This is a genomic window from Actinomycetota bacterium, assembly GCA_018333515.1.
In the GTDB taxonomy this organism is placed as follows: Bacteria; Actinomycetota; Aquicultoria; order Aquicultorales; family Aquicultoraceae; genus Aquicultor.
Map to the genome: position 1 here is coordinate 1 of JAGXSZ010000027.1, position 57,671 is coordinate 57,671.

General features: G+C 52.4%; 56 protein-coding genes (1 of these 56 running past the window's edge). 51 read left to right on the forward strand and 5 right to left on the reverse strand.

Annotated elements, in window-relative coordinates; translation table 11 throughout:
* Positions 1-443 precede the first annotated feature (443 nt).
* Positions 444-674 carry a DUF433 domain-containing protein gene (locus KGZ93_06675; GenBank protein MBS3909295.1) on the forward strand — a complete coding sequence of 77 codons (231 nt, stop codon included), beginning with the start codon at positions 444-446 and terminating at the stop codon, positions 672-674.
* Positions 675-845: 171 nt separating this feature from the next.
* On the opposite strand, the gene KGZ93_06680 is transcribed toward KGZ93_06675, so the two are convergent.
* The gene (locus KGZ93_06680; GenBank protein ID MBS3909296.1) at positions 846-1,097 is read right to left on the reverse strand and encodes a hypothetical protein; all 252 of its coding nucleotides are present in this window, start codon (positions 1,095-1,097) and stop codon (positions 846-848) included.
* A gap of 183 nt (positions 1,098-1,280) precedes the next feature.
* Here KGZ93_06680 and KGZ93_06685 point away from each other — a divergent pair, with 183 nt between their 5' ends.
* From KGZ93_06685 to KGZ93_06780, 20 genes are all read left to right on the forward strand, one after another.
* Positions 1,281-1,550: a hypothetical protein gene (locus KGZ93_06685; protein MBS3909297.1), complete on the forward strand. Its 270-nt coding sequence runs from the start codon at positions 1,281-1,283 to the stop codon at positions 1,548-1,550.
* Positions 1,550-1,780 (forward strand): type II toxin-antitoxin system HicA family toxin, encoded by a 231-nt coding sequence (locus KGZ93_06690; GenBank protein ID MBS3909298.1) that lies wholly within the window; start codon positions 1,550-1,552, stop codon positions 1,778-1,780. Before KGZ93_06685 ends, KGZ93_06690 begins: the two co-directional genes overlap by 1 nt.
* Positions 1,781-2,016: 236 nt before the next feature.
* Positions 2,017-2,247: a hypothetical protein gene (locus KGZ93_06695; protein MBS3909299.1), complete on the forward strand. Its 231-nt coding sequence runs from the start codon at positions 2,017-2,019 to the stop codon at positions 2,245-2,247.
* A 10-nt stretch (positions 2,248-2,257) separates the two neighbouring features.
* On the forward strand, positions 2,258-2,479 hold the full coding sequence (locus KGZ93_06700; GenBank protein MBS3909300.1) for a hypothetical protein: 222 nt from the start codon (positions 2,258-2,260) through the stop codon (positions 2,477-2,479).
* A gap of 495 nt (positions 2,480-2,974) precedes the next feature.
* A complete protein-coding gene (locus KGZ93_06705; GenBank protein MBS3909301.1) occupies positions 2,975-3,538 on the forward strand; it encodes an LPXTG cell wall anchor domain-containing protein in 564 nt (187 codons plus the stop codon).
* A gap of 280 nt (positions 3,539-3,818) precedes the next feature.
* A complete protein-coding gene (locus KGZ93_06710; GenBank protein ID MBS3909302.1) occupies positions 3,819-5,216 on the forward strand; it encodes a polysaccharide biosynthesis tyrosine autokinase in 1,398 nt (465 codons plus the stop codon).
* Positions 5,213-7,189: a DUF4012 domain-containing protein gene (locus KGZ93_06715; GenBank protein MBS3909303.1), complete on the forward strand. Its 1,977-nt coding sequence runs from the start codon at positions 5,213-5,215 to the stop codon at positions 7,187-7,189. Before KGZ93_06710 ends, KGZ93_06715 begins: the two co-directional genes overlap by 4 nt.
* A 192-nt stretch (positions 7,190-7,381) precedes the next feature.
* Positions 7,382-8,053, forward strand: a complete 672-nt coding sequence (locus tag KGZ93_06720; protein ID MBS3909304.1) for a class E sortase — start codon at positions 7,382-7,384, stop codon at positions 8,051-8,053.
* A gap of 144 nt (positions 8,054-8,197) precedes the next feature.
* A complete protein-coding gene (locus tag KGZ93_06725) occupies positions 8,198-10,147 on the forward strand; it encodes a polysaccharide biosynthesis protein (GenBank protein ID MBS3909305.1) in 1,950 nt (649 codons plus the stop codon).
* A 184-nt stretch (positions 10,148-10,331) separates the two neighbouring features.
* Complete coding sequence (locus KGZ93_06730; GenBank protein MBS3909306.1) at positions 10,332-11,645, forward strand: oligosaccharide flippase family protein; 1,314 nt, start codon at positions 10,332-10,334, stop codon at positions 11,643-11,645.
* Positions 11,632-12,774 (forward strand): glycosyltransferase family 1 protein, encoded by a 1,143-nt coding sequence (locus KGZ93_06735; GenBank protein MBS3909307.1) that lies wholly within the window; start codon positions 11,632-11,634, stop codon positions 12,772-12,774. The genes KGZ93_06730 and KGZ93_06735 overlap by 14 nt, the downstream gene beginning before the upstream one ends.
* Positions 12,767-14,197 carry a hypothetical protein gene (locus tag KGZ93_06740; protein ID MBS3909308.1) on the forward strand — a complete coding sequence of 477 codons (1,431 nt, stop codon included), beginning with the start codon at positions 12,767-12,769 and terminating at the stop codon, positions 14,195-14,197. Before KGZ93_06735 ends, KGZ93_06740 begins: the two co-directional genes overlap by 8 nt.
* A gap of 165 nt (positions 14,198-14,362) precedes the next feature.
* Positions 14,363-15,265: a glycosyltransferase family 2 protein gene (locus tag KGZ93_06745; protein MBS3909309.1), complete on the forward strand. Its 903-nt coding sequence runs from the start codon at positions 14,363-14,365 to the stop codon at positions 15,263-15,265.
* A 127-nt stretch (positions 15,266-15,392) separates the two neighbouring features.
* Positions 15,393-17,207: a sugar transferase gene (locus KGZ93_06750; protein ID MBS3909310.1), complete on the forward strand. Its 1,815-nt coding sequence runs from the start codon at positions 15,393-15,395 to the stop codon at positions 17,205-17,207.
* 45 nt (positions 17,208-17,252) lie between these two features.
* Positions 17,253-18,359, forward strand: coding sequence for a hypothetical protein (locus tag KGZ93_06755; GenBank protein ID MBS3909311.1), 1,107 nt, complete (start codon positions 17,253-17,255; stop codon positions 18,357-18,359).
* Positions 18,356-19,459: a GNAT family N-acetyltransferase gene (locus tag KGZ93_06760; GenBank protein MBS3909312.1), complete on the forward strand. Its 1,104-nt coding sequence runs from the start codon at positions 18,356-18,358 to the stop codon at positions 19,457-19,459. The genes KGZ93_06755 and KGZ93_06760 overlap by 4 nt, the downstream gene beginning before the upstream one ends.
* 166 nt (positions 19,460-19,625) lie before the next feature.
* Positions 19,626-20,834 (forward strand): DegT/DnrJ/EryC1/StrS aminotransferase family protein, encoded by a 1,209-nt coding sequence (locus tag KGZ93_06765; protein MBS3909313.1) that lies wholly within the window; start codon positions 19,626-19,628, stop codon positions 20,832-20,834.
* Between the two features lie 195 nt (positions 20,835-21,029).
* Positions 21,030-21,263 carry a type II toxin-antitoxin system Phd/YefM family antitoxin gene (locus tag KGZ93_06770; GenBank protein ID MBS3909314.1) on the forward strand — a complete coding sequence of 78 codons (234 nt, stop codon included), beginning with the start codon at positions 21,030-21,032 and terminating at the stop codon, positions 21,261-21,263.
* Entirely contained in the window at positions 21,260-21,655 is a 396-nt protein-coding gene (locus KGZ93_06775) for a type II toxin-antitoxin system VapC family toxin (protein ID MBS3909315.1), read from the forward strand. The genes KGZ93_06770 and KGZ93_06775 overlap by 4 nt, the downstream gene beginning before the upstream one ends.
* Positions 21,656-21,769: 114 nt before the next feature.
* Entirely contained in the window at positions 21,770-22,297 is a 528-nt protein-coding gene (locus KGZ93_06780; protein MBS3909316.1) for a VanZ family protein, read from the forward strand.
* A 507-nt stretch (positions 22,298-22,804) separates the two neighbouring features.
* On the opposite strand, the gene rpsT is transcribed toward KGZ93_06780, so the two are convergent.
* Both rpsT and KGZ93_06790 read right to left on the reverse strand, forming a co-directional pair.
* Complete coding sequence (rpsT, locus tag KGZ93_06785; protein ID MBS3909317.1) at positions 22,805-23,071, reverse strand: 30S ribosomal protein S20; 267 nt, start codon at positions 23,069-23,071, stop codon at positions 22,805-22,807.
* 124 nt (positions 23,072-23,195) lie between these two features.
* A complete protein-coding gene (locus KGZ93_06790) occupies positions 23,196-23,870 on the reverse strand; it encodes a transposase (GenBank protein MBS3909318.1) in 675 nt (224 codons plus the stop codon).
* Between the two features lie 604 nt (positions 23,871-24,474).
* On the opposite strand from KGZ93_06790, the gene KGZ93_06795 reads away from it, so the two are divergent.
* The 18 genes from KGZ93_06795 to KGZ93_06880 all read left to right on the forward strand — a co-directional run bounded on the left by KGZ93_06795 (position 24,475) and on the right by KGZ93_06880 (position 46,446).
* A complete protein-coding gene (locus KGZ93_06795) occupies positions 24,475-25,752 on the forward strand; it encodes an ATP-binding protein (GenBank protein MBS3909319.1) in 1,278 nt (425 codons plus the stop codon).
* 238 nt (positions 25,753-25,990) lie between these two features.
* The gene (gene murJ, locus KGZ93_06800; protein ID MBS3909320.1) at positions 25,991-27,610 is read left to right on the forward strand and encodes a murein biosynthesis integral membrane protein MurJ; all 1,620 of its coding nucleotides are present in this window, start codon (positions 25,991-25,993) and stop codon (positions 27,608-27,610) included.
* A 14-nt stretch (positions 27,611-27,624) separates the two neighbouring features.
* The gene (gene lepA, locus KGZ93_06805; GenBank protein ID MBS3909321.1) at positions 27,625-29,427 is read left to right on the forward strand and encodes a translation elongation factor 4; all 1,803 of its coding nucleotides are present in this window, start codon (positions 27,625-27,627) and stop codon (positions 29,425-29,427) included.
* Between the two features lie 39 nt (positions 29,428-29,466).
* On the forward strand, positions 29,467-31,368 hold the full coding sequence (uvrC, locus tag KGZ93_06810) for an excinuclease ABC subunit UvrC (GenBank protein ID MBS3909322.1): 1,902 nt from the start codon (positions 29,467-29,469) through the stop codon (positions 31,366-31,368).
* Positions 31,365-31,886 (forward strand): methylated-DNA--[protein]-cysteine S-methyltransferase, encoded by a 522-nt coding sequence (locus KGZ93_06815; GenBank protein ID MBS3909323.1) that lies wholly within the window; start codon positions 31,365-31,367, stop codon positions 31,884-31,886. The genes uvrC and KGZ93_06815 overlap by 4 nt, the downstream gene beginning before the upstream one ends.
* A gap of 188 nt (positions 31,887-32,074) precedes the next feature.
* Positions 32,075-32,938 carry an RNase adapter RapZ gene (gene rapZ, locus KGZ93_06820; GenBank protein ID MBS3909324.1) on the forward strand — a complete coding sequence of 288 codons (864 nt, stop codon included), beginning with the start codon at positions 32,075-32,077 and terminating at the stop codon, positions 32,936-32,938.
* Between the two features lie 39 nt (positions 32,939-32,977).
* Entirely contained in the window at positions 32,978-33,916 is a 939-nt protein-coding gene (gene yvcK / locus KGZ93_06825) for a uridine diphosphate-N-acetylglucosamine-binding protein YvcK (protein ID MBS3909325.1), read from the forward strand.
* 28 nt (positions 33,917-33,944) lie between these two features.
* Positions 33,945-34,874, forward strand: coding sequence for a DNA-binding protein WhiA (whiA, locus tag KGZ93_06830; GenBank protein ID MBS3909326.1), 930 nt, complete (start codon positions 33,945-33,947; stop codon positions 34,872-34,874).
* 282 nt (positions 34,875-35,156) lie between these two features.
* The gene (gap, locus tag KGZ93_06835) at positions 35,157-36,152 is read left to right on the forward strand and encodes a type I glyceraldehyde-3-phosphate dehydrogenase (protein ID MBS3909327.1); all 996 of its coding nucleotides are present in this window, start codon (positions 35,157-35,159) and stop codon (positions 36,150-36,152) included.
* Positions 36,153-36,354: 202 nt separating this feature from the next.
* A complete protein-coding gene (locus tag KGZ93_06840) occupies positions 36,355-37,533 on the forward strand; it encodes a phosphoglycerate kinase (GenBank protein MBS3909328.1) in 1,179 nt (392 codons plus the stop codon).
* Between the two features lie 34 nt (positions 37,534-37,567).
* Positions 37,568-38,362 carry a triose-phosphate isomerase gene (gene tpiA, locus KGZ93_06845; GenBank protein ID MBS3909329.1) on the forward strand — a complete coding sequence of 265 codons (795 nt, stop codon included), beginning with the start codon at positions 37,568-37,570 and terminating at the stop codon, positions 38,360-38,362.
* A gap of 126 nt (positions 38,363-38,488) precedes the next feature.
* Positions 38,489-40,039 (forward strand): 2,3-bisphosphoglycerate-independent phosphoglycerate mutase, encoded by a 1,551-nt coding sequence (gene gpmI / locus KGZ93_06850; GenBank protein ID MBS3909330.1) that lies wholly within the window; start codon positions 38,489-38,491, stop codon positions 40,037-40,039.
* 69 nt (positions 40,040-40,108) lie between these two features.
* A complete protein-coding gene (secG, locus tag KGZ93_06855; GenBank protein MBS3909331.1) occupies positions 40,109-40,348 on the forward strand; it encodes a preprotein translocase subunit SecG in 240 nt (79 codons plus the stop codon).
* 116 nt (positions 40,349-40,464) lie between these two features.
* Positions 40,465-42,090, forward strand: a complete 1,626-nt coding sequence (locus tag KGZ93_06860; GenBank protein MBS3909332.1) for a peptide ABC transporter substrate-binding protein — start codon at positions 40,465-40,467, stop codon at positions 42,088-42,090.
* A 141-nt stretch (positions 42,091-42,231) separates the two neighbouring features.
* Entirely contained in the window at positions 42,232-42,399 is a 168-nt protein-coding gene (locus KGZ93_06865) for a rubredoxin (GenBank protein ID MBS3909333.1), read from the forward strand.
* Between the two features lie 59 nt (positions 42,400-42,458).
* Positions 42,459-42,599 (forward strand): desulfoferrodoxin FeS4 iron-binding domain-containing protein, encoded by a 141-nt coding sequence (locus KGZ93_06870; protein ID MBS3909334.1) that lies wholly within the window; start codon positions 42,459-42,461, stop codon positions 42,597-42,599.
* Positions 42,600-42,844: 245 nt separating this feature from the next.
* Positions 42,845-44,056 (forward strand): FprA family A-type flavoprotein, encoded by a 1,212-nt coding sequence (locus tag KGZ93_06875; protein ID MBS3909335.1) that lies wholly within the window; start codon positions 42,845-42,847, stop codon positions 44,054-44,056.
* Between the two features lie 116 nt (positions 44,057-44,172).
* Positions 44,173-46,446 carry an ATP-dependent RecD-like DNA helicase gene (locus tag KGZ93_06880; GenBank protein MBS3909336.1) on the forward strand — a complete coding sequence of 758 codons (2,274 nt, stop codon included), beginning with the start codon at positions 44,173-44,175 and terminating at the stop codon, positions 46,444-46,446.
* A 130-nt stretch (positions 46,447-46,576) separates the two neighbouring features.
* Here KGZ93_06880 and KGZ93_06885 read toward each other — a convergent pair whose 3' ends face one another.
* Positions 46,577-46,924: an STAS domain-containing protein gene (locus KGZ93_06885; protein ID MBS3909337.1), complete on the reverse strand. Its 348-nt coding sequence runs from the start codon at positions 46,922-46,924 to the stop codon at positions 46,577-46,579.
* A gap of 222 nt (positions 46,925-47,146) precedes the next feature.
* Between KGZ93_06885 and ubiE the strand changes: the two genes are divergently transcribed.
* On the forward strand, positions 47,147-47,887 hold the full coding sequence (gene ubiE / locus KGZ93_06890) for a bifunctional demethylmenaquinone methyltransferase/2-methoxy-6-polyprenyl-1,4-benzoquinol methylase UbiE (protein MBS3909338.1): 741 nt from the start codon (positions 47,147-47,149) through the stop codon (positions 47,885-47,887).
* Here ubiE and KGZ93_06895 read toward each other — a convergent pair.
* On the reverse strand, positions 47,884-48,339 hold the full coding sequence (locus KGZ93_06895; protein MBS3909339.1) for a hypothetical protein: 456 nt from the start codon (positions 48,337-48,339) through the stop codon (positions 47,884-47,886). The two genes, ubiE and KGZ93_06895, sit on opposite strands and share 4 nt — an antisense overlap.
* Before the next feature lie 248 nt (positions 48,340-48,587).
* Here KGZ93_06895 and KGZ93_06900 point away from each other — a divergent pair, with 248 nt between their 5' ends.
* The 11 genes from KGZ93_06900 to murD form a co-directional block, all read left to right on the forward strand.
* Positions 48,588-48,830, forward strand: a complete 243-nt coding sequence (locus KGZ93_06900; protein MBS3909340.1) for a hypothetical protein — start codon at positions 48,588-48,590, stop codon at positions 48,828-48,830.
* A gap of 30 nt (positions 48,831-48,860) precedes the next feature.
* Positions 48,861-49,115, forward strand: coding sequence for a GlsB/YeaQ/YmgE family stress response membrane protein (locus KGZ93_06905; GenBank protein ID MBS3909341.1), 255 nt, complete (start codon positions 48,861-48,863; stop codon positions 49,113-49,115).
* Between the two features lie 72 nt (positions 49,116-49,187).
* Complete coding sequence (locus KGZ93_06910) at positions 49,188-49,658, forward strand: HAD hydrolase family protein (protein ID MBS3909342.1); 471 nt, start codon at positions 49,188-49,190, stop codon at positions 49,656-49,658.
* Positions 49,659-49,866: 208 nt separating this feature from the next.
* The gene (gene mraZ / locus KGZ93_06915; GenBank protein ID MBS3909343.1) at positions 49,867-50,334 is read left to right on the forward strand and encodes a division/cell wall cluster transcriptional repressor MraZ; all 468 of its coding nucleotides are present in this window, start codon (positions 49,867-49,869) and stop codon (positions 50,332-50,334) included.
* Positions 50,335-50,344: 10 nt separating this feature from the next.
* The gene (gene rsmH / locus KGZ93_06920) at positions 50,345-51,283 is read left to right on the forward strand and encodes a 16S rRNA (cytosine(1402)-N(4))-methyltransferase RsmH (protein MBS3909344.1); all 939 of its coding nucleotides are present in this window, start codon (positions 50,345-50,347) and stop codon (positions 51,281-51,283) included.
* A gap of 3 nt (positions 51,284-51,286) precedes the next feature.
* Positions 51,287-51,739, forward strand: coding sequence for a cell division protein FtsL (locus tag KGZ93_06925; protein ID MBS3909345.1), 453 nt, complete (start codon positions 51,287-51,289; stop codon positions 51,737-51,739).
* Positions 51,740-51,902: 163 nt separating this feature from the next.
* Entirely contained in the window at positions 51,903-53,588 is a 1,686-nt protein-coding gene (locus KGZ93_06930; protein ID MBS3909346.1) for a penicillin-binding protein 2, read from the forward strand.
* A 35-nt stretch (positions 53,589-53,623) separates the two neighbouring features.
* Positions 53,624-55,099, forward strand: a complete 1,476-nt coding sequence (locus tag KGZ93_06935; protein ID MBS3909347.1) for a UDP-N-acetylmuramoyl-L-alanyl-D-glutamate--2,6-diaminopimelate ligase — start codon at positions 53,624-53,626, stop codon at positions 55,097-55,099.
* Positions 55,096-56,520, forward strand: a complete 1,425-nt coding sequence (gene murF, locus KGZ93_06940; protein MBS3909348.1) for a UDP-N-acetylmuramoyl-tripeptide--D-alanyl-D-alanine ligase — start codon at positions 55,096-55,098, stop codon at positions 56,518-56,520. The genes KGZ93_06935 and murF overlap by 4 nt, the downstream gene beginning before the upstream one ends.
* A gap of 53 nt (positions 56,521-56,573) precedes the next feature.
* Positions 56,574-57,620: a phospho-N-acetylmuramoyl-pentapeptide-transferase gene (gene mraY / locus KGZ93_06945; protein ID MBS3909349.1), complete on the forward strand. Its 1,047-nt coding sequence runs from the start codon at positions 56,574-56,576 to the stop codon at positions 57,618-57,620.
* Positions 57,620-57,671, forward strand: partial view of a UDP-N-acetylmuramoyl-L-alanine--D-glutamate ligase gene (gene murD, locus KGZ93_06950; protein MBS3909350.1) — the 5' end (the start) only. The gene runs 1,313 nt beyond the window's last position; 52 of the gene's 1,365 nt are visible here — the first part of the coding sequence; its start codon is at positions 57,620-57,622; its stop codon lies off the right edge, out of view. Before mraY ends, murD begins: the two co-directional genes overlap by 1 nt.

Genomic DNA, 57,671 nt, shown 5'->3' on the forward strand with positions numbered 1-57,671 from the left:
TTTGTTTTGATTGATAAGCATTTCGCCCGCAGGGGAGAGAGATTGCTTTAGGCGAGGTTGACATATCATCGGGGTTAGGTGCGGATACCGCCAACAGCACAAGAGCTTGACATAGAATAGGTCGAGAACTAGTGTTAAGCCATGCTACAGAAACCACAGCTCGATGTATCAGGGATTGCGTACCGCATGTATTTTTGATACGCAAGGCAAGCTTGCTTGTCCGGCGTCAATTATTTCTTCCTACCGGTAATTTTAATTGTCGCTGGATAACGTTACTACCGTGCAGCAGTGGATAGCTTGAGTAAGGATAGCCGACAACTTCCTTAGTTAAGGGTTAATTTTAGCTGTTCAAGATAGTCAGGGAGGTTTGACCCCAACACCTTGGTTCTTTTGTTATAATTAAGATAAATGCTTGTTTATTGTTTTCTTGATAGGAGAGAGATATGAAATATACACGAATAACAGTTGACCCTAAGCAAATGGGAGGCATTCCTTGCATTAGGGGTTTACGCATTCCTGTAGCAACTGTGGTCGAGATGGTTGCCGATGGGATGACTGAAGATGAGATTCTTCGCACCTTTCCCGACCTTGAACACGAAGATATTCGCGAGGCATTGCATTATGCAGCAGAAGCGGTAAGGGAGCGTGAGCTTCCACTGGTAAAAGTGTCATGAAGTTTCTGATAGATAAGATAGGGGAGGAGCTTCGGGCATACTTGGAAATCCTTATTAGCGACAGGCAAAGAGTGCCTGTCGGCGAGGCGGCTTTTTAGCAGGAGGGTAGCCGATGTGCGTCCCTGTTTCCAAGGAGGTCTGACCCCGCTCAGCCCCGCTCAGCAGAGGCTCCTAACTTTGCGAGGTAAATTTCTCTTTAATCCACATTCTTACCAAAGAGGTGTAACTGAGGCCTTTCTCTTGCGCGATTATTTTAAGTTTTTCGATTTCATTTGGCTCAAGCCTAAAAGTGATTTGCGCTTTTCTTGGACGAACAAATCTAGCCTGAGCTTCTTCGGTATCTTTTGCAAACTCAGAGAAATCATGCGTTACCCAAAACTCTCTTATGTCTTCGACTGTCTTAAACTCGGGTATTTTTTTCATAGCTTTTATTATTTACCCCTCCTATGATAATATTTTCGCTCTTTTTCAGTCATGTCTCGAGCAGTAACAACACATTTATTGAGCAACACTCGATGTTACGCATTCGATAGCAATGGTTTAAGATTAGTGCTTTGTATATAATATAATCGAGATTATAGCTCAGGGGATTAAGGAGTAGAACTTATGAATTTACAATTAACTATTGAGATATGGAAAAAAGGCACTTGGTATTTGGCAAGAACTCCAGAGCTGGACTTTATTTCTCAGGGAGAAACAGTTGAAGAAGCAAAAAAGAATCTTTTAGAAGTTGTAAAAATGCAATTTAGAGAGATGGGTGACTTAGGAACCCTTGAGGAGTATCTAGCTGAGCATGGTTTTGAAACTAAAGATGATACTCTGGTGTCGCAAGCTGAGATAATCGGCTTTGAAAAATCGATGATTAAGGTATCCTAATGCCAAGATTAACCCCTGCTAATTGGAGGACTCTTGTGAAGATGTTTCAGATGTTTGGATGTGAATATAAACGCAAGGAAGGTTCCCATCATGTCTTGCGCTATCCCGGTGCAAAGCGAGCGGTTGTGATTCCTGAATATAATGAGGTAGACGTTGAAATTATCAAGAACAACATGCGAACTGTTGGCATGACCAGAGAACAATATTTTGATTTACTTGGTAAAGTATAATGACCTGGTCGGTTGTGCGCGGTATCAAGCGAAGAGACATCTTTGTTAGATAATCCAGGGGGTCAGACCTCGTTATCCCCATTTACCAGCGTATTAGTAGCTCTACAAGGCTCGATGTATCAGGGGTTGTGCACCGCATGTATTTTTGATACGCAAGGCAAGCTTGCTATAATCATATATTAAGATAAAAAGTAAGGTTAGCTTGGTAAAACGAATAGAAACGATTAGAATTGGACATGTATTTCAAGATAATTGGGGCGATTCGGGAGATTGAAACTATTGCGGCAGGTCGTGGAGTAAAGAATTTGAATCGTTTAAATAAGATATACGGAAAAGCAAACTGGAGAAAATTAAAAGGTATTTGCCGGGTAGAATTGGACAACGGCGCTATCTTTGAGGCGGAAGTGCACTGGTACGAAGGGCATGGCATTGGGAAGAGAGAGATAAAGATCAAAAGATATTTATAGGGAGACCGTCATGGGAAGACATTTTATGATATGCGTTGATAACGGCGGTTATGAATCATCACTGGAGACAAGAAAACTCTATGAGGTGTTAACCGACAAAGTGGCTGAAAAACAACATCAGATAAGAGTCGTTGATGAATCAGGCGAGGATTATCTATATCCCGAAAGGTTTTTTGCTCCAGTAAGATTACCCCGTGTCACAAAAGAAAAACTAGAATCGATAACAGCATAGTGCCAGGGGTGCCGGGGGTCAGACCTCATTGTCCCCATTTACCAGCATATCAGTAAATCTATTTTCAAATGCAGTGTTTCCCAAAACTCTCTTATGCCTTCGATAGCCTTAAACTCGGATATTTTTTCACGGCTCGCGCTATTTATCTCTCAGCAGTAAGCAATATAATAATTTGCTTACCGGTATAGACATCCTCCGCTGGTATGAACCGAAAATCAGCCTGCCGACCAATAACAATAGGGGCGCGTGCATGCGAAACTATAAACACAAGCATGACGAAGAGCAAGCGCAACGAAAAGCAAGCGCAAGCAATTATTGCGATTTTTGTGTCGTGTAGCAATTGTGCCTGGTCGAACGGCGCAACGAAAAGCAAACGCAAGCAATTATTGCGATTAAGGTTCAAGAAACAGATAAGAAGTACCACGACTGACAGCCTCTTTGCAGCAACGGAATCATGTTTGCGAAAGAAATTTTTACGCAAGAAAGGAGGTTGTTATGAAGAGATTAATCACGAGTATTATGACCTTTGTTATAACCTTTGCTCTGCTGTTCACGGCCAATGCAGCATTTGCGGCGAGCCAGGGTTCACTTAGTGTCAGCCCCGCAACCGTAGATTCAAACGGGACGGTTTCGGCCACGGGCGGCGGTTTTCAGCCGATGGCCGATGTAACGGTCAAGTTTGACGGGGACGGTGCTAAAGTCGTCAAGTCCGATATCAACGGCAACATATCGTTTAGTTATAAAGTTCCGCCAAGCATAAGCAAGGGTATGCACTCATTATCCGCTCAAGGTCCCTCAAGCGGAACCCATCCTGACGACTCTATCGAACCGTACTCCACCGGAAGCCGGGTTCTTATCGGCTCGTTGAATGTAGTCGAGAAGCGGCCCGTCTTAGGTGAGCAAGTAAAGCCGGAGCAAACAGCTACGCCAAGCAAGCCGGTGGCATCGACAAAAGGGCAATTACCATATACCGGCGGCACACCGCTTTGGGTTCTACTAATAGCCGGTCTGGCCTTAACGGTCGTTGGATTCGGTATCAAAGTGCTTAAGCAAAACTAAAAGGTCTGATTCCTCGTTTGTGTAATACCCGCAAGTAACTCCTAACATCTAGAAGTGTTGGCCGCTGCTCATAAAAGTCACTCGGAATGAGCGAACCCCGAAATCCGGATGTATACGCGCGCAGTATAGAAGTGTGCTCGCTATGCCGACATATACCGTACCGACATATACCGTAGCACCGCGGAAACATTCAGTGCGCAACTGCGTTGGCTGCGACTATATGGCCAGTGGCTGCGACTATATGGCCAGGACTCGAGGCGCACACCGATATGGAGTAAATATGGAAGAGCAACTTGAAATCGTTCAGTTTCTCAAGATAATCGCGAAAAGGAAGGGCATTGTCGTAATCGGCACTGCCCTCTGTGTTCTATTGGCCGTGATTGCGACGATGTACATGACGCCGCGATACGATGCGACAGCCAAAATATTGGTAGCGCAGGCTCAGGCGCCCCTCAACGATCAATCATCCTCTGAATCGTACCAGGCCGTTCTCCTTAGTCAGCAGCTCGCCAAGACCTTTAGTGAGATAATGGTCAGCCGCACGCTGGCAGAGCGGGTCATAACACGGCTGGAGCTTCCTTTGTTGCCCGATGACCTGATGAAAAAAGTAAAGGCGCAGCCGATACGCGACACCCAGCTCATCGTCCTTAAGGTAACGGATGTCGATCCGAAGCGCGCCAAGGATATCGCCAACACCTATGCGGATGAATTCATCGCGTTTATCCCGTCGACCGCTCCCGGGGCATCACAGATGAAGGTCAGCATGGTCGAATCGGCTATCGTAGCGTTGCAACCGGTGACCCCAAAGCCGCTTCTCAACACGGTACTAGCCTTTATGCTCGGTTTGAGTATGAGCATAGGTTTTGCCTTCGTTCTCGAAAAGCTCGACGTGACCGTGAAAGAGCCGGAGATGCTCGAACAACTTCTCGGCATAACGTCGTTAGGCCTCGTGCCGAAATCACAGCAGCCGCTCCTTCTGGGCGACAACAACACTGATACGTCTGAATCGATGAGACGGATCAGGACCAATCTTCAGTACCTCAATTTCGACCAGTCGATACGATCTTTCGCGGTGACGAGCCCCGAGACAGGGGATGGAAAGACCACTTTGGCATCGAATTTAGCGATGGTCTTTGCCCAGGCCGGGCAGAACGTTTTACTTGTCGATTGCGATTTGAGAAGACCGTCCATCGGTAAGGTTTTCCACCTGCGGGAAGCACCAGGGCTCTCAAATGTTCTAATAGGCGCCGCCGACGCCGACTCGGTTGTCGTCGCGAGCGGGGTAGACGGTTTAAGTATTGTTACAAGCGGACCGATTCCGCCGAACCCCGCCGATCTGTTGAATTCGGAGCGCATGGATGATTTGCTGGCAAGATTCGAGAGCCGGTTCGATATTGTTATCCTTGATTGCCCGCCGGTGCCGGCTTTATCCGACACGGTGATTCTTGCGTCGAAAGCCGACGCCGTTCTTATGGTTTCGAGTTTTGGTAGATCGAAGAAAGCCGACATGCTCGCCGCGCGGAACGCGCTTGCCAAGGTGGGCGCGCGAATTCTCGGCTTTGTCATAAACGGTGCACGGACTTCAAAACAGAATGGTTATTATAATCAACCATATACCAGCCGGCAGGCTCTACGTGATGCGCTCCGCAATTTACCCCGCGATATAAGAGGTGGTTGATTACTATCGGTGTCTTAAGAAAGAAGACGAACCAGGATAACTCATCGCGTGTTCATAGGACTAAAGATAACCGCGCTAAGAGAAAAAACACAAGGCTTCTCTTACTCGTGCTTGTGATTCTGCTTGCGCTAACCGCTACGATAGCCGGTCGCAGCATCGTCAGCGACCTGTTAGGCGTGCAAAAGTGGCTCATCAATGGCCAAGATAGTCTGCGGTCGGCCTATATTGCTGCTGAGAAAGGAGAATTCGACAAATCCCAGCTAAACTTCGAACAAGCGCAAAACAGCTTTATGGACGCCGGCATAATCATGAGCAAGCCCGGCGTGACCATGCTTGCGATTGTCCCCGTCGCCAACTCAAACCTCGAAGCGGTTCGTCGTTTGACCGAGGCGGGCATCGAGGTAGCGTATGCCGGCGAGGCACTGACTCAAGCCTCGACGAAGTTCTCTAAAAAACAGGGTAAGTTCGATATCAGCATCGATAACGGAATGGTAGATATTAAACCATTCATAGAGGCACAACCAGATATCGACCGGGCACACCTGCACGTGCTTCAAGCGATGGCGGCTTTCGATAAGATACCCGACGGATATCTTATCCCTCAAATAAAGAGCGCGAAGAAAAGGCTCGGAGAAGAGCTTCCGACGTTGAAAACCCTTGTCTCAAAGGCCAAGGTGACCTTCGATGTCTTACCCGGAGTCATGGGGGGAGAGGGGAAGAGGCGCTATTTCCTCGCGATTCAGAACAATGCCGAACTGCGCGCGACAGGCGGTCTTATCGGCAACTACGGGTTACTGACGGTCGACAACGGCGCCATAAAGCTTGACGAATTCGACGAGATACTCGCCATCGACAATCCAGCCAAACCGATTGACGCCCCCGAGGATTTTGCCGCACGGTATAGCCGTTTTGAAGGGGCGCGCATCTGGTCGAACGTGAACATGAGCCCCGACTTTCCGACTGTAAGCAGGGTCTTGCTCAAGTTCTTTGAGAGCGTGCGGGGTGAGAAGCTCGATGGAGTCATCACCATCGACCCGGTCGGGCTCTCGTACCTGCTCGATGCCATCGGGCCACTCACCCTTGCCGATACGGGTGTCACGATTGACTCGGGCAACGCTGTCGAGTGGACGCTTGTCAAGGCGTACAAGGATTTTCCACAGCGTGACACGCGCAAGGATTTCTTGGCGGATATCGCGCAAGCGGTCTGGGGGCGCATCATCACCGGGCAGGTGGCGGATAAATCGAAACTCGTAGAGCAGTTCGGGCTGGCGTTATCTGAAAAACATATGGCTTTGTACAGCACCGACGAAAGCGAGCAAAAGATAGCGGAGAGTCTGGGTTATGCCGGTGAGTTGATGCCGACGACCAATGACTATCTACAGGTCGTTATGCAAAACCACGGGGCGAACAAGGTCGATATCTATATGCACCAAGAGATAAAGCATACGATTGATTTGAGACCGGACGGCTCGGGGCTCGCGACCCTGTCTATCGATATTTCAAACAAAACTCCGGCTTCAGGCCTGCCGACCTATGTTACAGGCGAGAACTCCTTAGGGGCCAAGGGCGGTCTGAGCAACACATGGCTGAGTGTCTATGTGCCGAAGGGCGCCCAATTGCTGAGCGCAAAACTTGACGGCGAGGCCGGTGTAATCGAGATAAACCGCGAAAAAGACAAGACGGTCTTTTCGAGATATGTAAAAGTACCACCCGGTGCGAACAAGGTCGTGGAGTTATCGTATGAGCTGCCGTATGTGCTTGTCTTCGATAAGAGCGGCATTGACTATAGATTTGACTGGCAGGCTCAGCCGGTCATCAATAAGCCCACCGTCACGTCGAGGGTTACGCTTCCCGACGGGTTTGCCATCAGCGAGTTGCCCGACGGGTTTGCGCGGAAGGGCCACAACGCCGCGTACTCCGGAACACTCTCAAAGGACAAGTCCTTTGATTTTGGGCTTATCGATAACCGATAGAGAAGTAGAGATAACCTTACATTGCCGCACGCCTCGCGCGAATGAACGCGAGACAGGCTGCAAGCGAATGAACGCGAGACAGGCTGCAAGCGAATGAACGCGAGACAGGCTGCAAGCGAATGAACGCGAGACAGGCTGCGAGAAAGAACTGGAGGAACGGCGCAAGTGAGGAAAGAGCGCTCAAAAGACACTTTGAACAAAATTTCTAACCTGATGCTGGCTGTCGGGCTTATTTGCCTGGTGGTGCCAGCCGGCCTATGGCTTAACGCAAAATACTACCAGTGGAATGAAGCTAAAAAATGGCAGCCGATTGCACGCGTTTCGGCCGATAGTGACCGCTCGGCCTCGGTTGCCGTGAAAGACGGCGACGATAACATTGGTGGGTCTACCGATGGGAGTGCCACCGCCGGCGATATCGCTGACTTAGTAGCCGACGGTCCAGCGGCTACGGGGAAGAGTATCGGGTTTATCGTCATACCAAAGCTTGACCTCAACCTTAGCATTATAGAGGGTGAGACCTGGACCAATCTGGCAAAAAGCCCCGCACGTGTCTCAAAGACCGCACAAATCGGCGCCATCGGTACTTCACTTATATCGGGACACCGCACCATGTTCTCGGCGCCCTTCCGCGACCTCGACCGGCTGGATATCTCGGACCGTGTGTTCGTCTATACCGAGCAAGCGCTTTTTGTATACACGGTCATCGGGATAAAAAGAGTAAAACCGGACGACTGGAGTGATATAGAATCGGGTGTTGAGCGAAGACTCGTACTCTCGACCTGCGACCCTGTGTACTCGGCGGCCAAACGTCTCTTAGTCATAGCGCGGTTGAGCAACGCTCAAAAGCTGGACGACGCGAAATAGCAGCGGGACGAGGGCTTTGCGAACTGCCGGACATCTCGTGTTAGGCGGCCGTCGGCGGCGAGCGGTGCCCTCAAGAGTCGATCTCTTAAGCCCGATAGAATAGGGGATCGAGGGGTACGATATCGGCGCTAAAAGTAGGCGATTATGTCAATATTAAACAATGATGTGGCCGAGCAACCTTGTACGGCACGAGCGGAGCTTTTTCAAAGCATAATAAGGCAGCTAAAACTTACAAGGCTGAAGCAGCCTGTTTTTTTGTTGGTCGACGCGGCGCTCGTCGTTATCGCACTTTTCATGTCGTTCTTGCTGCGTTTCGGCATGAGCGTCCCGCAGACCTATATGGCTACTCTCATCGCAATCCTGCCGATTGCGATATTGACGAAAGTGCCGGTCTTTTATGCCTTCGGTTTCTATCAACAACTGTGGCAATACGCGAGTATGAAAGAGGGCCTCAGGTTGTTGGGCGGGATAACATCCGCCTCGTTTCTGTTTCTCGGAGTTCTCTGGTTGAGCCAAAATATTACCATCCCGCGCGGAGTGTTTATCATCGACTGGATGCTGACTTTGTCGCTCATCGGCGGGAGTTATTTTTTGATTCGAGCCCAAAAAGACCTCTTTCCGACACTCAACTTCGCAGTCCATGACGGGGAACGGACACAGGTCATTATCGTCGGCGCCGGCGCCGCGGGGAGCGGCCTTGTCAAACAGATGCAGTCGAGCCCGGAGTGCGGCTACCGGCCCATCGCGATATTAGACGATGACCCCGCGAAGAACGGGCTGATGATTCACGGCATCGAGGTTGTAGGGGCAAGTACGGCAATCCCGACTATCCTGGCGAAATATCCTGTCGACGAGATAATCCTGGCGATTCCTTCGGCTGCGGTGAGAGATAGACGGCGCATTGCGCTGGAGTGCCGGGAGATAGGCATTGCCTGCAAGACCGTACCCGACCTCTCCGAACTCGTCGGCGGCAACATAAGCCTCTCGCAGATTCGCGATATCGACCCCAAGGAACTGCTCGGCAGAAAAGAGGTCGATACCGATTTAAGAGATACGATTACCTGCTATAAAAACAGGACCGTACTGATAACCGGAGCGGCAGGTTCCATTGGCTCTGAGATTTGCCGCCAGGTCGTTTACCTGAAACCGGCCAGAGTCATCGCCACCGATATCTCGGAGAACGGGCTCTACCACCTCGACGAAGAGATGCGGGCTAGTTTAAACTTGGGCCGGGCGCCGCTTGAGATTAATATAATGGATGTTCGGGACAAGCACGCTATCGAGCGGGCCTTTAACGCATACAAACCGGACATAGTATTCCACGCTGCGGCCTACAAGCATGTGCCGATGATGGAGAACCATATGCTCGAGGCTATGGAGAACAATTTTGTCGGTACGCGTAATGTGATAGAAGCCGTTACACGCCATAAGTGCGAGCGGTTCACGCTCATATCTACCGATAAGGCCGTCAACCCGACAAGCGTCATGGGTCTATCGAAACAACTGGGAGAACGGTCTGTGCGGGCGGCGGCAAGCAAGGACGGCGGCACCAAGTTCATGGCGGTCAGGTTCGGCAATGTTTTGGGGAGTAACGGCAGTGTTATTCCTAAGTTTAAGAGGCAGATTCGCGACAATGAACCGATAACCGTCACCCATCGCGAAATAACCCGGTACTTCATGACTATCCAAGAAGCGGTATACCTGGTTACCCAGGCGACCGCTATCGGCAAGGGCGGGGAAGTCTTCGTACTCGATATGGGTGAGCCGATAAACATCTATGATTTAGCCGTGAGCATGGTGCGGCTCTCGGGTTTTGAGCCCGATGAGGATATACCGATTCAGGTGACGGGTTTGAGGCCGGGAGAGAAGTTGTATGAAGAACTATTTGCCGAAGGGGAAAGCATTAATCGAACCATTCATCCTAAGATAAACGAGGCATGGAACGAGTACGACAGGGTTGCGGATGCCGGGTTCCTGAAAGGGCTTGAAAATATCGTTAGAACGGGCGACGAGAAGAGGCTTGCAAGAAAATTGAGCGATGTGTCTATTGCGGCATCCGGCAAATTCGACACGAACGTTCGCTTTGGGGCTTAGTTTCAAGCATTGCTCCGGCGATTAATTATCTGAATTGCTAATAAGCGTGTCACAAGCTCATGCAAGTGAAATACGAGATAAAAATTTAAAATTAAGTCACCGGCGTAATAATAATGGTGGTGTAAGGTCATTGCAGCAGAACGATGCAGGAAAATTTCAGGTAAACATTGCAGCTGAGCCCATAATGGTTTCCGGACTATCGTTGAGGCAGAACTTCTCTTGGACCCTCGTCGGCAATATTGTCTATGCGGCCTGCCAGTGGGGGATGCTCGTCGTCCTCGCGAAGATGGGCAGCCCGGTGATGGTCGGGCAGTTCGCGTTGGGGCTGGCTGTAACTGCTCCCATTATCATGTTTGCAAATTTGCAGTTGCGGGCTGTGCAAGCGACCGATGCCCGGCACGAATACCTCTTCGACGACTACCTTAGCCTTCGTTTAGCCACGACCATTGCGGCGCTTGCTGCTATCGCAGGTGTGGTTATTTTCTCGGGATATAGAAGCGAGACGGCGCTTGTAATCTTGGCCGTGGGCGTGGCTAAGGCGTTCGAAGCGATAAGCGATGTCTTCTATGGACGGCTGCAGCAGCATGAGCGTATGGATAGAATCGCCAAATCGATGATAATAAAGGGCCCGCTGTCATTGCTGGCCCTTGGTTTTGGCGTTTATCTTACTGATAGTACGCTGTGGGGCGCGGTAGGACTGGCTGTTGCTTGGGCACTCGTGCTCGTCAGCTACGATGTGCGCAGTGGCTTGACGCTTAAGGGGCGGGATGCAGGTGTGGCTGATGTATCTGCTGATGGGGGTCGCCGGGTGGCACCGAGGCCTCGCTGGATCAACAAAACATCGTTCGCCTTAATTAAGTTGTCGCTACCTCTCGGCTTCGTGATGCTGCTGATATCACTTAACGCAAACATCCCGCGCTATTTTATCGAGCATTATCTCGGCGAGCGGGAGCTAGGCATCTTCGCCGCCATCGCCTATCTTATGGTGGCCGGGGGCATGGTAGTAAATGCGCTCGGGCAATCCGCAAGCCCGCGTTTGGCTAAGCATTATGCCGCGGCTGAGGCCAAGCCGTTTCGACATTTGCTCGGCAAGCTTATCGCGATATCTGCGTTGTTGGGTCTTGCGGGCGTGGCAATCGTTGCGGTTGCCGGCGAGACCATCTTAACGATGATATACAAGCCTGAGTATGCGCAACATCTCGATGTTTTTCTTCTACTCATGGTAGCGACGGGGCTTGGTTTTAGCGCCTCGTTTTTAGGTTATGCGATGACAGCGGCGCGGTACTTCAGGGTGCAAGCACCGCTATTTGCTATGGTAACGGCGGTGTCAATACTAACATGTTTATGGTTGGTCCCGTTATATGGGCTCAGCGGTGCGGCTGTGGCGCTAGTTATCGCTGCGGCGGTGCAGCTCTTGGGCAGCCTGGCGATTACCGTATTTGCGATTTATAAACTTAGCATTTGCGCGAAGGTGGCGATGGCTCATGACTCCATCTAGCGTGAGACCCATAAGGATAATGCACGTAGTCGGCGGCATGGAGCGCGCGGGCACCGAAACATGGCTCATGCATGTTTTGCGAAACATCGACCGCGACGCGTTCCAGATGGACTTTGTCGTCCACACCGACCAGCCCTGCGCTTTCGACGAAGAGATTCGGGACCTAGGCTCAAAGGTCATACCTTGCTTGAATCACGCCAATCCGGTCGCCTACGCCTGCAATTTCAACCGGATTCTGCGGCGTCACGGGCCTTACGATGTTGTCCATAGCCATGTTCACAATTTCAGCGGCTATATTCTGTGGCTTGCGCGCCGGACTGGAGTGCCTATGCGCATCGCACATAGCCACCTCGATACCAGTGACTTTGATGATGCCTCATCGCACGTCAGGCGTCTATATATATCTTTAACAAAGCGGATGATGAGAAATAGCGCGACCCATGGTTTGGCAGCGAGCGAGAAGGCGGCCATAGCTTTGTTTGGTGAGGATTGGGCGGCCGATGCCAGATGGCAGATTCTTTATTGCGGCATCGACTTGAATCCCTTTGCCGAACCGGTCGACGCAACGGTCGTGCGCGCAGAATTGGGCATAGCCGCCGACTCGTTCGTCCTCGGGCATGTCGGCAGGTTTATGGAGCAGAAAAACCACGGATTTCTAATCGATATCGCAGTGGAGGTCGCGCGTCGTGAGTCGAATATGCGCTTGCTGCTGGTCGGCGATGGTCTTTTACAGGAGGAGATTAGACAAAAAATCGTTGATAAGGGTCTTGCGGACTATGTGATTATGGCTGGCGTACGTGAAGACGTGGCGAGGCTTATGCTCGGAGCTATAGATGTTTTCGTCTTTCCTTCGCTATATGAGGGACTTGGCCTTGTATTAATTGAAGCCCAAGCAGCTGGTCTTCCATGCGTCATCTCAGACGTGATTCCCAGCGAAGCCGATCTTGACGGTCGGCTAATATCACGACAACCGCTTGCGACGTCAGCCTCGGAGTGGGCGGAAGTCATACTGACATTAAACCGACATTCTCTAAACACTGACAAAATCGAGTATTTTATGAAGGTTAAGCGGAGCGATTTTAATATAGCGTCAAGTATGAGTAAATTAGTAGAGGTCTATTATGGCTAGCCATACGCCCGCGGAGTTCAACGCAATACTCAAAGCGTCGCAGCAGGAAGCGTCGAGCGGACCGGCCGAGACGCTACGGTTGCGAAAAAGCAGAATGCTTTTTTTTGCGCTTGGTTTCTATCTGTTGGCACAGGCCTTCATGATACCGGTTCGGGCCGTCGGGCCGTCGTGGGCCATCTGGCCGACGCTTGCCGACATCGCACTGCTCATGCTCTTGTTGGCGTTCTTGCCGTACATAGCGGCCGGCTTAAGGGTTATTTCGCAAGCAAATAAAGTGGTTTTCAATAATCTATTGATTGTTTTTTGTGGCGCGGCCTTGTCATACTTCGTCTTTATTCGTTTCTATCCCGGATGGAGTCCTGACGCCGCATTCGATCGCTCTAATGTTATCTTCGGCGCATTCCAGCTTTACCGGTTGGCTCAATTTATCCTCATATTCTGGATAACTGCGCAGATACCCCTTACCGAGAAGCGCATCACTGTGCTTCGTCGAATCGTCGATGGCGCCTTCATATTTACGACTATCACGGTTGTCCTTACATATTTCGATATTCTTCCGAAAAGCGCTCTTGTCGCGCACTTGCCCTCTGATTTAAGCGTCGCCGGTCCCTGGGTTTTTTATTCCACGAGTTTCGCCGGCAAGGGCTGGGGAACGATAGGATACAACCACGCATATGTAGCCGCGCAGTTGCTCATGCTCGCTGCCCTGCGTATATACCTGAGTTCGGCCAGCAAAGCGTTCGCCAACGGGACAATATTGTTTGTGACTACGCTGGCGATATTTATGAGCGGGAGCCGTGCCGGCTTGGCGGCGGCACTGCTTTTTGCGGTAACGGTTCTGTACAAGAAGCCGATTTACATAATAGCCATAGTCGTTATCGGGGCGGTCGCAGTGCTGGCCTCCATGAGCTTGGTTGGTGGTTTATCGGTTGCGGATAGCTCGTTCAGTCTCATAGGTTCGACGTTCGAACGGCAATTAGCCCTCGGTAGTGCATACGAGTCTGAGAGCTTGAACGGCAGGGACACGATATGGTTAGACTATCTGGTGCGCCTCAATGAGGCGCCCAAGCTCTGGGTCTTCGGGTCAGGGTTTGGCGCGGCGGGCGGTCAAAACGCCCACCTTCTCTATTTACAAATAATCTATGAGGTCGGCTTGATAGGCCTAGTAGTGTTCGCATGGCTTATACACAGGGTGCTTTCTTATTTAAGTGTATGCGAGCGGGGTGTCAAGCCACTATTTTGGGTTACGATTGCTTTCTTGCTATCGGGTTTCTCGCAAGAGACGTTCTATCCGGTTCCGTCGTTCGGACACTTTTTAGGTTTTTATCTTTGCTCGTTGGCGATAGCGCTTCGTGTGCGTGAGGTTGACGATGAAAGTGAGCAAGGCCCGGATTTTGGATGCGGCACAAACATGACAGCATAGTAGGGCGAGCTGACATGGGGTTACAGGCAGAATGATGGCAGTAGTGGCGCATATACATAAGCCGATTATATCAAGGAGCTTATCAAATTGAACTTCATCGTATTTCTGGAGTCACTTTCTCTAAGTCTCGGTGGTAAAGCACTTAAGGAGGTTGTTGGTTAGATCATGCGTGTTTCCATTGGTCTTCCTTTTTATAATGCACAGCGCACGCTTGCTGATGCAATTCGCTCAATATTTGCACAAACTATTGACGACTGGGAACTCATCCTTGTCGATGACGGTTCGTCCGATGGCTCTGCTGACATCGCGCGTGCTGTGAGCGATCCACGAGTCAGGGTTGTGAGTGGTGGTGTCAATAAAGGACTTCCTTGCAGGCTAAATCAGATCGCACGGCTGGCTAAAGGTGAATATATTGCGCGCATGGATGCCGATGACCTGATGCATCCTGACCGATTAGCCCTTCAACTACAGTATCTTGACGCAAATCCGACGGTCGATGTCGTTTTTACGGCGATATACACGATAGACGAGAATAACATACCGGTCGGTGCTCGAAGTTTTGCAGAGCTTGACCTTAGGCCTAAAGCTTTATTGCGACACGCCTTGGCAGCTCATGTGACCATGATGGGCCGCGTAGAGTGGTTTCGCGACAACCTTTATGATGGTAATTTTGTTCGCGCTGAAGACCATGAATTATGGTGTCGCACCTACGGACATACCGCCTTTGACAAGATTCGACAACCACTGCTTTTTGTTCGTGAACCTACCGATGTAAATCTCAACAACTACTTGCACAGCTGCAAAACAGATCGGAAGATATTTAAGATATATGGTCCTTCGATGGTGGGGTGGCCTACAACAATAGAACTTGTGGTCAAATCGCATCTTAAAGGTCAGCTTTACCGCGTTTTTACGGCGTTGGGCAAGCAAGATGCTCTCCTCAGGATGAGAAACAATACGCTCAGCGAACACGAAAAGGAAACAGCAGCGCAGGTTATTCAACACATATTAGCGGCTCATGTACCTGGCTTTACCGCCTATGTATTACGTGAGGAGTGCTTAATGTGATATACGGATGGTGGACCGGGTTTGATGTGAAATGCTAAGTGCAAGACTGCGGGGTCTAATGGTGATGTTTAAACCAAGAGATTCACACATAATAAATTTGTCGAAGGCTGGGCCAACGATTATATGCATGACCACGGTACCTCAGACACTAAGATTTTTTGTTGGTCAAATCGGATATTTGAAGGAGCGGGGTATAGACGTCCATTGTCTGTCCTCACCAGGTCCGGAGCTTGACGAATTTGCTTTGTGTGAACGAGTTCCTGTTCACGCCATTGAAATGCCTCGACGCATAACGCCCTTGCGCGACATTGCAGCGGTTCTAAGAATCTGGCGGCGATTGCACATCGTTAAGCCACACATTGTTCATGCCCACACGCCCAAAGGCGGACTACTTGGAATGGTGGGTGCATGGTTGGCGCGAGTGCCCGTACGCATCTATCATATTCACGGTTTACCCTTCATGACCGCTACGGGATACAAAAGGGTCCTGCTAATATTGACCGAGAAATTGGCTTGCCGCCTTGCCGACCAAGTCTTATGTGTCAGCGACTCGATTCTCGGGGTGGCTGTGGGCGCGGGCATTTGTCAGGCAAACAAAATCAAGGTGCTGCATAACGGGAGCATTAATGGCGTCGACTCAAAAGCGATGTTCAATCCGATGAAAAAAACACAGGACGCGCGGACTCGTGTCTGTGAAAACTACAATATTCCAGAAGAGGCTCGAATTATCGGCTATGTCGGCCGAATCGTTCGCGATAAGGGTATCGCGGAATTAGCAGGCGCCTGGAACGTTTTGCGGAAGCAATCCCCGGAATTTCATCTGGTCGTCGTCGGGGCCTTCGAATCGCAAGACCCTGTACAAGAAGACGTAATACAAATGCTTTATGATGATGCGCGCGTGCATTTCACTGGCAGAGTCAAGGACCCCTCGGAGCTGTACGGGGTGATGGATGTCCTAGCTTTGCCGAGTTATCGCGAGGGATTCCCTGTTGTGCCCATGGAGGCCGCCGCCATGGCGGTGCCCGTCGTGGCGACCCGTGTGCCCGGCTGTATCGACGCGGTCCAAGACAATGTGACCGGTGCGCTCGTGCCTGCATATGACGCGGCGGCGCTGCGAGAAGCGATCGCGCGGTATCTACAAGACCCCGAGTTGCGGCGAGCCCATGGGCAGGCTGGGCGAATGCGAGTTGAGCGCGATTTTCAGCCGGAGGTGATATGGGAAGCGCTCTATGCTGAATATGGCCGCTTATTGAAGGAGAAGCGGCTTTTTTCAGATTCCACGGAATCAAAACATGCGCATAGTATACCGGGAAAGAAGAGCTATCGTTTTCTCATAAGTAGAGCCCTAAAAGCAGCGATAGATTTTGGCGTAGCTTTAGTAGGGCTAGTCGTGCTCAGCCCTTTGCTGGTTGCTATAGCCTTATTAGTCCGAATATATTTAGGGTCACCGGTGCTGTTCCGTCAGGAGCGCCCTGGTTTTAAAGGCGCGCCGTTTATCATCTATAAGTTTCGAACGATGAGCAACGCACGCGATTCACACGGCGAACTCTTGCCCGACGAAGAACGTCTCAATCGTCTTGGGAGTTTCTTACGAAGTTCAAGCCTTGATGAGTTGCCGGAACTCTTAAACGTATTAAAAGGGGAGATGAGCCTGGTCGGGCCGCGTCCCTTAATGATGGAGTATCTCGACAGATATACGCCCGAGCAAGCGCGCAGGCATGACGTGAAGCCCGGAATAACCGGTTGGGTGCAGATCAATGGTCGCAATTTACTGACTTGGGATGAGAAATTTGTCTTAGACCTCTGGTATGTAGATAACTGGACATGGTGGCTTGATGTCAAGATATGCCTGATGACAGTACTCAAGGTGCTAAAACGAGAAGGAATAAGTGCTGAAGGGTATGCAGTAATGCCCGAGTTTATGGGGTCGGAGAAGAAATAGCCGATTAGGTTTTAGTTACGGATTTATAAAGAGAGGCGTACTTTGATGAAGGAAATACCGTCTCGTTGGGAACATGGTTCTGAATTTCACCTTTTTTCATACGATCAGCAGAACTCAATCTCTATTCCCTGGAGCGATAGTGGACAGCTATTTGGTTCCGGACGCTATGCGTTTCGCGCGCTGCTGCAGCACGGCGTAGCTACTCGCGGGTGGCGCCGGTTGTGGATGCCAAGCTATTTTTGTCCGCCGGTTGTGACGGCCGCGTTATCAACAGGGATAAAAGTAGCTATATATGACGATGGTCCTGAGAATATACAGCCGGATTTCAAACTGTTAGATTTTCGAAAGGGTGATGTGCTACACCTTAGCAATTATTTTGGCTTACGCACAAAATACTCTGCTTTGAATATTGACCGAAGCTTAATCGAAGTGATCGAGAATCATACGCACGATCCATGGTCAACCTGGGCGAGGACCAGTAATGCCGACTGGTGTATTGCCTCTTTAAGAAAGACACTTCCTATCCCGGACGGTGGCATTGTCTGGACGCCGAAAGGACACCAGTTACCTGAAGCTGCACCTGTTAGTGATTTGCACCAAAGTGCATCTTTAGAAAAGCTTGCCGCAATGGTTCTTAAGAATTTGTATTTAGAGGGCAAACAGATAGATAAGGAAGTTTTTCGCCGCATGGCTGTTTCAAGCGAGAACCTCCTTGCCGCCGGTGAGATATCCGGAATACCAGACTGGACTGCTAATATGCTTGGCACCTTCCCGGTTGAGGAGTGGCGTCAACAACGACGTCGCAACCATCGCGTCTTGGTAAATGCATTAGCGAACGTATCCTGGCTAAGCGTACTCATGCCTGCGGACGGTGCGGATGTTACGCCTTTTGCTGGAATTCTTATATTTGACAATGCAGCTCGGTGCAGACACATACGCCAGGCGCTGGCAGCTTCGCACATCTACACAGCCGTTCACTGGTCTCTGGATGAACCGGTTATTAAAGGAATACAGCAGAAGCATATTGATTTGAGCAGCCGCTTGTTTTCTGTCCATTGCGATATGCGATATATTGATGCTGATATGGAATATGTCGCATCACTTATCTATAAGTTTGGCGAAGAATATTGCGAAGGAGGAAGTGCGTCGTGATAGCGGAGTTTGTGAAGCCGAATGACGCAAGGTGGTCGCGCATACTCAGAGAAACGCGCCACGATTTCTATCATCTTCCCGAATATATCGAGTTTGCGGCAAAACATGAAGGTGGTGAACCTGTCGTATTCTACGCCGAATACGGGGATGATGTCTTTTTGGCGCCGTTGCTGCTTCGAGGCATTCCGACGGAGCTTGGAAGGGCGCATGGGTTGCGCGATGCGGCGACATCGTATGGATACCCGTCGCCGATACTTAAGAGCGAAAATCGTCCCGCTTCACTCTTGCGCTTCCTGCGAGCATTCGCGCAATGCGCGGTGGAAGAAAGAATCGTCACCGCGTTTATCCGCCTACACCCCATGCTGTCACTGCCCATAGACGGCTTGGAGAAATACGGCGCGCTCTTCCGGCACGGCCAGACCGTCTATATCGACCTTACTTTGCCATCAGAGCAGATTTGGTCGCAGGTCAGGCGTGACCATCGGGCAAACTTACGCAAGTTAGACAAATCCGGGTTTGAAGCGGTCATGGATGATTGGGACTTATACAAGCCTTTTATGCAGCTATACCGGGCCAACATGAACCGCAAGGACGCGAGCGATTTCTATATGTTTTCAGACGACTATTTTCAAGATTTGCGGGAATCGTTGGGCGGGGGGTTGCATCTTTGCGCGGTCTTGTCGCCAGCCGGGGATGTGGCCGCCGCAGGATTGTTTGTTGTCACAAATAAAATAGTACAATTTCATCTTTCCGGCACTGCTGATGGGTATCTTAAGCAAGCGCCCGCGAAGATGATGTTGGATCACGTTTGGCGTTGGGCAAAAGAGGCCGGTAACGAGGTCTTCCACTTGGGAGGCGGTGTTGGGGGCAACGACGATTCGCTTTTCAAGTTTAAGGCCGGGTTCTCCGACTGCCGAGCCGATTTCTATACATACAGGATGGTTCTCGACAAGCAGAAGTATGGCATGCTGATGAACGAGCACGCTGAAGAATTCGCAGACTCAAGTAACGGCGATCCACATTTCTTTCCCGGCTATCGCAAGCCGATGGGGACTCGCGGCTTCGGTGAGCCTACGCTCGAAGGGGCGGTGAGTTCATGAACGTGTTTCTGACGCGCGCAAGGGGTGGTGGAGGAAGAGCTAACCCGGGGTTTAGAAGGGGCGGTGAGTTCATGAACGTGTTTCTGACATGTACAAGGCACTGTAACTATATGGTTGAATACCATAAGAGAACCGCGGTAGGGATGAGTGCGTTCTAGTGAGACTGATAAATACTCTTGCCATCGACGGCGGCAACCCCATCCGCACCAAACCCTTCGCACCGTGGCCTCATTTCGAGCAAGACGAAATCGAGGCGGTTGAGGCTGTCCTAAAATCCGGCAAGGTCAACTACTGGACGGGTGATGAAGGCCGGCATTTCGAGCGTGAATTCGCCGCTTACACCGGCTGCGATTTTGCTGTGGCCTTGGCTAACGGGACGGTCGCGCTCGAACTGGCGCTCTACGCACTCGGCATAGGCCCTGGCGATGATGTTATCGTGCCGAGCCGGACGTTTATCGCATCGGCAAGCGCCATCGTCATGCGGGGTGCGACGCCGGTCATGGCCGATGTCGACCGCGTAAGCCAGAACATAACCGCCGAGACTATCGCGGTGGCCCTTACGCCGAAAACACAGGCCGTTATCGTGGTCCATCTCGCGGGGTGGCCGTGCGACATGGATTCTATCATGGAATTCGCCCGGAAAAACGGCCTCGCGATCATCGAAGACTGCGCCCAAGCGCACGGCGCCAAGTACAAGGGGCGGCCTGTCGGCTCGCTCGGTGATGTCGCAGCGTTCTCGTTCTGCCAGGATAAGATTATAACGACCGGTGGAGAAGGCGGCATGCTTACCACTAACGACAAAGATGTCTGGGAGAAGGCATGGTCGTTTAAGGACCATGGAAAAAGTTATGACGCGGTATTTAACCGCAAGCACCCGCCGGGTTTTCGCTGGGTACATGAGACATTCGGGACGAACTGGCGATTGACCGAGATGCAGTCGACCATCGGCAGGGTCGCGTTGAAGAAACTGGACGCATGGGTCACAGCCCGGCGTGCGCACGCAGGTATTTTAACTGAGCGGTTTTCAAGGCTTCCGGCCCTGCGCGTGACTCAGCCAACAGACGACATTTACCACGCCTATTACAAGTACTATGTGTTTCTCCAACCCGAACTCCTCAAGGACGGGTGGAACCGCGACCGCATCATGGAAGCCATCAACGCCGAGGGCATCCCGTGCTCATCGGGGAGTTGTAGCGAGATATATCTCGAGAAAGCATTCGACAAGGACGGTCTTCGCCCGACTAAACGTCTCGAGGTCGCAAAAGAACTCGGCGAGACGAGCCTCATGTTTCTGGTTCATCCGACCCTGAGCGAAGAAGATATATCCGATACATGCGCCTCAGTCGAGAAGGTCATGGCTGCGGCTACGCGCTAAAGCTCAAGCGCCAGGCTATGTCCAGCTCTTGCCGGCACACATAGGGCACAGGGCACGAAAACCCGATATACTCGATGTACGTCCCCTAGAGGTTACCCTAGAGGTTAGAGGTTCTATAGGACAACGTTTTTACGAATCTCGCGCACCTTGACTAAGTTAATGACTTAGTCTATTATGATTTAAGAGGTGTTAAACATGGTAACGGTCAACATTTATGAGGCAAAAACCAAATTCTCTAAACTTCTAAGTCGGGTTGAAGGTGGAGAGGAGATAATTATCGCAAAGGCGGGAAGGCCGATAGCCCGTATCGTTCCTCTATCCTCAAAGGCTGAAAAGCGTATGCCGGGCAGCGCGAAAGGACGCATTATTATAAAAGAAAGTTTTTTTGAGCCTTTGCCTGAAGAAATATTGAGGGAGTTTGAGGAATGATCGCTTTGATGGACACGCATGTGTTTTTATGGTGGATCACCGAAGACCCGAGGCTTCCGGCCGCCGTAATCGAGTTAATCAGCAATAGCGATAACGAGTTATTTTTCAGTGCTGCAAGCTGCTGGGAAATAGCGATAAAGGCTCAACTTAGCAAAATTGAAACGACTGGCGAACCTGAAGATTTTATACCCGATCAGATGGCCAAGAACGCAGTCCAGGGGCTGCCAATACAATTAAGCCACGCATTACATGTGTATAATCTCCCCAACCATCACAGAGATCCTTTTGACCGCATGATTGTGGCTCAGGCGCAATTAGAGAGAATGCCTGTAATAACTTCTGATCCATTAATAGCGAAGTATGACGTTACTGTGTTCTGGAATGAGAGCTAATCTCTAAGCCGCCATTTTTTCTACGCCGGCATGACTTTAAATGCGCCGCCAAGCACAAAACGTATCGTCGCCATATTGACCAACTCAAGCAAGAGCTATAGTATCTGCAGTGAAATGAATTCCTTAAAGAGCTTTAAAACATATCAAACCCTCGGCCGATGGCTTCTTGTTCTCATCTGTCTAGGGACAATCGCGTACTTTTCCGGCCAAACCTTTGCGGAGCAGGATTTGCGACCGAAAATCCGTCAACAGGAACGCTTCGTCGAGGCGATCAAGAGCCTACCCGAGGTCGAGTTCACATATAGTAGAAAACCGCTCAATAACCTGCGAAACCCGGTCGATTTTGCCCATTTCTGGATTCGAAAGGGGGCGCACGTACTCGTCTACGGCATCTTTGGGTTAGCGCTCTTGGCGGCTTTGGGAGACTTGCGCATGCGTTTGTGGAAGAAGTGGATGGTTGTTCTTGCGCTGGTATTCGTCGTTGCCTTATTAGATGAGTGGCACCAGTCTATTGTCGGCGACCGGACAGGCATGTTCAGGGACATCGTGCTTGATACGGTTGGCTTCGTCGTAATCTCAAGCATCGCGCTCATAGTGAGAATCACAGCACGCCGTTTTCGTTCTATGGCTCGACCCTTTTAATGGGAACAAGGGGATGCGAACAAGGAACAAGGGGACGCACCTCGGATATATCGGTTTCCATAAAGAGATTTTCTCTCCCCGCACGCAGCAAAGGATATCATTACCAGGGTCAGGTCTAGTCTGATTTTTGCTAGAGGTAAAACTGTGGCCAAGTCAAGGCTTGCAGCTCTAAGAGGGCAAAAACAACTATCGTGGCCGCCTAGAAATCTAGGAAACTGCCCTGTTTGCAGTCGTAGGGGTCAGACCTCATTATCCTCATTTATCGTAGGGGTCAGACCTCATTATCCTCATTTACCAGCGTATTTATAACTCTATTTTCAAATTCAGCACTTCCTAAGAATATCCGGTTTCTAATCAGTTGTTTTGGCTGATAAGCGCTGTGTTGAATCATTGATTGGGAACGCAAGGGATAGGAAAGACTTCGTCCGCGCACGCAAAAACAAACCGATCAATATTTAACCGGTTCGTTCAAGGTTTAGTCAATTAATGAGCAGTCGCCTGGAAAGCCTAGCTTCCCAGCCCGTTGAGCTTTTTCATCATCTTTGATTTCTTGTTGGCGGCGTTGTTCTTGTGGATGATGCCTTTCTCAGCGGCCCTATCGAACTGCTTCACGGCGGCGTTCATCGCTGACGCAGTCGCGTCTTTGTCGCCGCTTGTCCACGCGCTGTTAAACTTTGCCGCGAATGTTTTAAGCGCTGACTTCGCGCTTTTGTTCCGCTGGCGTTGGCGCTCGGCCACTTTGATGCGTTTGATTTGTGACTTTATGTTTGCCAAGGTAATCCTCCTTTTATACACGTAAAACAGAAAAATTCTATCACATTGCCGCGCTTATCGCAAGCATAACCGCACGATAAGCTTAAAGGCGTGTCAAATATTTCGCGGGGGTCAGTCGCGGGGGTCAGACCTCACTATCCTCATTTACCAGCGTATTTATAACTCTATTTTCAAATTCAGCACTTCCTAAGAATATCCGGTTTCGAATCAATTGTTTTGGCTGATAGGCACTGCGCTTCTTTTTCTTTTCGACAAAGGCTTGAAATCTCTTTTGTTGAGTTATAGGTCTTTTGCCAAAATAGGAGAAGATCTCTTCCCGTTCGATCAATAGGTTGTCATCGCTGCCACTTATGTCGTCTTTTAAATACAGTGGGTAGCTTGAGTAAGGATAGTCTGTAACTTCCTTGACTAGGCCTGCTCGAACAGGGTTTTGGTGAATATAACGGAGAAGTTCAAGCAGGTGAGGTTCTTCTTCTACTAACACACTCTTATAGCGGCCTTGGAATAGATGGCCGCATCGCGTGTATTTTCTGTTTACGTACATGGTATAGGCGGTGTGCAGCGTTTGCATAATCCTTGATAAGCTTCCGTTTTCGGTGGTTTTAAGTAGCAGATGGGTGTGGTTTGGCATTAGGCAAAACGCATAGAGAGAAAACCGATACTTTTCTTTTGCCTGGGTCAGGTATTTGATAAAAGCGAGATAGTCGTTCTTTTCCCAGAAGATAAGCTCCCGGTTGTTACCACGGGCGGTGACATGATAGAGAAGGTAAGGAATATCAAACCGAGGTTTTCTTGCCAACTTACACCCCTTCTGTAATTTGCTTAACCAACAATTATCTCATAGGTGCTATCGCGTAGTAGCATATAATAGCAATAGCATAAAAAAGCAAATGCATGTATAGTATAGAACAGATGATATTTAAGAACAACAGAAATAAGTGCACATTGCTTAGAAGAAAAGAATGTTGGTCGGAAGAAAAGAATGCATGTGAAGAAAAATAATTCTGTTGTTGTTAGGCGGATTAGGCGGAAGAAATAATTGACGCCGGACAGGCGCCGGACAAGAAGGCATACTGAAAAAACGAGCACACGTTAGTCATAAGAAAAAGAAAAAACCAACAGGAGGAAAGCAGATACGAGGGGGAATCGGTCTGCCTGCGCCCTTTCGGTAAATCAGTGTTTTGTTATTTAAGTGTAACAAGAAATTAAGATACGAGGGGAAAAAGGGGGAAAGCGAGATTAGGGATTAGTCTTAGCTGGTCAGGGCAGTCTGGGAGGTCTGACCCCGCCTATACCCCGCCCCTACGGTTTCGAATCGACTGTTTTTATATGTCCTCTATGCCGATAATAATAACATTGCAATGTTATTATTATTAAATTACAATGACATTGAGGTGTAATCAATGGACCTGTTAACGTTTAATCCTTGGTGGCGTGAGGGTAGATTGCATGCAGCCTTGGTGGGGAAAAAGCGAAAAATATTTACCGAAGTATTGAGCTATCTTGACCTAAGACAAATTCTCATATTTTCGGGCCTAAGGCGGGTCGGTAAAACAACCCTGATGTTTCAGCTTATCGAGGAACTTCTATCAAGAGGGATAAATCCTTATCATATCCTCTATTTTTCCTTTGACGACGAGATTAGCGAAATAAAGAATATTTTTGACATTTTTGAAAAAGAGGTGCTCAAGGAGCGCATTTCGGGTGTCGGGAATGTCTATGTCTTCTTTGACGAAGTGCAGAAACTTGAGAATTGGCCGGAAAAAGTAAAGATCATCTATGACCTTTACCCGAATTGCAAGGTATTTCTTTCGGGCTCGGCTGCAATAAACATCATAAAAGGAACAAAGGAGAGTTTAGCTGGTAGGTTTTTTGATTTTCGCATCGAGCCCCTTAGTTTTGATGAGCACCTAATATTCAAAGGAGTGGAGATTGACAACGAAAGGGAAGACATATTTGAGGTAGAGATAAAAAGGCATCTTAATGACTTTCTTAAAACCGGCGGTTTTATTGAGGCGATGCACTTCAACGACATGCAACTAAAAAAATATTTCAAAGAAGGATTACTGGAGCGCATAGTTTATAAGGATATCCCGGGCGCTTTTTCGGTTAGTTCGCCCGATCTCTTAAACCGGCTTGTGCGCATTTGTGCGGGGAGGCCGGGCATTTATCTTGATTATAAAAACATAGCCAATGATTTGGGTTACGATCAGAGAACAATTGCGGACTATTTTTCCTATCTGGATCACGCTTTACTTATAAACAAGCTTTATAATTATTCGCCCAACCTTCTAGCCAGCGAGAAAAAGATGAAGAGGGCGTATCTTTCAAATACAGCGTTTACGCTGGCTCTTTCAGAAAAAGTAGAATTGCCCATTTTACTTGAGCAGTTTTTTGTACAGCTTTTCAAGGCAAGGTTTTTCTCCAGAACACCGCAAAAAGACGAAGTTGATATAGTTCTTGTCGCCGACAAGCGTCTTATGCCGGTAGAAGTTAAGATAAAGCCCGAGATTAGAGAAAGAGATATTGTGCCGATAATTAAGTTTTTGAAAAAAACCGGCTCAAAGAAAGGCTGCTTGATCTCGGGTGGCGACGAGAAGACTTTTGTTAAAAATGGCTTTATCGTAAAGGTTATACCTTACTGGAAATACTGGAGCATGCAAAGGGAAATAGAAATGTAGCTTATACTACAATCCAACAAAACAGGAGCCAACAAAACAGGAGCCCGCAAAACAGGTGCCAGGCATCTGGCTGTAAACAAGATTAACGATTAGGATTAGCAGCTCAGGATAGCCGAGGAGGTCTGACCCCGTGTTTACCCCGTGTTTAAGATTGCGCTATGCTATAATTGTTAAGATTTTGACTGCGGATTTTCTTATTTACCACTTGTTTTTCTAATTAGAGGTGCCGGGCGCAAAAATGCGAAATGGAGAATACGTAGCAGCAACAGAAGAGTTCAAGGCGCCATCGATTGCAAAATCTACCGCGAAGATGTCTATAGCGACAATATTCAGTCGAGGGACCGGCTTCATAAAGACGATGGTGCTGGCCTACGCTATCGGCATAGGTCCGATTGCCGATGCGTTCAATACCGCCAACGTTATGCCCAATATTATCTTCGAGCTGGTTATGGGCGGAATTTTGGGCTCGGTTATCATCCCGGTCTATATCCAATATCTAACAGACAAAGGGGATGAAGAATCCCGCTACATGATAAGCAACCTCACGAATATTATTTTTGTCCTGGGTATTGCGTTGAGTTCGCTAGGTTTTTTATTTGCACCGGCTATCGTTGGATTGATGACCATGCACGACCCGTCGAAGGCGACCCCGCTGATGATATTTTTCTTCAGAGTGTTCTCCCTCAAGATAATGTTTTACGCGTTGGCTGCGGTGTTTACCGGCGCGCTTAACTCACAGCGCCGGTTCACGATACCGATGGCGGCACCGATCTTCAATAACCTGGTCGTCATTGTAGCGGTTCTGGCCCTGTACGTTCCGTTTAGCGAAAGCAACCCCGATTTCGCCTTGGCGGCGTTGGCCATCGGAACGATGATGGGCGTAGTGGTGATGGCCCTGGTGCAAATCCCGTCGGTCTTAAAGATAGGCTTAAGACCACGGCTCTCTTTTGACTTGCGCCACCCGGCGGTCAAGCAGGTAACAAGATTAGGCATTCCGATGCTCGGGTTTGCGGCCACCACCCAAGCCAACACGTTTATCATCTATTCTCTGTTGCAGCCATTCGATAAAGGCCCGACCGCCTACGCATACGCGCTGGCGTTCTTTCAGTTGCCCTACGCGATATTTATCGTCTCGATTACGACCGCCATCTTCCCGGAACTTTCTCGGTATGCGAATAACAAGGATTTTCAGAGCTTCAAGAAGACCCTCTCGCTCGGCGTCCGTTCGACCTCGTTTATTACCATCCCGTCGGCTATCTTTGTCGGGTTAATGGCAAAGCCGATTATCGGCCTCACGCTCCAGCACGGGCTATTCGACGAAGCCGGCACGACGATTACGGCGGCGGTGCTGACGTCCTTTGCTTTCGCACTCCTATCGTTTTCACTTTACAATATGTTGACCAGGGTATATTATTCACTCCAGGACACAAAAACGCCGTTAAAGATAGGTGCCGTCAGCGTTCCGTTGCAGATTCTGTTTAACTTCCTATTCATCGGTATCATGGGGGTTCCCGGTCTGCCTTTGGCATACGCGCTGGCGCTTACTTTTGCCGTCATAGCCCAGCTTTATGTGCTGCGACGTAAGATTGGCCCGATTGGGGCTTCGCATATGCTTAAAGGGATGGGAAAGCAGGCCATGGCGGCGATTCCGGCGGGGGGCGCGATGTATCTCGTTTCCCACGGGGTCGGGGGCCTGGAGTTACCGCGTATGCTCGGGCTCGCTGCTCAAATCGGAGGCGCGGCGGCGCTCGGCTTTGTCGTCTATCTCGGGCTGTCCCTATTGTTCGGTGTTGAAGAGGTCGATTTTATTAAGAAGTTATTAAGGAAGTTTAAGGGCGCGAAAGCGGCATCTATATAATGAATCACAATATAATGAATCAACAGAATATCAGAAATTTTAGCATTATCGCCCATATAGACCACGGCAAGTCGACGCTTGCCGACAGGATGCTCGAGGTCACGCATACGGTCTCGGGTCGCGAGATGATGAACCAGGTCCTCGACTCGATGGACCTCGAGCGCGAGCGCGGCATCACTATAAAAGCCCGCGCCGTGCGCATTAACTACAAGGCCAAAGACGGGCAGGATTACATCCTCAACCTTATCGACACCCCCGGACACGTCGACTTCACATACGAGGTCTCGCGCAGCCTCGCCGCCTGCGAGGGGGCGCTGCTCGTCGTCGATGCGGCCCAGGGAGTCGAGGCGCAAACACTCGCAAACACTTTCTTGGCGCTCGAGAACGACCTCGAGGTCGTTCCGGTCATCAACAAAATCGACCTTCCCAGCGCCGACCCCGTCAGGGTGGCCAGGGAGATAGAGGAGAGCCTCGCCATCGATACGAGCGATGCGCTGCTGGTTAGCGCTAAGACAGGGGAGGGCACGCTCGACGTGCTCGAAGCTATCGTAAGAAAGATTCCCGCGCCCTCGGGCAAGCCGGATGCGCCGCTAAAAGCGCTAATATTCGACTCGCTGTTCGATTCGTACCGGGGCGTTATCGTCTATATCCGCGTGGTAGACGGCTCGATAAAAAAAGGCGACAAAATCAAGATGATGGCGACCGGGCGCGTGGCCGAGGTCGAAGAGATAGGCGTGCTCCGCCCCGAGATGCAGAAGGTGGGCGAGCTTGCGGCGGGTGAGGTCGGCTATCTTATCGCCGGCGTCAAGGATGTGCGCGACAGCAAGGTCGGCGACACGATAACGAATGCGAAACACGGCGCCGAGACGCCGCTTCCCGGCTACAGCGAGGTCAAACCGATGGTCTTCTCGGGCCTATACCCGGTCGACGGGGGCCAATATGAGGATTTGCGCGACGCGCTCGCGAAATTGCAGCTAAACGACCCGGCGCTCATGTACGAGCCGGAGACCTCTTCGGCGCTCGGCTTCGGTTTCAGGTGCGGTTTTCTCGGGCTGCTCCATATGGAGATAATCAAGGAGCGCCTCGAGCGCGAATACAACCTGGAGCTGGTGGCGACCGCGCCGAGCGTGTCGTATAGAATAACCAGGACCAACGGGGAGCAGAGCGCTATCAGGAATCCTTCGGATATGCCCCAGCCCCACGAGGTGGAGACGATGGAGGAGCCGTTCGTCTCGGCCGTGATTCTGCTGCCGCCGGAATACGTCGGCGCTATCATGGACATATGTCAGGATCGGCGCGGTGAGTTCAAGAATATGCAGTATTTGAGCGAGAACCGGGTCGAACTCCATTATGAGCTGCCGCTCTCCGAGATATTGCTCGACTTCTTTAACCAGCTCAAGTCGCGCACCCGCGGTTACGCGTCGCTCGACTATGAGCACCTGGGGTATCGCCGGACCGAGCTGGTCAAACTAGACGTGATGTTGGCCGGTACGCCGGTCGACGCGTTTTCCAGCATCGTTCCGAAGGAAAAGGCCTATTACCGGGGCAAAGAACTCGTGGCCAAGCTCCATGAGATAATCCCGAAGCAGATGTTCGAGGTCGCCATCCAGGCGGCGATAGGGAGCAAGATAATCGCGCGTGAGACCGTCAAAGCGAGGCGCAAAGACGTTACCGCCAAGTGCTACGGCGGCGACATCAGCAGAAAGCGCAAGCTTCTCGAGAAGCAGAAGGAAGGCAAGCGCAAGATGAAGCAGGTCGGACGGGTAGAAGTACCGCAAGACGCTTTCATGCAGGTGCTAAGGGTGGAGGATAAGTAGCGAAGCGAGTCACCGTCTCCGCTGGTAAGGACGACCCCTGTGAAAAGCAAAGCCCGTTTATTAGAACAACTGAAAAGCGTTCCGCACAGCCCCGGCGTCTATCTCTTCCGGGATATCGACGCCAAAGTAATATATGTAGGTAAGGCGAAATCCCTCAAGAACCGCGTGCGTTCGTATTTCCACAATAGGGGTATGGACCCCAAGACCAGGGCGCTCGTCGAGCGTATCGCCGACTTCGATTTCCACGTGACCGGCAATGAAATAGAGGCGCTCGTGCTCGAGTGCAACCTTATAAAGAAATACCGCCCGGTTTTCAACGTCTCATACCGGGACGACAAGAGCTATCCCTATCTAGCGATAACCTGGCAGGACGAGTTCCCGCGAATCATGGTGACGCGGGAGCGCCACAAGAAGGGCACGAAATATTACGGCCCCTACACGAGTGTGCAGCCGGTGCGCGAGACTTTCGACACCTTAAGGCGGATATTCCCGTTCCGGACATGCAAGCGCGCCAAACCCGGCAAATCGACCGGCTCGCCGTGCCTCAACTACCACATCAAACGCTGCCTGGGGCCGTGCATCGGCGCGGTCGCCAAAGACGAGTACCGGGCGATGATGGAGCAGGTCGAGTCCTTCTTGGAGGGGCGCCCTAACCCCGTCGTCAAGCAACTCGAAGTCGAGATGGAGGCGGCGGCGGCGGGTCTGGAGTTCGAGCGCGCGGCGCGCGTCCGCGACCGGCTCGAAGCCGCCCGGCATGTCCTGCGGAAACAGAAGATCGTCTCGGAAGCCGGTGAGGACTACGACGCTATCGGTTACAGCCTCGACGATTCGCTGGCCGGCGTCAACCTGCTCGTCGTGCGCGACGGCAAGCTTATCGGCAGCGATAATTTCGTTCTGGCGCGGGGTGCGCTCGACGACGATGTAGTCGGCGCGTTCATCAAAGAGCATTATCTCTCATCGGTCGCCGTGCCTCCGCAAATAATCGTGCCGGGCGCGGTCGAAGACCGGGAGTTGATAGAGGAATGGTTGGGCCTTCGTCGCGGCTCCAAAGTGACCATAAAGACGGCGCAACGGGGGGCGAAGCGGGATTTATTGGAGACGGCGTCGGCAAATTCCCGGTACGCGCTGGTGATGTCGGCCATAAAATATTCATGGGAGCGGGAGTCGGCCTCGCTTGCCTTGACATCGCTCACGAGCGCCCTCGGACTTGCCGGCCCGCCCCGGCGAATCGAATGTTTCGATATATCGACGATTCACGGCCATAACTCCGTAGGGTCGATGGTCGTTTTCACCGATGGCCGTGCGTCCAAGGCGGACTATAGGAAGTTCAAAATAAAGTATGTCGACGGTCTCAACGATTTTGCCATGATCCACGAGGTAATCAGCAGGAGACTGCTCCATTTGGGCGATGATTTCGACCCCTCGTTCGCTACCGTGCCCGACTTGATAATCGTCGACGGCGGCAAAGGCCAGCTCTCGGCCGCCATGTCGGCGCTCAGGGAGAAGGGCTACCCGGATATTCCCATCATCGGCCTGGCCAAGCGGGAAGAGGCGGTGTTTATGCCGGGGCGGCCCGACCCGCTCTTGCTGGAGAGGTCATCGGAGGCGCTCAAGCTGCTTCAGCGGGTGCGCGATGAGGCGCACCGCTACGCGATTGCCTACCACCGCAAACTGCGCGGTAGAGCGATGGTAGAGTCGACGCTCGACAAGATATCGGGAGTCGGGGAGAACCGGAAGCGTTTGCTCTTGACACATTTCGGCGCGCCCGGCGCGATTGCGGACGCCACGCTCGAAGAATTAAAAAGCGTACCCGGCCTGCCGGATATAATCGCCGAGCGGGTACACCGCCACTTCCATAGCAGCGGGGGAAACTTCCGTAGCAACGGGGGAAACTTCCATAGCAGCACGGGAAACTTCCATAGCAACGGGGGAAAGTTGTGAAGACTTATTGCTTCTACGAGACGGTGTGGGGCGATGGAGCCTTGCTCTTTAACGAAAAAGGATTGGAGCGCGTGCTCTTTCCGTCGCCGTCGGCGCGGGATTTGTCGGACGAGCTAAACAAGCATTTTGAGCAGTATAAACACATCCAGGGCCGGGATTATGGTTTAAGCTCTACTTTAGCTAGATACTTTAGCGGAGAGCGGGTCGGTTTCGATGTCGAGATAGATTTCGGGCGCCTGAGCGATTTTGAGCGCGCTGTATTGAGCAAACTAAGAGGTCTTTCCTATGGTAAGACCATCGGATATAAGGATTTGGCGAAGGAGTGCGGGAGGCCTCGTGCCGCGAGAGCTGTCGGCAACGCGCTTGCGAAAAACCCGGTGCCGATTGTGGTGCCGTGCCATCGTATACTCAGAAACGACGGCCGCCTCGGGGGATGGAGCGGACCGCAAGGTTGGAAGGAGCGACTGCTCGAACTCGAGGGGATAGCATTGGGCGACAGCGATCGGGTACGGGCGTAGCGATCGGGTACGGGCGGAAGAAGCTCTAAGTTAAAGAGTAAAGACCTGACCCCAGGTCTTGGGCGACAGTGATTGAGTGTAAGCGGTAAAGCCGGTCACATACTCACAGCGCATCGGCGTGAAGCCGAAAAATAAGTTAGAATATAATAAAACGCGGGAGTGAGGTAGAGCAGCTTTTGAATCCTAACATCGAATTCGCAATTATAACGGGACTGTCCGGCGCGGGAAGGTCCGAAGCGATAAAGTGCTTCGAGGACATGGGGTTTTTCTGCATCGACAACCTGCCCCCGTCACTAATCCCGAAGATGGCCGAGCTGGCTACGCTTCCGGGAAGCAAGGTCAATCAAGTCGCGGTCGTCTGCGATGTGCGCGGAGGGGAGTTCTTCGACGACCTCCTGGAAGAGCTGCGGAAGCTGAAAGAGCAGCGTATCACCTACCAGATTCTTTTCTTGGAGGCCTCCGATGAGGTGTTGGTAAAGCGTTTCAAGGAAACGCGACGCCGACACCCGCTCTCCGAAGAAGGGGCAATCGTCGAAGGCATCCACAGAGAGCGCCGTATCATGGAGCAGCTCAGAGGGCAGGCCAACATCATCATCGATACGAGCAATTTAGCACCCTTCGAGCTGAAAGATAAGATCCGCACCGCGATTCTCAAGCAGGATAAGCAGAAAAAAGGCATCATGATAACTATTATGTCGTTCGGCTATAAGTACGGCATGCCGCTCGACGCCGATTTAGTAATGGACGTGCGCTTTCTGCCCAATCCGCACTACATCGAAGCGCTCCGGGATTTTGACGGCACGAACGAGAAGGTCTGCGATTTTGTGTTAAACAGGTCCGAGAGCCGCACCTTCATCAAGAAGTTCACCGGCATGCTCGCCTTTTTGCTGCCGAGGTATGTCGCCGAAGGCAAGACCCACCTTACCATAGCGATAGGGTGCACCGGCGGAAAGCACCGCTCTGTGGCCATTGCCGAAGAAGCGGCGAAGTTCTTGCGCGAGAAGGATTACAATGTCGTTGTACGCCATCGCGATTACAAGAGAGGCAAATAGGCTGTCGGCAAAGGCTTCAGGCGGGAGATAAGGTATTATATGTCGGGGATAAAAGTCACGGCAATCGGCGGAGGGACCGGTTTGCCTATAGCGCTTAAGAGCATAAAGGAGTACGCGTCCGAGGTCACGGCGATAGTCAGCGTGGCCGATGATGGGGGAAGCTCCGGTCGCCTCCGTCGCGACCTGGGCATGCCGCCGCCCGGTGATATCCGCAACTGCCTGGTGGCACTTGCGGGCGATGAGCCGATGGCCGAGCTTTTCAAGTATCGTTTCAAGGAAGGCGTCGGAATCGCAGGGCACAACCTCGGCAACTTGATAATCGCCGCGCTCACCGATATGCGGGGCGGGTTTGATTGCGGTATAAACGCCGCCGCGGAGCTGCTCGACATAGAAGGGCGGGTTCTCCCGTCGACGATAGACGATGTGATATTGCGGGCGGCGACGTATGCCGGGGACCCGATTGAAGGGCAAGCCAGTATCGCAACGACGACCAGGCCGCTTAAAGAGGTATATTTAGACCCGCCCGATACGCAAGCCTACTCGGCGGCGGTCGAGGCGATTCTCGAGGCGGACCAGGTTGTCATTGGGCCGGGCAGCGTATTTACGAGCATTCTCCCGAATCTGATAGTCAAAGGTATAGGGAGGGCGCTCTCGGAGACGAACGCGCTAAAGATTTATATCTGCAACGTCATGACGCAGCCGGGGGAGACCGACCTTTTCACCGCCTACGACCATATCGGCGCGATTTTCGACCATGGCCCCAGCGACTGGGTCGATGTTATGATAATCAATTCCGAGCCGGTGCCCGAAGACAGGGTCATCGATTTTGCCGAAGACAGACGTTATCAAGTCTCCGCGAATTCCGAGGACATCGAGGCCCTGGGTGTAAATGTCATCCTTGCCGATGTGCTCGATACGGACAAGCCTTCATATCATAGCTCAAAAAAGCTGGCGGCGGTATTGAGGGAGCTAGGGTAGCCACGGAGTGAAGCTCAAGGAGTTTTAGTTGGCATTTTCAACACAGGTCAAAAACGAACTCGCCAAATTGCAGCCGAAACGCGCTTGCTGCACGCGGGCCGAAGTATCGGCGATAATACATATGGACGGAACGCTTCATCTTCTCGGAGATGGGCGCCTCACGCTCGATATCGCCACGGAAAACGCGGCGGCGGCGCGTCTTCTGTATAAATATTTGACCGATGAGTTCTCATTGAAGGTCGAATCCATAGTCAGGAGATCGGTTCTGCACAAGGTCTACAATTACCTTATCCACATCCCGGACCAGCCGGCCATCACGCAGGCGCTCAACGAGATCGCCATAATCGACGACCGGTCGCGCTACGTGCCCGGCATATTGCCGAGAATCGTCAAACGCGACTGCTGCGCGACGGCTTATCTGCGCGGCGCGTTTCTCGGGGGCGGTTTTGTAAGCGACCCAAAACGCGATTACCACTTCGAGCTGGCGACCGACAACGAGGTGCTCGCGGAGGACTTAAGTTCGCTTATGAAAAGACTTGGATTGCACGCAAAGATTAGTGAACGTCAGCGAAATTTCGCCGTCTACCTAAAGGACAGTGAAGAGATAGCTAAAATGCTCGTGCTCATCGGGGCGCACACCGCTCTTCTCGCATGGGAAGACCAGCGCATATTAAAAGAGATGCGGGGTCAAGTCAACCGGCTCGTAAACTGCGATACGGCCAACGTCAACAAAGCCGTAAATGCCGCAGCCGAACAGGTCGACCAAATCAAAGCCATCGATTCCCATATCGGTCTCGAAAAATTACCAGCGGGCTTGCAGGAATTCGCGCGCGCGCGCGTCGAATATCCCTATGTAAGCCTAAGAGAGCTGGGGGAGCTTTTCGACCCGCCGCTGAGTAAATCGGCAATCTATCACCGGGTCAGGCGGCTGTCGAGGCTGGCAAAAAGTCTTGATTAAGGTTTTACATCAAACCTTATGGGGAAAACTCAACCGGATACGCCGAAAGCCGCACTATTGTTTGATAATTTAATGTGTTAATGTGTTAAAATGTTTTTTTAAGGCTATCAGGTTTTCAAGATAGCCTTATAACATGAGTCCGCAACAACCGATGATTAATCTTACGCCTGTTAGTATTGCGGTTATCGCGGTACATGCTAGGCTGCGTTAGCATGTATACCCTCAGGATAGATAGAACATGACGGTTTAATGTAAATTGTTTTTCAGCAGGGGAGGAAATGTATGGCAATCAAGGTAGGCATCAATGGTTTCGGCAGGATCGGCAGGAATGTGTTTAGGGCCGCTTTCGACGACCCGGATATCGAGATAGTCGCGGTAAACGACTTGACCGATGCTAGGACGCTGGCGCACTTGCTCCAGTACGACTCGATATTCGGTGTTCTCGACCTAATCGTCGAAGCCAAAGAGAACAGCATCGATATCGATGGCGATGAACTTAAAGTCTTCGCCGAGCGCGACCCGTCCAATTTGCCCTGGGGCGACCTCGGTGTGGACATCGTCATCGAGTCGACCGGATATTTCACAAAGGCCGAAGACGCGAAGAAGCACCTCGATGCGGGCGCTAAGAAGGTCATCATCTCGGCTCCGGCCAAAGGCGAGGACATCACGGTAGTTCTCGGTGTCAACGACGACGCGCTCAAAGCCGAGCACAGGATAATCTCGAACGCGTCTTGCACGACCAACTGCCTCGCGCCGGTCGCCAAGTTGATACTCGATAACTTCGGCATAGAGCGCGGTTTTATGACTACGGTCCATGCCTATACGAACGACCAGGCGCTTCTCGATATGCCGCATAAAGATTTGAGAAGGTCGCGCGCGGCCGCTATGTCGATTATCCCGACCTCGACCGGTGCGGCGAAAGCAATCGGCCTGGTAGTGCCCGAGCTTCTGGGTAAGATGGACGGCATGGCTCTAAGGGTGCCGGTGCCGGACGGCTCGCTCTGCGATCTTACCTTCGAGTTGACGAAAGAGGCTACGGCCGCGGATATAAACAGGGTAATCGAAGAAGCCGCCGATACCGACCACTGGATAGATTATCTCGGCTACACCGAAGACCCGATAGTCTCCATCGATGTAGTCGGCGACCCGCGCTCGTCGATTTTCGACGGGCTCTCGACGATGGTCCATGGCAAAATCGCGAAAGTCCTCTCATGGTACGACAACGAGTGGGGTTATTCGAACAGGCTAGTCGATCTGACAAAAATGATCGCCGAATAGCGATATAGAATGCGCGACAAGATAGCAGGTGCATGCCGGCGAATGTGAGTTCCCGGCGCGCACCTGCTATCGGAAATTAAAAAGTAAAGACCTGACCCCTTTTGTGTGCGAAGCTGGGGTTGGGTAATGTTGGCTCAAAATTTGCGATACGGGACTCGGGACTGGGGATTCGAGAGACGAGATTTAATAGAGGGGGAGGAAGTTGGATAAAAAGACCGTGCGGGATATCGACGTATCCGGAAAGCGCGTGCTGGTTAGGGTCGATTTCAACGTGCCCTTACGGGAAGGTGTCGTTACCGACGACAGCAGGATAAGGGCGGCGCTGCCGACCATCGAGTACTTGGTCGAACGGGGCGCTAAAGTCATTTTGATGAGCCATCTGGGGCGGCCCAAAGGGGTAGACGATGCCTTACGGCTCGATGCGGTGGCGCAGGAACTCGCCGACATGCTCGACAAGCAGGTCGAAAAAGCGGACACTACCGTCGGCGATGATGTTGTCGAGGCCATAGACAGGTTAGGGCCCGGAGGGATATTGCTCCTCGAAAACCTCCGTTTCAATGAGGGCGAAAAGAAGAACGACCCCGAATTTGCGAGCCGACTCGGACAATTGGCCGATGTCTATGTCAACGACGCGTTCGGCGCGTCCCATAGGGCGCACGCCTCGATTGTCGGTCTCAGTAAACATATGCCGGCGGTCGCCGGTTTGCTCCTCGAAAAAGAGATAGACACCCTGACCGCCATCCTTAAAGACCCCGACCGACCGCTCATCGCTATTTTGGGCGGGAGCAAAGTATCGGACAAGATAGGCGTCATCGAAAAATTTCTCGACATCGTCAACGCGCTCGTAATCGGGGGCGGGATGTGTTTCACTTTTCTGAAGGCCAAAGGTTACGATATCGGAAACTCACTGCTAGAGGAAGACAAACTCGACTTTTGCCGTCGGATAATCGAGCGAGCAGCGCAAAAAGACATCCCGATTTATTTGCCGTCGGATGTGGTCATCGCGAAAGAGATAAGCCCCGATGCCGAAGCGAGAATCGCCCATGTCGACGCCATCCCCGATGGTTGGATGGGCTTGGACATCGGGCCGGACTCGATCGCCGCGTACCGGGGCGTTATAGGTAAGTCGCGCACGCTCTTTTGGAACGGGCCGATGGGCGTCTTTGAAATCGAGCAGTTCTCGCGGGGGACCGAAGAGATAGCGTCGGCTATCGCCAATTCGGTGGCGACAAGCATTATCGGCGGCGGTGATTCGATTGCGGCGCTGAAAAAATTTCACCTCGAAAACAAGGTCACGTTTGTCTCTACCGGCGGCGGCGCCTCGCTCGAATTGCTCGAGGGTAAAGTGCTCCCCGGTTACGAAGCGCTGATGGATAAGTAGGCCTTGAGCAACCGCAAAATCGAAAGGAGAATGCATGTCGGATAAACGTCGAATAATAGCAGGTAACTGGAAGATGTATAAGACCGCGAAAGAAGCCGTCTTTTTGGTACAGGAACTAGAAGACGAACTCGATGGTATCGCGACGGACGGCACGGGTCTGGCGGGTGTCGAGGTAATCGTCTGTCCGCCTTTGACGGCGCTCAAGAGCATCTATACGGTGCTGGGCCAGGATAAACCGCCGATAAAGCTCGGCGCGCAGAACATGCACTGGGAGGACGAGGGCGCGTACACCGGCGAAGTCTCACCGGTGATGCTAAAAGACCTCGAGTGCGAGTTCGTAATAATCGGTCATTCCGAGCGGCGTATGTATTTCGGCGAGACCGATGAGACGGTAAACAAAAAGGTCAAGGCCGCGCTGGCGCACGACATCACGCCGATCATGTGCTGCGGAGAGTCACTTGAACAGCGCGAATCCGGCCAGGCGGAAGCTTTCATCGGGTCGCAAATCTTGGGGGGCACCGAAGGGTTAAGCGAAAGCGACATGAAGGACTTTATCATAGCCTACGAGCCGATTTGGGCGATAGGGACCGGCAAGACGGCGCTTCCCGAGGATGCCAACAGCATTATTTCTCACATCCGCAAAGTATTGGCTTCGAGATTTGACGAAGAAATCGCCAAAGCAGTGCCGGTTCTTTACGGCGGAAGCGTCAAAGGCGGCAATATCGCGGAATTCATGGCCGAGCCGGATATCAACGGCGCCCTGGTCGGAGGCGCGAGCCTGGAGGCGGAGAGCTTCGCGAGCATCGTACGCAACGCGAGAAAGCAGTAGTTGCGGTTGAATGCTAAGATAGCATAGGGCGACCGCGACTTGGTGACACGCGAGGTCGTTGCGGGGCGTGAAATTTATTGTTTACCACCCTGAACTGGAGAGATAACTATATTGAACGAGCAAACGATAACGAAGCGACCCAAACCGGTTGTCCTTTGTATCCTTGACGGTTGGGGAGAGAACCCCGATTTAGAGGGAAACGCCGTGGAGGCGGCCGACACGCCCAATCTCGACCAGTATAAAGAGGCATATCCGTTTTCGACCCTGACGGCCTCGGGTGAGGCGGTAGGCCTGCCCGAGGGGCAAATGGGAAACTCGGAGGTGGGTCACCTCAATATCGGCGCGGGACGTGTCGTCTACCAGGAAATCACGCGAATCAGCAGATCGATTCGCGACGGCGATTTCTTCGAGAACGCGGCGCTCCTTGAAGCTTTTCGCGGTTGCGCGAAGGAAGGAAGGGCGGTTCATCTGATGGGATTGCTATCCGACGGCGGGGTCCACAGCCACGAGGAGCACCTGTTCGCCTTAATCGACATGGCGAAGATGAACGGCGTCGAACGCCTCTATATCCACGCTTTTCTCGACGGACGCGACGTTCCGCCGAAGAGCGCCCTCGAGTACTTCGAACGGCTCGAAGAGAAGATGCGGGAGACCGGGCTCGGCAGGGTAGCCACGGTTATGGGCCGCTACTATGCGATGGACCGGGATAACCGCTGGGACAGGGTGAAGACGGCGTATGACGCGATGGTCTACGCCGAGGGTGAGCGCGCGTACACGGCGGCTGAGGCGGTGGAGTCATCGTATGAAGCATCGCGCGTCGATGAGTTTGTGATGCCTACCACAATCATCGACCCCGAACGCGATGCGCCCGTTGCGACGGTCGAAAGCGATGATTCGGTTGTTTTCTTTAATTTCAGAGCCGACCGGGCTCGCGAGATAACACGCGCTTTTATTAAGGATGATTTTACCGGGTTCGACCGGGGACCGAGGCCGCCCGAGGTATCTTACGTCTGCATGACCCAATACGATGCCAATTTTGACGCACCGGTAGCTTTCCCGCCGCAAGAGCTTACAAAAGTTCTGGCCGACGTCCTTGCCGTGCATGGCCTGCGGCAACTCCACGTCGCCGAAACCGAGAAGTACGCCCATGTCACGTTCTTCTTCAATGGCGGGGAAGAGACGCCGAAACCGGGGGAAGACCGCGTGCTTATAGCCTCCCCGAAGGTGGCGACCTACGACCTCAAACCGGAGATGAGCGCCGATAAGGTAGCCGACGCGGTCGTTCACGCCATAAGTACGGATGATCATGATTTCATTGTCGTCAACTTCGCCAATGGAGATATGGTGGGGCACACTGGTGTCTTTGACGCGACTGTCGAAGCGGTCGAAGCGGTCGACAGGTGCGTGGGGCGCATCGTAGAGTCGGTTCGGAGAGCCGGGGGAGTCATCCTGATAACCTCCGACCACGGCAACGCCGACAAGATGACCGACAACATGCACGACCAGCCTTTTACGGCGCACACCACCAACAAAGTACCGCTTTATCTTATAACTGATGAGCGCGTGAGATTGGCTGCGGGAGGTATCCTCGCCGACATCGCGCCGACCCTTCTCGATATCTTGAAAATCGAGAAACCCGCGGAGATGACCGGGCGGTCGCTGATTGAGCGCGATTAATGCGCGATTATTCCAATGCTTTGCGAAATATGCTATTCTTTTAAAGGCTTATTATTTTAGGAGGTTACCGTGGTAGTTTTTGTTGAGACGATTCATGTTATCTTTTCGCTCGGCCTAATCGTCGCCGTTCTTCTTCACTCGGGCAAAGGGACCGGTCTTTCAAACGCTTTTGGCGGCGCTCTTCCTACGACGTTTTCGGGCACGAGCATTATCGAGAAGAACCTCAACCGTATAACGGTTGCGATCGCTATCGGCTTTGGTGTTACGAGCATGATTCTTTACTATATAACCCAAAAAGGTGTCCTTTAAGGCATCTAGGTCACACCGGATGGCCCTATATCGAGAACGGCACTGAGCCCATCATCGCCGAGGGTGATTCCTGTTTATGCTGGTTAGAGAAAATGATGGTTAGAGAAAAATATGTATTGGCATATTTGCTAATTCTAGCACTTACGTTGACCCTCCTGGCCGGCTGTAGCTCTTCGAACGACGGCGACACGGCGGGCGCCGTAAAACCGGGGGAGCCGGTGGCCGGCGGAGACCTGGTCGTAGGTATCAGTGAGGAGCCTGTGAGCCTCAACCCGTTTCTCCCCGACGGAACCTCCATGGCGACAAAGCTGGTCACAGCGAATATCCTCTGGGGATTACTCGTCGTCACCCCGTCGCTTACGCACGCCCCCCGTATCGCCGAAACCGTTCCGACGCTTGAAAACGGGCTGGTGACGCGGAACCCGTTTACCGTGACCTACCGGATAAAAGAGGAAGCCATATGGAGCGACGGGGAGCCGATTACTTCATGGGATGTCCAGTTTACCTGGCAAAATATCATGGACCCCAAGCGAAATGTCGCCGACCGCGCGGGCTATGACAAAATAGAAACCATCCAAACCCCGGACGCCAAAACCGTGAAGATAGTCTTTAAGGAACCATATATCCACTATAAAGAGCTATTTTCGACGACTTACCCCATATTGCCTAAGCATCTACTTAACGGTAGGAGTTACGACGATTTGCTTAGCCAAATGATAACGTTTGCGAGCGGGCCGTACAGATTCAAGAAATGGACCAAAGGCGAAAGCATCACTATTACCAGAAATGAGAACTTCTGGGACAAAGAACCCTACATCGACCAGGTAATTTTTAAATTCACGCCCAAAACCGACTCGATGTTTACAGGGCTTGAGGAGGGCAAGCTGGATATGGTCTATGCGCCGTCCGACCTAAAATTCATCGAGCGCCTGATCACGCTCGAAGGCAAAGAAGTAAGAATAGAGCCGGGTCTCGTCTGGGAGCACATCGGGTTTAACTTGAAAAACGCCTATTTAGGGGACGAGAACGTACGAAAGGCGATAGCCCATGCGTTGGACCGTAGGAAGATCGCCAAAGAAGCCACCGGGGACGAGAAAGTCCTGCAGAGTGTCGTGATGCCGCTGCAAGACCGTTACTACGTCTCCTCGTGGAAAACCTATGACTACAACCCGGACAAGGCGCGGGAGTATCTGCGGAAGGCGGGTTTCAGCCGAGGCGCGGACGGAATTTACGAAAAAGAAGGCAAGCCGCTTAAGCTGGCGATAAGCACTACCACCGGAAACGCGGTAAGGGAGCGGACGGTCGAAATAATCCAAGAAAACCTAACGCGGGCGGGGATACGGGTCGAGGTGGCGAACTCTTCGCCGGCAACATTTTTCAACACGAAGTTGTCCCGAGGAGATTTTGAAATAGGCGTCTGGGCGTGGCTCGCCGGCGATGAGCCCAAACTACAGCATCTTTTTGCGTCGGATATGGCTCCACCGGCGGGGTTTAACTATTACGGCTACGATGACGGCTTCCTCACCGATGTCGTTAAACGCCTTAGCCGGACCATCGACCAAAAAGAACGTGCGGCTGTCTATAGAATCGCGCAGGACAAGCTGAGCGACGACGCGGTGGTAATCCCGCTTTACCAGCATCCCCATGTCATAGCTTATGATGGTCGTGTCCATGGCGTCCGCGACAATGTCTCCTTCGAAGGGCCCCTTTGGAATCTGCATGAGTGCTCGATTGCGAAGTAGGCGGTTTTAGCCCGCCCACTCCTGTCGGAGACGTCATTCTCCCGAAGCGTCGATTGAATAACCTTATCTTTGTTACAAGTCTTTGCTTGCCGGGTATATAACGAATCGCGGGCGAATACCAAGCTTGGAGGTGACTTGATAATGAAGCAATACGTCTGTCAGATGTGCGGCTATGTATACGACCCGGCCAAGGGCGACAAAAAAGGCAACATACCGCCCGGGGTGGCGTTTGAAGATTTGCCGGACGATTGGAAGTGTCCTTTGTGCGGCGTATCGAAATCAAAGTTCGCACCGATGGTCGAGGGATAAGACATCGTTATTTGGATAGAGCCCGCGAGTAAATATCGTCTATTGAAGGGAGAAACGGCATGGCAACCAAAAACGGGCAGAAGTATAAATGTGAGATTTGCGGCAACGAGGTCGTCGTCACGCATGAGGGCGATGGCGAACTCGTATGCTGCGGCCAGCCGATGGGCGTTATCGGCGAAGGTTTCAGTTGCAGCGCGTAAGCAGACTATTTAATATTGGAGTATCAGGGATTTTGTAACTCAAAATAGCAACCTTGCAACCAGGGATTTTAATTGACGTAGCTCAGCCCTTTAGGGCTGATAACGGCCATGCATATGCGATTATCAGGGCTAAAGCCCTGAGCTACGGGAGCATGCATATGTGATTATCAGGGCTAAAGCCCTGAGCTACGGGAGATAAAATATGAGTTGCAAAATCTCTGAGTATGTATTGGGGGCGTGATTATATGGCGGTTGAACTGAAAAACGGAATATGTTGGGTCGGTGCCGTCGATTGGTCGATACGGGATTTTCACGGCTACGAGACGCCGCGCGGAACCAGCTATAACAACTACCTTATCATGGATGAACAGGTGACGCTCGTCGATACGGTCAAGCACAGTTTTGTCAGCGACATGGTCGGAAACATCGAGCGCCTTGTCGACCCCGCGAAGATAAAGAACGTCATCGTCAACCACATCGAGAACGACCACGCGACCTCACTCGGGGCCGTCATGCGGCTCGCCCCCGACGCCAATGTCTACATCACCGAGAAGGGCAAGAAGGGCATCGCGCGCTTCTTCGATATCTCGAAGTGGAACATCAACGTCGTAAAGACGGGTGACACGCTCAACATCGGCGGCCGCAACCTGGTTTTTCTGGAGACACCGATGCTCCACTGGCCGGACTCGATGATGACCTATATCCCGGAGGACAAGTTGTTGATAAGCCAGGACGGTTTCGGCCAGCATATCGCCTCGGCCGAGCGCTTCGACGACGAGTATATTCACGCCCACTCCCAGGCCGAACTCGACGACGCCGTCGCCGACTACTACGCGAACATCCTCATGCCGTTCGGGTCGATAATCAAGTCGAAACTTGCCGAAGTGCAAAAACTGGGGCTCGATATCGAGATGATCGCGCCCGACCACGGCGTCATCTGGCGCAAGTTCCCGCAAAAAATCGTCCAAGATTACCTAGACATGGCCGACGGCAAAGCCGACCTGAGTGTGGCGATCATCTACGACACCATGTGGCGGGGTACCGAGATGATGACGGTGCCGTTGACGCGGGGTATCATCGATGAGGGCGTGGCTTGCAGGGTCGTCAAGCTCAGGGCTAATGCGCGAAGCATCGCGGTCAAGGAGTTCTGGAAGGCGCGCGGGGCGCTTATCGGCACACCCACGCTAAACAACCTCATGTTCCCGACGGTCGCCTCGTTCCTGGCCTATCTGCGCGGCTTGAAACCGAAGAATCGTATCGTCGGCGCGTTCGGCAGCTATGGCTGGGGAGGCGGCGGCGTAAAGAACGTCTATGAAGAACTCGGCAAGACGGCGGTCGAGGTCTACGAGCCCGGCATCGAAGCGCACTACCGCCCGGACCCGGACGATGAGACCAAAGCCTACGAGTACGGTCGCGACTTCGCGAAAAAGGTGAAGGAGTACCACGGGCAGTTTTAGCCTGCGAATCAGCCCTGAATTAAAATCCCTGATTATAATGACTTGGGAGCCGTGGTATTATTGCATATGAAACCTATCGCATAGAGACCCGTGTCTCGTAAATATCTAGTGAGAAGATGACATCAGACCAGCTATCATTTGGAAATAAGAGTAAAAAGAGCGCTTGCGCCCAGCCGGGGCAGGGGGCGCCCCCGCGGAAACTCGATACCCTCGAAGGCATTCTCGAGAACTTTGTCTTCTCCAACGACGATAACGGATGGAGCGTGGTTCGCTTGAATGTGAAGGGCAACCGCGAGCCGGTAACCGCTGTCGGGAGCCTGCTGGGGGTTCAACCCGGAGAGAGCGTTCGGCTTGAGGGGTATTGGGTTAGCGACCGTAAATACGGCGACCAGTTTAAGGCCCAGTCGTTTACGACAATAAAGCCGGCCACTCTCGTCGGTATCGAGAAATATCTCGGCTCGGGCATGATAAAGGGAATCGGCCCGGTCATGGCGTCGCGCATGGTCAAATGCTTCGGTGTGGAGACGCTCGACGTCATCGAGGCCGACCCTTCACGCCTGCTAGAGGTGGAGGGACTCGGTAAGGTCCGCGTCGAGGGCATCCGCCGGGCCTGGCGGGAGCAGAAAGAGATAAAAGAGGTCATGATATTCTTGCAGTCGCATGGTGTTACCACGACCTATGCGATAAAGATATATAAGGAGTACGGCAACAAGGCGATTGATATCGTCAGCGAGAACCCATATCGGCTTGCCGTCGATATCTTCGGCATAGGCTTTAGGACGGCGGACAAAATCGCATCCAACCTGGGGATTGCGGCCAACTCCCCGCGGCGCGCCGAAGCGGGGGTTTTGCATGTGCTCGGCTCCTTCAGTGAGGACGGGCATGTCTGCTGCCCGCGCAGTTTGCTCGTCGAAAAGGCCGCCGAAGTGCTCGAAATCGACGAGCACGTTGTCGAGCCCGCTGTCGATTCGCTCAGCGTAGAGGGACTTGTCGTCATCGAGAACATCGACGAGCGCGCGGTCGGGGAAGACTTGGTCGCGGTTGAAGAAACCTGCGATGAATTCGTCTACCTGCGGTCGCTCTACGCGTCCGAGGTCGGCGCGGCCAACTTGATGCGGCGGATTTTAGAATCCGACGTAGTGCGGCTCGATATCGACATGGATAAGGCGGTCGGCTGGTTCGAGCGTAAGTTTTCGATCGAGCTTGCCGGGCAGCAAAGAGATGCGATTAAGCGCGCGATAACGAGTAAGATGATGGTGGTCACGGGTGGGCCCGGTACGGGCAAGACGACGCTGATAAACGGGGTCATCCAGATACTCAAAGGAAAAGAGCGCCGCGTCTTGCTGGCGGCGCCGACCGGGCGCGCCGCCAAACGGCTGAGCGAAGCGACCGGCATGGAGGCGAAGACCATTCACCGCCTGCTCGAGTTCAGCCCGCGCTCCATGTCTTTTGAGCGCGGGCCGGATAACCCGCTCGAGGTCGATATCCTCATTCTAGACGAGGTTTCGATGGTCGATATCGTGCTCTTCTACAATGTGCTCAAAGCCCTATCGACGACCGCTCAGGTTATTCTCGTCGGCGACGTCGACCAGCTGCCGTCGGTGGGGCCGGGCAGCGTGCTCAAGGATGTTATAGCATCGGGTCGCATCGGAGTGGTCTGCTTGACCGAAGTCTTCAGGCAAGCCCGGGAGAGCATGGTGGTAATGAACGCCCACGCCATAAATAGTGGTAAAATGCCGTATGTCAAGGACGAGGGGCACAGACGCGACTTCTTCGTCATCGAAAAAGACGAGCCCGAGGATGTCCTGGAGACGATAAAGACACTTATCACACAGCGCATACCGGCGCATTTCGGCTTCAGCCCGACAGACGATATCCAAGTGCTCACGCCTATGCACAAGGGTTTGCTCGGCACGGCCAACCTCAACAAAGAGTTCCAAGAGTTGCTCAACCCGGAGCGGGAATCTATTTCGCGGGGCAGTCGCACCTTTCGTGTCGCCGACAAAGTCATGCAGATTCGCAACAACTACGATTTAGATGTCTTCAATGGCGACATCGGCAAAATCGCATTGATTGACCAGGTCGAGCGAGTTGTGCGCGTCAACTTCGACGGCAGGATGGTCCTCTACGAGTACTCCGATTTGGACGAATTGATACTCGCCTATGCGTGCTCGGTACACAAGGCGCAGGGGAGCGAGTACCCGGTGGTCGTCTTACCGCTCCACACCCAGCATTATATGATGCTCCAGCGAAACCTACTATATACCGCGGTCACTCGCGGCAAGCGACTCGTGGTTATCGTTGGGAGCAGAAAGGCGCTGGCGATTGCGGTGAAAAACAACAAAATTCAGGATAGATTCACGCGCCTCGCCGAGAGGCTAAAGATATAGTACATGTTGATGGTTATACTGAGCAACGGAGGCGTCGGGGTCAAGGATTCCATGAAGCGCACCGCCAAACCGGGTCCGCTTTCCGTAATGCGACAGATAATCGGGGTTTTACTTAATCGCCGGGGTTGAATCAGACAGGCTTCCAACTCATCCCCGCCAGGGCATCATCGAGCGAGTCGTAGATGCGGATATTGTCGACTTGCGGCAGCCCGACCACGCCTATGATATACCTTACGTTTTCATCGGCGACAACCAAAGCCATGCGGCGGCCGACGCTCAGGAGCGTCTTCACCGTTGAGAAGAGGAGGCTTACGCCGGCCGTATCCATATAGATGACATCGGAGAGGTCGAGAACGATATCCTCACCTTTACCGAGAGCCTCGTCGAGAACCTCTTTGACGCTTCGCGTGTTGTGGTGGTCGATCTCACCGGTGACGGTCACAATCGGTAGTTTTGCGTCGGTAAGGGCAATTTTCATGAGCCTCCTACTTCCCGGCTAAAACATCAGCCTCTAGATATCGCCGGCAATTACTCGTTTTATCAACTCAGAAGCGTACATGCTTATTATATTATAGCAAAACATCCGCCGTAGTCTTTTATTTTGCGCAAAATACAGCAAAATTTCAACAAAAAGACGATTGCATTGCGAGCAAGTGTCTCTCTCGTTTCTTAATCGTAATTCGTCTGTTATATTGAGACTATGAATGAAACGAAGGACTATGCGGGGAAAGCGATACAGCCCCCCGAGCGAGTGCGAACTATGTTCGACGCTGTTTCCGGCCGTTACGACCTGTTGAACCGGATACTTACGCTCGGGCGCGACCGGCGCTGGCGAAGGCTCGCTGCCGCTAGCACCGAAGTGTCGGCAGGCTCGGTTGTGCTGGACGCATGTTGCGGTACGGCGGACCTGGCTTTGGCGATAAACGCCGGGACGGGGGCGAGGGTCGTCGGAATCGACTTTAGCTCGGATATGCTCAAGATAGCGAAGGAGAAGACAATCCGGGCAGGCAAGGGCGACACCATATCGTTTATAGAAGCGTCGGTCGATGACATTCCCTTTGACGACGATTCATTCGACGCTGTGACGGTCGGGTGGGGACTGAGAAACACCCCCGATTATAAGGCGGTACTCGAAGAGTTCTACCGGGTGGTGCGGCCGGGCGGAAGGATGGTTTGCCTGGAATCGACCGAACCCGAAACGGCATTGCTGAGAATTCCGTATAAATTCATACTTTCGAACATCGTACCGCCAGTGGGGAGGATGTTGTCCAAAGACTACGGCGCATATAGATATCTGTCCGACAGCATCCAGGCCTTCCCGCCACAGAAAGACCTCGTCGCGATGATGGAGAAAGCGGGCTGGGTGGATGTTTCATATCGAAATCTCTTCGGCGGCGCGGTCGCCATTCATGTTGGACGGAAACCCTCAAGCGACCTTTAAGGCACTGAGTGAGAGCCCGGTATGAGATCGTTCTCATCTTTGTTCTCGGCGGCCGGTTCGGACGGTGCTCTTTCAACGGCCGCGGGCGCGATGCCGCCGCCCTCCGACATCGACGGAGCGGGTTTTGCGCCGGTATCAATGCCGCGCTCTTTAAGGTCTTTTGTCCTATCCGACTGCCATTTTGGCGTGAACTTCTGCTCTTGTCCTTCAAATTGCCCCATGCCTTGCGGCATCGCGTTCGAGCCGTCGCGAATAACGAACGGGTTTTGCTCCTTTTTCGCCGCCGCCTCTTCTTCGTCGACTTTTGCGAAGAAATCATTTTTAGGGGATTGCAGGTTTACCTGGTTTCGGTCGATGTTGAAGAACATAAAGCCGCTGGCCCCGATGAGCATCGCGGACAGCAGCAAAATAAGCTTCTCAAAAGGGGAGCGCTTCGTTTTCTTCTTTTTCAAAACAGTCTCCTGAATAAAGAGGAACAAACCATTCTCAATCTAATAATACCTGATTTTCACCGCAATCGGAAGCTTTACCGGCACTAAACACTCGTGAAAGTGGAAGATATCGTTTGTCGGATTTTGGCTGGGCGAGAACCTACGGTGAGCCTTTGCCCCATACGAAAAGTGTAAAGAATGAGGTCATTGGCCGATATTTAATATGCAAAAAGATAAAGCGCTTTGCAGTTGGGAGGCGCCACGCCGGAATGGCGATTCCAGTACGGCCTTATGTTTGTCGAGATGTCGTATGTGGAATCACCGCGGGAGGTGCGGGCATGTTCAAAGACCGATGGCGATTAGAACGACGCAGAGACGACGACTGGAAGGCCTGGACCAGGGTTGCCGAGGAAGGTCGGAGAATAAATATGGAGTTTAGCAGGGAATCGAAGCTGATTGCCGAAAAAACTAAAGAACTCGTCGATTCGATCAAAGACGACAGCGCCGCATAATGCCGTTTAATAGTTGGGAGTGATGACGGAATGGGCATTCTAGCATGGATAGTTCTAGGTTTGGTCGCGGGGACGATTGCCCGACTGCTCGTCCCCGGGAAGCAGCCGGGCGGTTGCGTGACCACTATAGCCCTCGGTGTCGCGGGCGCGCTCATCGGCGGGTATATCGGCAATACGCTCACCGGTGAGGGCATTAGCGGCATTAATATTTGGAGCATATTTCTAGCGATAGTCGGTTCGGTCATCTTGATTTTCGTCTGGACCAGGCTGTTCGGCAAGGGCTAGTCCGCCGATATATTTGTCACATCAAAGACTCGCGCCAATCGCGGCGCTCAAATCTTTTTTTGGGGGTTTCCAGTGATCGTCCTCGATATTCCCGGCAGGGGAACGTATCAATTCAAAAGCCTGGTTCTCGATATGAACGGCACTATAGCCATCGACGGGATAATTCCCGAATCGGTAATAGAGCGCCTGCGGAAGCTCTCCGGAGGGCTTGAGGTCTACGTCATAACCGCCGACACCCATGGTCGGCTCGACTCGCAGAGAGACAAGTTACCCGCCGGCATCCAAAAGGTCACACCGCCCGGCGAGGGTCTACAGAAAGCCGAGTTTCTGGAGAATCTGGGTGCGGAGACAAGTGTGGCCGTCGGCAACGGCGCCAACGATGTCGAGATGCTCAAGTTGGCCAAACTCGCTATCGCGGTCATCGGAGGCGAAGGCTGCTCCGCCGAAGCGCTCGGGGCCGCCGATATCATAACGAAGTCACCAGAGGCCGCACTCGATCTTTTGCTCGACACCAACCGGCTTATCGCGACCTTGCGGCGATAAGCCTTTCCCGAAACAAACCCCAAACCCCAAATCCAAAAAAAAAATAATCACCTTGCCGGAAAATATTTTCAATCGTTTTTTAGGCTGTGCCAACAGCCCGCTTGCTTGATTCCCGTCCGTTGTCAAAACAAATAATTCTATGAAAAACGAAAGGAAAGTGATATTTTTTGGAGAATAGTAGTTGCAGAGTGGAACAAAGTGGAGTAGAGTGGTTTGTACAGTCAACGCCGAGGGGACTTGCGCATTGTTTTTTGGAGAGCATTATCATTCGGTAGATGAAAAGGGAAGAATCATTCTGCCCGCGAAGTTTAGAGAAGCGTTCGCGGATGGGCTTTTCATCACGAAATCGTTCGACAACTGTCTTCTGGTTTACACAAAAAAAGATTGGTTTGAGATAGTCGAGAAGATCAACTCGCTGCCAACGACGAAAGCGAGTGTACGGAACTACCAGCGATTCTTTATCGGTAGCGCTGTCGAGGGAGAAGTAAGCCGGCAGGGAAGGATATCGATAGCCCAGAATCTAAGGGATTTCGCGGCACTCGATAAGGATATAGTAATTGTCGGTTTAGCGAACAAGATCGAGATTTGGGAAAAGGAGAAATACGAGGAGCACATCGCCGGCGCCGAGCAGGCCGCGGCTGAGATTGCGGAAGAAATCGCGGAATTCGGCGTATAGGGCGCAAAAAATGGAGTATTATCACAAACCCGTTTTGCTGGCTGAGGTCCTACGGTACTTACATTGCACTAATGGTAGCACGGTCATAGACTGCACTTTGGGCGGGGCAGGACATGCAGAGGCAATACTAGATTTGATCAAGCCGGAAGGCTACTTACTAGGGATCGACGCAGATGACGCAGCATTGGACGGAGCAAGGGTTAGACTAGCACGCTTCAGCCAGCAAATATTTTCTTTAGTAAAAGGTAATTTTAGGGATTTGGATCGAATACTGACCGCCGCGGGCCTCCATGCGGTCGACGGGGTTCTGTTCGATCTCGGGGTCTCCTCCGTACAGTTCGACAGGGCCGAGAGGGGGTTCAGTTATCGGTTTGACGCTCCGCTCGATATGCGGATGGACCAAAACGAAGGACTGACCGCCGCCGAAATCGTCAACACCTATGGGGAAGAAGAGCTTTCACGGATTATCAAAGAGTATGGCGAGGAAAGATGGGCGCATCGAATCGCTTCCTTAATCGTGAAAGCTAGGAGAAAGCGCCCAATCGGTACGACCTTTGAGCTGGTGGACATCGTCAAAGACGCGATACCGGCTCCCGCCAGGCGCAAGGGAGGACATCCCGCCAAGCGGACCTTTCAAGCAATACGAATCGCGGTCAACGACGAACTCGGCATTCTCGAGAATAGTTTTAGAGATGCCGTCAGGTGGTTGAGGCCGCGGGGAAGGCTGGTCGTGATTTCGTACCATTCACTCGAGGACAAAGTCGCCAAGAGCGTAATCAATGATTTAGCAGCGGCATGTCTTTGTCCACCCGGTTTACCTGTATGTAGTTGCGGCCTCAAGCCGCAGTTGCGTGTCGTGACAAGAAAAGCAATAAGGCCGGAGCCAAAAGAGCTGGCCGATAACGCACGAGCGGAGAGCGCCCGTTTGCGGGCGGCGGAGAGACTGTAAGAGGTGAGGACAATACAAGCAGCACAAAAAGTCGCGGTGAGACATCAGGTAAGACCCAAGGAACGGCCCGGCAAACGGCACAACCTAAGAGTTATAGACGAGAATACGCGTCGTATATCGACGTCTAGGAGAGCATCGTCTTCAATAGAAATTCCTTTTCCGCTATTCGTCCTTTCCGTTTCGGCGCTTACGGCCTGCATTATTCTTAATGTCGCGCAACAAGCGCTCGTCTCTCAACTGAGTTATCAGACCGAGATGGTCAAAAAAGAGATTCAAATAGCCCAACAGGAACAGGACAAACTTTTGGCGCGCAAGGCAAAACTTGAGTCGCCGCAAAGAATCGAGTCGGTCGCCATTAATAAGTTGTCGATGGTTAAAGCGCCGAAGATATCGTATCTTCGGGTAGCGGTAGGCGGCCCCGAACCGGCTCATGGTAAAAATCCCGCAGGGCAATAGAGTACGGAATAAAAGATCGGCGCTTAGATGTTGTTGTTGCGGTAGTCAAGGCGTTGGTATAGTGTGTTGTTTTGGCGTGTCGTAGTCGTTGTTTGAGTAAGCCAAAAGATCGACTCGGCGGAACAGGGCGGAAAAGGGAAGATATCCTGTGGGCGAAAATCGTGTGCTTGAAATACGTCTAAAACTCCTACTCGCCTTTATCATCGTCTGTTTATTGACTGTCTCCGGACGGCTTTTTTATGTCCAGGCGATGTCCTCGGCCCAATACGATGAAATGGCCGAGAAACAAAGGCTCCGCGTAATAGAAATACCCTCGAAGAGAGGCGAAATCCTAGATAGAAACGGCAGCGAACTGGCGGTCAATATACTGATGGATTCGGTCTATGCGACACCCTATCTTATTGACGACCCGAAGAGCTTTGCAAAGAAGTTAGCTCCGATTTTAAAGAAAGATGAGCGAGAACTGCTGGATTCCCTTATAAAGCAGTCGGGGTTTATGTATCTTGTTAGAAAAACCGATTCCAAGACCCTCGCACAGATAAAGAAAATCGTCGAAGAGGACAAAGTCAAAGGGATAGGCTATATCAAAGAAACCAAGCGTTATTATCCTAACGGCAAGTTGGCGGGGCATGTTTTAGGGTTTGCCGGCATGGACAACCACGGTCTCGGCGGCCTTGAATTGGAATACAACGAGTACCTCTACGGGAAACCGGGAAGGATAGTAGCCGAGCGGGATGGGCAGGGCAGACCGATCCCTCGAAGCACCAAATCGTCTTCGCGGCCGATCGACGGGGCCGGTATTAAAATCACAATTGACCGGGAGATACAGTACAAGGCCGAGCTGGAGCTGGCTAAGGCGGTCGAGGACTACGAGGCCAAATCGGGCAGTATCATCGTCATGAGCCCTAAGACCGGTGAAATATACGCGATGGCGAACGTGCCCTGCTACGACCCGAATAAGCTCGAGACGCTCGATGACGACAATCTCCGCAATAAGGCTATAACCGACCTCTACGAGCCCGGTTCGACAATAAAGGCGATGATTGCGGCTATCGCTCTCGAAGAGGATGTTTGCAGCCCTTCGACGGCGTTCTATCTTGAGCCGACGATTAGGGTCGGGTCGAAGAACATTAAAGAATCGCACCCGCGACCCGCGAAGAACTTCACATTCGCGGAGATTGTGCGGGAATCGAGCAATGTCGGCATGGTCAAAGTCGGAGTCATGCTCGGCAAAGAGCGAATCGACGAATACCTTAAGCGCTTCGAGTTCAACAAAACTTGCGACATAGATTTTCCCGGCGAAGCTAGAGGCTACTATCCGCAGGTCGAGAACTGGTCCAAGATGTCGCTCGCTAACATATCTTTCGGACAGGGCATCTGCACGACACAGCTGGCCATGACAAAAGCGCTGGCGACAATTGCCAACGACGGCGTGCCCGTAAGACCGCGTTTTCTAATAGAGGCGGCGGGTCCGCGCGGCCGAATCGTTGAAAAGACGGAAATCGTCAATGGAAAGCGCGTGCTCAGCGCCGCTACCGCCGGTCGAATGAAGGAAATTCTCGAGGGAGCGGTCTTGGAGGGGACCGGCGGGCCGGCTAAGGTGACCGGGTATCGCGTGGGCGGGAAGACAGGAACCGCGCAGAAGGCCAAAGTCGGCGGGCTTGGATATGAACAAGGAAAATATATCGCGTCCTTCATGGGCATAATACCGATGCACGACCCCCAGCTGGTAATATCGGTCGTTATCGACGAGCCCCAACGGGACATTTACGGCGGGTCGGTAGCCGCTCCGGTCTTCAGCGAAGTGGCGGAGTTTTCGTTGCGACATCTTAAAATACCCCCGGAATAGCAAGGCTCTTGCGCCCTGATATTATATAATGGTTTATGGAGGAGAGCGTGCGACTAAAAGATATTATTGCCGAAATCGAAGAGACCAAGGTCGAGGGTGATCCCGGTATTGAAATATCGGGCTTGGCCTATGATTCGCGCCGGGTAAACAGCGGCGACCTTTTCTGCTGTATTCGCGGATTCAATACAGACGGCCATGAGTTTGCCGGGCGCGCGCAAGCGGCGGGGGCATCGGCGGTCATGGTCGAAGAGCGCTTGCCCGGCCTTTCGCTAACGCAGGTCGTCGTCGCGGAGACGCGCGTCGGGATGGCGCGGGCGGCGAGCGCTTTCTATGGGCACCCTACCCGCAAGATGAGGCTGGCCGGCGTAACCGGAACCAATGGGAAGACCACGACGACCTATATGATAGATTCGATATTTAGGTCGGCCGGATACAAGACGGGCCTCATCGGCACCATCGAGTATCGGATTGGCGACGAAGTCTTTGCGGTCGAGCGAACCACGCCCGAATCACTCGACATACAGCGGCTCTTCGCGTCTATGGTCGACGCCGGTGTCGAGGCGGCGGCGATTGAGGTATCGTCTCACGCTATAGACCTTGCGCGGGTCGAGGCCTGTGATTTCGACACCCTTGTCTTTACGAATTTGAGCCGGGACCATCTGGATTACCATGGGACCATGGAGGAGTACTTCAAGGTCAAGCGCCGTATATTCGAAAGGGCGTCCGGCCGCGACGTCGCGCGCGTCATCAATGTCGACGACCACTTCGGACGTCGCATAATCGAAGAGACAGGTCCGCCGCACATAAGGTTTAGCTATAAAGATAAGGTAGAGGTTTATGCAACAGATATAGACGCTAGGGCGGATGGCTCGACATTCGAGCTTCACGTGTCGGGCGCGCAGACGAGGGTAGCGCTCAGGTTGCCGGGGATGTTCAATATACAAAATGCGTTGGCCGCGGCCGGCGCCGCATATTCGCAGGGAATCGGAATCGATATCATCAAAGCCGGGCTGGAGGCGTTGGCGGCGGTGCCGGGGAGGTTCGAACGCATAGATTGCGGCCAGAGCTTTAGCGTCATCGTCGATTATGCGCATACTCCCGATAGCCTCGAGAAGGCGCTACTCGCGGCGCGAGAGATCACAACCGGAAGGCTTATAACGGTCTTTGGCTGCGGCGGCGATCGCGACCGGGGAAAGCGGCCGTTAATGGGCAGGATTGGGACGCAATTGAGTGATTACGCAATCTTGACATCGGATAATCCGCGAAATGAAGAACCGGGGAAGATTTTAGAGGAGATCGCGGAGGGAGTGCGTCCGCTAAACGGCAATGGCTATCATATCATCGAAGACAGAAGACTGGCGATCAAAGAGGCTATCGCCCGCGCGGGGAACGGTGACACCGTGGTAATAGCGGGCAAGGGTCATGAGGGCGGCCAGGAGATCAAGGGAGAAATAATGCCCTTTGACGATAGAGATGTGGCTAGATGTTATTTAGAGGGATTGCAAGGATGATACGACTACAGGCGGCTGAGATAGTATTATGCACGGGCGGCGTACTTTTGTACGGGTCGCTCGACACCGGGGTGAGCGGCGTCGGCATAGATAGTCGAGCCGTTGTCTTCGGGGACCTCTTTATACCTCTTAAGGGGACGACCGATGGTCATGCGTACATAGAGGACGCGATAAGAGCCGGCGCCGCCGGCTTCTTGATTGAGAGCGGGGCGGTATCGCGCGGCATGAAGCCGCCGGCCGGGGCGCAATTCGCGGTCGAGGTCGCCGACACGCTCCGGGCGCTCCAGGCGATAGCGGCGCATTGTCGCGCGAAGCTTTCGGCGACCGTCATAGGCGTGACGGGCAGCACAGGCAAGACGACCACGAAAGACATGTTGACCGCGGTGTTGTCGAGATCGATGAACGTCGTAAGCACCACCAAGAATTACAACAATGAGATTGGGGTGCCGCTGACCGTTTTAAAAGCCGATTTAGAGACGTCGGCCCTGGTCGTAGAGATGGGCATGCGGGGTCTTGGACAAATTAAGGCGCTTGCCGATATCGCGGCGCCCAACATCGGGGTCGTCACGAATATCGGGCAGGCGCATATCGAGCTTCTCGGTACGCAAGAGAGAATAGCCCATGCGAAAGCCGAGCTTATCGAGGCAATCTCGCCCGCGGGCGCGGCGGTGCTAAACGCCGATTGTGCGTGGAGCACGAGCATCTCGAATAGGACATCGGCCCGGTTGGTCACATACGGCATTGCCGACGGCGACGTGCGCGCATCCGGTATCGAAGTCGACCAACTGGGCAGGGCCGCTTTTAGCTTGACAATCGGCGGCTCTTCGAGTTATCGTGTACGTCTTGCCGTACCCGGCAAGCACAACGTATACAACGCGCTCGCGGCAATCGCGGTCGCCATCGAGTTCGGGTTGAGCGTAGACAGCATCAGGCTCGCGTTGGCGGAGTGCAAGCCGACGGCGATGCGGATGGAAATAGTCACAACCGAGCGGGATGTGTTGATATTAAACGACGCGTATAACGCGAATCCCGCTTCCATGGAGGCAGCCCTTTTGACCTTGATGGATATCGAGACGAAGGGACGGCGTATCGCGGTCCTCGGCGACATGCTGGAGTTGGGGCCGACTTCGAGGGAAGCGCATCGGCGGATAGGTGAAATCGCAGCCGTGCTCGGCGTCGATATTTTGATAGCGGTGGGAGTTGAGGGCCGGCTTATTGCGGAGTCGGCGGTTAGGGCCGGCATGAGCAATAAGGCGGTCATCGCCTGTATGGACGCTTATACGGCCACCCGAGTACTCGGGCAGCTGGGCGTTGAGCGAGACGCGGTACTTGTAAAGGCGTCGCGGGCAATGGGGTTGGAAAAAATCGTGGAAGCGCTGGTAGCATATGATGAAGCAGAATCTAGAACACAGAATCCGTAAAACGTCCGCGCGCCGTCTAGCGTTTTCTTAGTTGAGCAAGGATAACAGTCGAGATGATCGCATTTTTTAGGTATCCGACATACCAAATATTTATGACGGCCGTGATGGCGCTGATGATAACGGCGGCGCTGACGCCTATCTGGATAAAGCTGTTGCGCAGGGAGGGTTTGGGCCAAGTCGTCAGAATCGACGGGCCCCAGAAACACCTGACCAAGTCGGGAACTCCGACTATGGGCGGGATTATCATCCTATTTACCATCGCCGTCACTTATTCTCTGATAGCGACGACTACGATGCGCGGTGTCGTAGCGATTGTTACCATTCTTGCCTGCGGTTTGTTGGGATTTGTCGACGATTACAGTAAAGTGGTAAAGGCGAGGTCGCTAGGCTTAAGAGCGCGAGCCAAGGTTTTCTGGCAGCTTGTAATCGCCGTTGTCGCCGGTGTGCTCGCCGTCAATTTCGCCGGGCTCGATACCGACGTCTCTGTTCCCTTGACCAACATCGTCATACCTATGGGACAACCGTCCTTTAAAATCGCCTTCGCCGGCATAGATGTCATCATTCCGCTCTTATATGTCGCGTTTGTTTATCTGATAATCGCGGCGACGACAAATACGGTCAATCTTACCGACGGACTCGACGGGCTGGCGGCCGGAACCGTAACCATATCTATGCTCGCGTTCGCGGGTATCGCCTTCCAACAGGGGAGGCTCGACCTAGCCATAATCTGTGCCGCGGCAGGGGGGGCGTGTATAGGATTTTTATGGTTCAATAGCTATCCGGCGAGCATTTTTATGGGGGATACCGGTTCGCTGGGTTTAGGCGGAGCTATCGCGATAATGTCGATTCTGACCGAGACCGAGCTGTTGCTCGTTCTAATCGGAGGTATTTATGTGATCGAAGGCCTCTCCGTTATCGCGCAAGTGATAAGTTTTCGCCTGTTCAATGTGAGGGTCTTGAAGATGGCCCCCATCCATCACCATTTCGAGATGCTCGGTTGGTCCGAGACGCAGATCATGATGAGGTTTTGGATAGTCTCCGGGATTCTCTCGGGCATCGGGTTTGGCGTCTACTTCATGATGGCGGCAGGGGGCGGCTAATGGACTTATCTAATAAGCGGGTGCTGGTCATAGGGCTTGGGCGTAGCGGAA

Coding starts and splice junctions, on each gene's coding strand:
- murF (MBS3909348.1), top strand. CDS start 55,096: ATGATACGACTACAGGCGGCTGAGATAGTATTATGCACGGGCGGCGTA.
- KGZ93_06675 (MBS3909295.1), top strand. CDS start 444: ATGAAATATACACGAATAACAGTTGACCCTAAGCAAATGGGAGGCATT.
- KGZ93_06780 (MBS3909316.1), top strand. CDS start 21,770: ATGAATTCCTTAAAGAGCTTTAAAACATATCAAACCCTCGGCCGATGG.
- KGZ93_06880 (MBS3909336.1), top strand. CDS start 44,173: ATGACATCAGACCAGCTATCATTTGGAAATAAGAGTAAAAAGAGCGCT.
- KGZ93_06740 (MBS3909308.1), top strand. CDS start 12,767: ATGGCTAGCCATACGCCCGCGGAGTTCAACGCAATACTCAAAGCGTCG.
- KGZ93_06705 (MBS3909301.1), top strand. CDS start 2,975: ATGAAGAGATTAATCACGAGTATTATGACCTTTGTTATAACCTTTGCT.
- lepA (MBS3909321.1), top strand. CDS start 27,625: ATGAATCAACAGAATATCAGAAATTTTAGCATTATCGCCCATATAGAC.
- KGZ93_06750 (MBS3909310.1), top strand. CDS start 15,393: ATGACCACGGTACCTCAGACACTAAGATTTTTTGTTGGTCAAATCGGA.
- KGZ93_06865 (MBS3909333.1), top strand. CDS start 42,232: ATGAAGCAATACGTCTGTCAGATGTGCGGCTATGTATACGACCCGGCC.
- KGZ93_06685 (MBS3909297.1), top strand. CDS start 1,281: ATGAATTTACAATTAACTATTGAGATATGGAAAAAAGGCACTTGGTAT.
- KGZ93_06745 (MBS3909309.1), top strand. CDS start 14,363: ATGCGTGTTTCCATTGGTCTTCCTTTTTATAATGCACAGCGCACGCTT.
- ubiE (MBS3909338.1), top strand. CDS start 47,147: ATGAATGAAACGAAGGACTATGCGGGGAAAGCGATACAGCCCCCCGAG.
- KGZ93_06730 (MBS3909306.1), top strand. CDS start 10,332: ATGGTTTCCGGACTATCGTTGAGGCAGAACTTCTCTTGGACCCTCGTC.
- murJ (MBS3909320.1), top strand. CDS start 25,991: ATGCGAAATGGAGAATACGTAGCAGCAACAGAAGAGTTCAAGGCGCCA.
- rsmH (MBS3909344.1), top strand. CDS start 50,345: ATGGAGTATTATCACAAACCCGTTTTGCTGGCTGAGGTCCTACGGTAC.
- KGZ93_06875 (MBS3909335.1), top strand. CDS start 42,845: ATGGCGGTTGAACTGAAAAACGGAATATGTTGGGTCGGTGCCGTCGAT.
- KGZ93_06935 (MBS3909347.1), top strand. CDS start 53,624: ATGGAGGAGAGCGTGCGACTAAAAGATATTATTGCCGAAATCGAAGAG.
- yvcK (MBS3909325.1), top strand. CDS start 32,978: ATGTCGGGGATAAAAGTCACGGCAATCGGCGGAGGGACCGGTTTGCCT.
- KGZ93_06690 (MBS3909298.1), top strand. CDS start 1,550: ATGCCAAGATTAACCCCTGCTAATTGGAGGACTCTTGTGAAGATGTTT.
- KGZ93_06710 (MBS3909302.1), top strand. CDS start 3,819: ATGGAAGAGCAACTTGAAATCGTTCAGTTTCTCAAGATAATCGCGAAA.
- KGZ93_06770 (MBS3909314.1), top strand. CDS start 21,030: ATGGTAACGGTCAACATTTATGAGGCAAAAACCAAATTCTCTAAACTT.
- KGZ93_06680 (MBS3909296.1), bottom strand. CDS start 1,097: ATGAAAAAAATACCCGAGTTTAAGACAGTCGAAGACATAAGAGAGTTT.
- gap (MBS3909327.1), top strand. CDS start 35,157: ATGGCAATCAAGGTAGGCATCAATGGTTTCGGCAGGATCGGCAGGAAT.
- KGZ93_06735 (MBS3909307.1), top strand. CDS start 11,632: ATGACTCCATCTAGCGTGAGACCCATAAGGATAATGCACGTAGTCGGC.
- KGZ93_06700 (MBS3909300.1), top strand. CDS start 2,258: ATGGGAAGACATTTTATGATATGCGTTGATAACGGCGGTTATGAATCA.
- KGZ93_06885 (MBS3909337.1), bottom strand. CDS start 46,924: ATGAAAATTGCCCTTACCGACGCAAAACTACCGATTGTGACCGTCACC.
- KGZ93_06870 (MBS3909334.1), top strand. CDS start 42,459: ATGGCAACCAAAAACGGGCAGAAGTATAAATGTGAGATTTGCGGCAAC.
- KGZ93_06900 (MBS3909340.1), top strand. CDS start 48,588: ATGGCGATTCCAGTACGGCCTTATGTTTGTCGAGATGTCGTATGTGGA.
- KGZ93_06905 (MBS3909341.1), top strand. CDS start 48,861: ATGGGCATTCTAGCATGGATAGTTCTAGGTTTGGTCGCGGGGACGATT.
- KGZ93_06725 (MBS3909305.1), top strand. CDS start 8,198: ATGTCAATATTAAACAATGATGTGGCCGAGCAACCTTGTACGGCACGA.
- mraY (MBS3909349.1), top strand. CDS start 56,574: ATGATCGCATTTTTTAGGTATCCGACATACCAAATATTTATGACGGCC.
- KGZ93_06755 (MBS3909311.1), top strand. CDS start 17,253: ATGAAGGAAATACCGTCTCGTTGGGAACATGGTTCTGAATTTCACCTT.
- KGZ93_06695 (MBS3909299.1), top strand. CDS start 2,017: ATGTATTTCAAGATAATTGGGGCGATTCGGGAGATTGAAACTATTGCG.
- KGZ93_06775 (MBS3909315.1), top strand. CDS start 21,260: ATGATCGCTTTGATGGACACGCATGTGTTTTTATGGTGGATCACCGAA.
- tpiA (MBS3909329.1), top strand. CDS start 37,568: ATGTCGGATAAACGTCGAATAATAGCAGGTAACTGGAAGATGTATAAG.
- KGZ93_06795 (MBS3909319.1), top strand. CDS start 24,475: ATGGACCTGTTAACGTTTAATCCTTGGTGGCGTGAGGGTAGATTGCAT.